The 56807-nt window shown below is 69.4% G+C and carries 49 protein-coding genes and 1 pseudogene (1 of these 50 only partly in view); 24 read left to right on the top strand and 26 right to left on the bottom strand.

Going from position 1 to position 56807, the window contains the following annotated elements:
* Positions 1–18: 18 nt before the first annotated feature.
* Together ACZ4IF_RS10560 and ACZ4IF_RS10555 are read right to left on the bottom strand one after the other, a co-directional pair.
* Positions 19–1101, bottom strand: a complete 1083-nt coding sequence (locus ACZ4IF_RS10560; RefSeq protein WP_467561421.1) for an inositol-3-phosphate synthase — start codon at positions 1099–1101, stop codon at positions 19–21.
* A 43-nt stretch (positions 1102–1144) separates the two neighbouring features.
* Positions 1145–1828, bottom strand: a complete 684-nt coding sequence (locus tag ACZ4IF_RS10555) for a PadR family transcriptional regulator (protein ID WP_095935428.1) — start codon at positions 1826–1828, stop codon at positions 1145–1147.
* Positions 1829–2202: 374 nt separating this feature from the next.
* Between ACZ4IF_RS10555 and ACZ4IF_RS10550 the strand changes: the two genes are divergently transcribed.
* The gene (locus tag ACZ4IF_RS10550; RefSeq protein WP_467561419.1) at positions 2203–4926 is read left to right on the top strand and encodes a transglycosylase domain-containing protein; all 2724 of its coding nucleotides are present in this window, start codon (positions 2203–2205) and stop codon (positions 4924–4926) included.
* A gap of 119 nt (positions 4927–5045) precedes the next feature.
* Positions 5046–6551, top strand: a complete 1506-nt coding sequence (locus ACZ4IF_RS10545; protein ID WP_359488973.1) for a glycosyltransferase family 87 protein — start codon at positions 5046–5048, stop codon at positions 6549–6551.
* Positions 6552–6641: 90 nt separating this feature from the next.
* On the opposite strand, the gene ACZ4IF_RS10540 is transcribed toward ACZ4IF_RS10545, so the two are convergent.
* The 3 genes from ACZ4IF_RS10540 to ACZ4IF_RS10530 all read right to left on the bottom strand — a co-directional run bounded on the left by ACZ4IF_RS10540 (position 6642) and on the right by ACZ4IF_RS10530 (position 9407).
* Complete coding sequence (locus tag ACZ4IF_RS10540) at positions 6642–7673, bottom strand: alanine racemase (RefSeq protein WP_467561417.1); 1032 nt, start codon at positions 7671–7673, stop codon at positions 6642–6644.
* A 128-nt stretch (positions 7674–7801) separates the two neighbouring features.
* On the bottom strand, positions 7802–8923 hold the full coding sequence (gene femX, locus ACZ4IF_RS10535; protein ID WP_028804087.1) for a peptidoglycan bridge formation glycyltransferase FemX: 1122 nt from the start codon (positions 8921–8923) through the stop codon (positions 7802–7804).
* Positions 8924–9086: 163 nt separating this feature from the next.
* On the bottom strand, positions 9087–9407 hold the full coding sequence (locus tag ACZ4IF_RS10530) for a hypothetical protein (RefSeq protein WP_028804086.1): 321 nt from the start codon (positions 9405–9407) through the stop codon (positions 9087–9089).
* Between the two features lie 310 nt (positions 9408–9717).
* On the opposite strand from ACZ4IF_RS10530, the gene rpsF reads away from it, so the two are divergent.
* The 4 genes from rpsF to rplI all read left to right on the top strand — a co-directional run bounded on the left by rpsF (position 9718) and on the right by rplI (position 11423).
* Complete coding sequence (rpsF, locus tag ACZ4IF_RS10525; RefSeq protein ID WP_028804085.1) at positions 9718–10008, top strand: 30S ribosomal protein S6; 291 nt, start codon at positions 9718–9720, stop codon at positions 10006–10008.
* A 77-nt stretch (positions 10009–10085) separates the two neighbouring features.
* A complete protein-coding gene (locus tag ACZ4IF_RS10520) occupies positions 10086–10676 on the top strand; it encodes a single-stranded DNA-binding protein (RefSeq protein ID WP_467561415.1) in 591 nt (196 codons plus the stop codon).
* Positions 10677–10721: 45 nt separating this feature from the next.
* Positions 10722–10958 (top strand): 30S ribosomal protein S18, encoded by a 237-nt coding sequence (gene rpsR, locus ACZ4IF_RS10515; RefSeq protein ID WP_003949403.1) that lies wholly within the window; start codon positions 10722–10724, stop codon positions 10956–10958.
* An 18-nt stretch (positions 10959–10976) separates the two neighbouring features.
* Positions 10977–11423: a 50S ribosomal protein L9 gene (gene rplI / locus ACZ4IF_RS10510; protein WP_345640235.1), complete on the top strand. Its 447-nt coding sequence runs from the start codon at positions 10977–10979 to the stop codon at positions 11421–11423.
* 183 nt (positions 11424–11606) lie between these two features.
* Here rplI and ACZ4IF_RS10505 read toward each other — a convergent pair whose 3' ends face one another.
* Entirely contained in the window at positions 11607–12944 is a 1338-nt protein-coding gene (locus ACZ4IF_RS10505) for an MATE family efflux transporter (RefSeq protein ID WP_467561412.1), read from the bottom strand.
* A gap of 459 nt (positions 12945–13403) precedes the next feature.
* On the opposite strand from ACZ4IF_RS10505, the gene dnaB reads away from it, so the two are divergent.
* Both dnaB and ACZ4IF_RS10495 read left to right on the top strand, forming a co-directional pair.
* Entirely contained in the window at positions 13404–14876 is a 1473-nt protein-coding gene (dnaB, locus tag ACZ4IF_RS10500; protein WP_028804081.1) for a replicative DNA helicase, read from the top strand.
* 73 nt (positions 14877–14949) lie between these two features.
* On the top strand, positions 14950–16335 hold the full coding sequence (locus ACZ4IF_RS10495; protein WP_467561410.1) for a serine hydrolase domain-containing protein: 1386 nt from the start codon (positions 14950–14952) through the stop codon (positions 16333–16335).
* 63 nt (positions 16336–16398) lie between these two features.
* Here the strand turns inward: ACZ4IF_RS10495 and ACZ4IF_RS10490 are convergent, their stop codons facing one another.
* Positions 16399–16851, bottom strand: a complete 453-nt coding sequence (locus ACZ4IF_RS10490; protein ID WP_467561408.1) for a GNAT family N-acetyltransferase — start codon at positions 16849–16851, stop codon at positions 16399–16401.
* A gap of 9 nt (positions 16852–16860) precedes the next feature.
* Positions 16861–17337 carry a MarR family winged helix-turn-helix transcriptional regulator gene (locus ACZ4IF_RS10485; RefSeq protein ID WP_467561406.1) on the bottom strand — a complete coding sequence of 159 codons (477 nt, stop codon included), beginning with the start codon at positions 17335–17337 and terminating at the stop codon, positions 16861–16863.
* A gap of 143 nt (positions 17338–17480) precedes the next feature.
* Here ACZ4IF_RS10485 and ACZ4IF_RS10480 point away from each other — a divergent pair, with 143 nt between their 5' ends.
* The gene (locus ACZ4IF_RS10480; RefSeq protein WP_467561404.1) at positions 17481–18689 is read left to right on the top strand and encodes an MFS transporter; all 1209 of its coding nucleotides are present in this window, start codon (positions 17481–17483) and stop codon (positions 18687–18689) included.
* 92 nt (positions 18690–18781) lie between these two features.
* Complete coding sequence (locus ACZ4IF_RS10475; protein ID WP_467561402.1) at positions 18782–19204, top strand: GlcG/HbpS family heme-binding protein; 423 nt, start codon at positions 18782–18784, stop codon at positions 19202–19204.
* A 241-nt stretch (positions 19205–19445) separates the two neighbouring features.
* Here the strand turns inward: ACZ4IF_RS10475 and ACZ4IF_RS10470 are convergent, their stop codons facing one another.
* Positions 19446–20312 (bottom strand): GNAT family N-acetyltransferase, encoded by an 867-nt coding sequence (locus ACZ4IF_RS10470; protein ID WP_467561400.1) that lies wholly within the window; start codon positions 20310–20312, stop codon positions 19446–19448.
* Positions 20313–21027: 715 nt separating this feature from the next.
* Here ACZ4IF_RS10470 and ACZ4IF_RS10465 point away from each other — a divergent pair.
* Positions 21028–22635, top strand: coding sequence for a globin domain-containing protein (locus ACZ4IF_RS10465; protein WP_467561398.1), 1608 nt, complete (start codon positions 21028–21030; stop codon positions 22633–22635).
* Positions 22636–22708: 73 nt separating this feature from the next.
* Here the strand turns inward: ACZ4IF_RS10465 and ACZ4IF_RS10460 are convergent, their stop codons facing one another.
* The 5 genes from ACZ4IF_RS10460 to ACZ4IF_RS10440 all read right to left on the bottom strand — a co-directional run bounded on the left by ACZ4IF_RS10460 (position 22709) and on the right by ACZ4IF_RS10440 (position 26431).
* Entirely contained in the window at positions 22709–23191 is a 483-nt protein-coding gene (locus ACZ4IF_RS10460; RefSeq protein WP_345640252.1) for an NUDIX hydrolase, read from the bottom strand.
* A 68-nt stretch (positions 23192–23259) separates the two neighbouring features.
* The gene (locus ACZ4IF_RS10455; protein WP_467561396.1) at positions 23260–24165 is read right to left on the bottom strand and encodes a LysR family transcriptional regulator; all 906 of its coding nucleotides are present in this window, start codon (positions 24163–24165) and stop codon (positions 23260–23262) included.
* Between the two features lie 245 nt (positions 24166–24410).
* Positions 24411–25556, bottom strand: coding sequence for a cystathionine gamma-lyase (locus ACZ4IF_RS10450; protein ID WP_467561394.1), 1146 nt, complete (start codon positions 25554–25556; stop codon positions 24411–24413).
* Entirely contained in the window at positions 25553–26044 is a 492-nt protein-coding gene (locus tag ACZ4IF_RS10445) for a low molecular weight protein-tyrosine-phosphatase (RefSeq protein ID WP_467561392.1), read from the bottom strand. The genes ACZ4IF_RS10450 and ACZ4IF_RS10445 overlap by 4 nt, the downstream gene beginning before the upstream one ends.
* Positions 26045–26050: 6 nt before the next feature.
* A complete protein-coding gene (locus tag ACZ4IF_RS10440) occupies positions 26051–26431 on the bottom strand; it encodes a phage holin family protein (RefSeq protein WP_095935409.1) in 381 nt (126 codons plus the stop codon).
* A gap of 80 nt (positions 26432–26511) precedes the next feature.
* Here ACZ4IF_RS10440 and ACZ4IF_RS10435 point away from each other — a divergent pair, with 80 nt between their 5' ends.
* The 4 genes from ACZ4IF_RS10435 to ACZ4IF_RS10420 all read left to right on the top strand — a co-directional run bounded on the left by ACZ4IF_RS10435 (position 26512) and on the right by ACZ4IF_RS10420 (position 28869).
* Complete coding sequence (locus tag ACZ4IF_RS10435; RefSeq protein ID WP_028804066.1) at positions 26512–26829, top strand: cupin domain-containing protein; 318 nt, start codon at positions 26512–26514, stop codon at positions 26827–26829.
* A gap of 163 nt (positions 26830–26992) precedes the next feature.
* Positions 26993–27205, top strand: a complete 213-nt coding sequence (locus ACZ4IF_RS10430) for a DUF5326 family protein (RefSeq protein WP_028804065.1) — start codon at positions 26993–26995, stop codon at positions 27203–27205.
* Positions 27206–27419: 214 nt separating this feature from the next.
* Positions 27420–28331, top strand: a complete 912-nt coding sequence (locus ACZ4IF_RS10425; protein ID WP_467561389.1) for an IclR family transcriptional regulator — start codon at positions 27420–27422, stop codon at positions 28329–28331.
* A gap of 100 nt (positions 28332–28431) precedes the next feature.
* A complete protein-coding gene (locus ACZ4IF_RS10420; protein WP_095935408.1) occupies positions 28432–28869 on the top strand; it encodes an SsgA family sporulation/cell division regulator in 438 nt (145 codons plus the stop codon).
* Between the two features lie 58 nt (positions 28870–28927).
* On the opposite strand, the gene ACZ4IF_RS10415 is transcribed toward ACZ4IF_RS10420, so the two are convergent.
* On the bottom strand, positions 28928–30466 hold the full coding sequence (locus ACZ4IF_RS10415) for a YibE/F family protein (protein ID WP_467561387.1): 1539 nt from the start codon (positions 30464–30466) through the stop codon (positions 28928–28930).
* Positions 30467–30686: 220 nt separating this feature from the next.
* On the opposite strand from ACZ4IF_RS10415, the gene thiC reads away from it, so the two are divergent.
* Together thiC and ACZ4IF_RS10405 are read left to right on the top strand one after the other, a co-directional pair.
* A complete protein-coding gene (gene thiC, locus ACZ4IF_RS10410; RefSeq protein ID WP_467561385.1) occupies positions 30687–32507 on the top strand; it encodes a phosphomethylpyrimidine synthase ThiC in 1821 nt (606 codons plus the stop codon).
* A gap of 166 nt (positions 32508–32673) precedes the next feature.
* Positions 32674–34197 carry a VWA domain-containing protein gene (locus ACZ4IF_RS10405; RefSeq protein ID WP_467561383.1) on the top strand — a complete coding sequence of 508 codons (1524 nt, stop codon included), beginning with the start codon at positions 32674–32676 and terminating at the stop codon, positions 34195–34197.
* A gap of 128 nt (positions 34198–34325) precedes the next feature.
* Here ACZ4IF_RS10405 and ACZ4IF_RS10400 read toward each other — a convergent pair whose 3' ends face one another.
* The 3 genes from ACZ4IF_RS10400 to ACZ4IF_RS10390 all read right to left on the bottom strand — a co-directional run bounded on the left by ACZ4IF_RS10400 (position 34326) and on the right by ACZ4IF_RS10390 (position 37904).
* Positions 34326–35189, bottom strand: coding sequence for a hypothetical protein (locus tag ACZ4IF_RS10400; RefSeq protein ID WP_467561381.1), 864 nt, complete (start codon positions 35187–35189; stop codon positions 34326–34328).
* Between the two features lie 180 nt (positions 35190–35369).
* Complete coding sequence (locus ACZ4IF_RS10395) at positions 35370–36575, bottom strand: metallophosphoesterase (RefSeq protein ID WP_467561379.1); 1206 nt, start codon at positions 36573–36575, stop codon at positions 35370–35372.
* Between the two features lie 216 nt (positions 36576–36791).
* Positions 36792–37904, bottom strand: coding sequence for a LacI family DNA-binding transcriptional regulator (locus ACZ4IF_RS10390; RefSeq protein WP_467561377.1), 1113 nt, complete (start codon positions 37902–37904; stop codon positions 36792–36794).
* Between the two features lie 443 nt (positions 37905–38347).
* Here ACZ4IF_RS10390 and hisC point away from each other — a divergent pair, with 443 nt between their 5' ends.
* Positions 38348–39427: a histidinol-phosphate transaminase gene (gene hisC / locus ACZ4IF_RS10385; RefSeq protein WP_467561375.1), complete on the top strand. Its 1080-nt coding sequence runs from the start codon at positions 38348–38350 to the stop codon at positions 39425–39427.
* A 192-nt stretch (positions 39428–39619) separates the two neighbouring features.
* Here the strand turns inward: hisC and ACZ4IF_RS10380 are convergent, their stop codons facing one another.
* Positions 39620–40012, bottom strand: coding sequence for a cyclophilin-like fold protein (locus ACZ4IF_RS10380; RefSeq protein WP_467561373.1), 393 nt, complete (start codon positions 40010–40012; stop codon positions 39620–39622).
* A gap of 223 nt (positions 40013–40235) precedes the next feature.
* Between ACZ4IF_RS10380 and ACZ4IF_RS10375 the strand changes: the two genes are divergently transcribed.
* From ACZ4IF_RS10375 to ACZ4IF_RS10355, 5 genes are all read left to right on the top strand, one after another.
* Entirely contained in the window at positions 40236–41744 is a 1509-nt protein-coding gene (locus ACZ4IF_RS10375; RefSeq protein WP_467561371.1) for a cytochrome ubiquinol oxidase subunit I, read from the top strand.
* A gap of 20 nt (positions 41745–41764) precedes the next feature.
* Positions 41765–42772 carry a cytochrome d ubiquinol oxidase subunit II gene (gene cydB, locus ACZ4IF_RS10370; protein ID WP_467561369.1) on the top strand — a complete coding sequence of 336 codons (1008 nt, stop codon included), beginning with the start codon at positions 41765–41767 and terminating at the stop codon, positions 42770–42772.
* A gap of 61 nt (positions 42773–42833) precedes the next feature.
* Positions 42834–46403, top strand: a complete 3570-nt coding sequence (gene cydD, locus ACZ4IF_RS10365) for a thiol reductant ABC exporter subunit CydD (RefSeq protein WP_467561367.1) — start codon at positions 42834–42836, stop codon at positions 46401–46403.
* 42 nt (positions 46404–46445) lie between these two features.
* Positions 46446–48164 carry a sensor histidine kinase gene (locus ACZ4IF_RS10360; RefSeq protein WP_467561365.1) on the top strand — a complete coding sequence of 573 codons (1719 nt, stop codon included), beginning with the start codon at positions 46446–46448 and terminating at the stop codon, positions 48162–48164.
* A 118-nt stretch (positions 48165–48282) separates the two neighbouring features.
* Complete coding sequence (locus tag ACZ4IF_RS10355; protein WP_467561363.1) at positions 48283–49326, top strand: M23 family metallopeptidase; 1044 nt, start codon at positions 48283–48285, stop codon at positions 49324–49326.
* Here the strand turns inward: ACZ4IF_RS10355 and ACZ4IF_RS10350 are convergent.
* From ACZ4IF_RS10350 to ACZ4IF_RS10320, 7 genes and pseudogenes are all read right to left on the bottom strand, one after another.
* Positions 49323–50219: a Cof-type HAD-IIB family hydrolase gene (locus tag ACZ4IF_RS10350; RefSeq protein WP_467561361.1), complete on the bottom strand. Its 897-nt coding sequence runs from the start codon at positions 50217–50219 to the stop codon at positions 49323–49325. The two genes, ACZ4IF_RS10355 and ACZ4IF_RS10350, sit on opposite strands and share 4 nt — an antisense overlap.
* Before the next feature lie 78 nt (positions 50220–50297).
* Complete coding sequence (locus tag ACZ4IF_RS10345) at positions 50298–51200, bottom strand: LLM class flavin-dependent oxidoreductase (RefSeq protein ID WP_359494978.1); 903 nt, start codon at positions 51198–51200, stop codon at positions 50298–50300.
* Between the two features lie 182 nt (positions 51201–51382).
* The gene (locus ACZ4IF_RS10340; protein ID WP_467561359.1) at positions 51383–51931 is read right to left on the bottom strand and encodes an RNA 2'-phosphotransferase; all 549 of its coding nucleotides are present in this window, start codon (positions 51929–51931) and stop codon (positions 51383–51385) included.
* 240 nt (positions 51932–52171) lie between these two features.
* Entirely contained in the window at positions 52172–53116 is a 945-nt protein-coding gene (locus ACZ4IF_RS10335) for a MerR family transcriptional regulator (protein WP_467561357.1), read from the bottom strand.
* A 32-nt stretch (positions 53117–53148) separates the two neighbouring features.
* Positions 53149–53337 (bottom strand): annotated as a pseudogene (locus ACZ4IF_RS10330) (metal-dependent hydrolase); the annotation flags it as partial.
* Positions 53338–53474: 137 nt separating this feature from the next.
* Positions 53475–55244, bottom strand: coding sequence for an SDR family oxidoreductase (locus ACZ4IF_RS10325; protein WP_467561355.1), 1770 nt, complete (start codon positions 55242–55244; stop codon positions 53475–53477).
* Entirely contained in the window at positions 55241–56104 is an 864-nt protein-coding gene (locus ACZ4IF_RS10320) for a M24 family metallopeptidase (protein WP_467561353.1), read from the bottom strand. Before ACZ4IF_RS10320 ends, ACZ4IF_RS10325 begins: the two co-directional genes overlap by 4 nt.
* Positions 56105–56399: 295 nt before the next feature.
* Between ACZ4IF_RS10320 and ACZ4IF_RS10315 the strand changes: the two genes are divergently transcribed.
* A protein-coding gene (locus ACZ4IF_RS10315) for an ABC transporter ATP-binding protein (RefSeq protein WP_359495029.1) crosses the window boundary here: on the top strand, positions 56400–56807 show its 5' end (the start). Its footprint extends 555 nt past the window's final position; 408 of the gene's 963 nt are visible here — the first part of the coding sequence; it begins with the start codon at positions 56400–56402; its stop codon lies off the right edge, out of view.

The raw sequence follows: 56807 nt of genomic DNA, 5'->3' as shown, positions 1-56807 counted from the left end.
CACTCACGAGGATGTGCTTTAGCGCTCGACCTCGCCCTTGATGAACTTCTCGACGTTGGCGTAGGCCTCGTCGTCGAAGTACTGGACCGGCGGGGACTTCATGAAGTAGCTCGACGCGGAGAGGATCGGGCCGCCGATGCCGCGGTCCTTGGCGATCTTCGCGGCGCGCAGGGCGTCGATGATGACACCCGCGGAGTTCGGGGAGTCCCAGACCTCGAGCTTGTACTCCAGGTTCAGCGGAACGTCACCGAAGGCACGACCCTCGAGGCGCACGTACGCCCACTTGCGGTCGTCCAGCCAGGCCACGTAGTCCGACGGACCGATGTGGACGTTCTTCTCGCCCAGGTCGCGGTCGGGGATCTGCGAGGTGACGGCCTGCGTCTTCGAGATCTTCTTCGACTCGAGGCGGTCGCGCTCCAGCATGTTCTTGAAGTCCATGTTGCCGCCGACGTTGAGCTGCATGGTGCGCTCGAGACGGACACCGCGGTCCTCGAACAGCTTCGCCATCACACGGTGCGTGATGGTGGCGCCGACCTGCGACTTGATGTCGTCGCCGACGATCGGGACGCCGGCCTCGGTGAACTTGTCGGCCCACTCCTTGGTGCCGGCGATGAAGACCGGGAGGGCGTTGACGAAGGCGACCTTGGCGTCGATCGCGCACTGCGCGTAGAACTTCGCCGCGTCCTCGGAACCGACGGGCAGGTAGCAGATGAGAACGTCGACCTGCTTGTCCTTGAGGACCTGGACGACGTCGACCGGGGCCTCGGCGGACTCCTCGATGGTCTGGCGGTAGTACTTGCCGAGACCGTCCAGGGTGTGGCCGCGCTGGACCGTCACGCCCTTGTTCGGGACGTCGCAGATCTTGATCGTGTTGTTCTCGCTGGCGCCGATCGCGTCCGAGAGGTCGAGGCCGACCTTCTTCGCGTCGACGTCGAAGGCCGCGACGAACTCGACGTCACCGACGTGGTAGTCGCCGAACTGGACGTGCATGAGGCCCGGCACCTTGGACGCCGGGTCGGCGTCCTTGTAGTACTCGACGCCCTGTACCAGCGACGCGGCGCAGTTGCCCACGCCGACGATGGCTACGCGAACCGAACCCATTCCGGTTGCTCCCTGTGTGTATCGGTGAAACCCCGAATGGGCCTCACGTGGCGGTGTCGTCGGACGGATCCGGCCGGGTGCTGTCCCGGTGCCGGGGCAGGCCGCCCGTCTCTCCAGATGTGCTGTCCTGCTGAGCGGAGCCTTCGGAGGCGGAACCCTTGATGTCCCGTCCCGCTCGCTCGCTCTCGATGAGCTCGTTCAGCCAGCGCACTTCGCGCTCCACGGACTCCATTCCGTGGCGCTGGAGCTCAAGCGTGTAGTCGTCGAGGCGCTCCCGGGTGCGCGCCAGAGAGGCACGCATCTTCTCCAGACGCTCCTCCAGCCGGCTGCGGCGGCCCTCCAGTACGCGCATGCGTACGTCGCGTGACGTCTGCCCGAAGAAGGCGAAGCGAGCGGCGAAGTGCTCGTCCTCGTACGCGTCCGGGCCCGTCTGCGAGAGCAGTTCTTCGAAGTGGTCCTTACCTTCTGCCGTCAACCGGTAGACGATCTTGGCGCGACGCCCGGCGAGTGGTGCGGCGAGGGCGTCCTCAGGTGCCGACCCCGACTCCTCGATCAACCAGCCGTTGGCGACCAGCGTCTTGAGGCAGGGGTAGAGCGTCCCGTAGCTGAACGCACGGAACACACCCAGTGACGTATTGAGTCGTTTGCGCAGCTCATAGCCGTGCATCGGGGATTCGCGGAGCAGGCCGAGTACGGCGAATTCGAGGATCCCGGAACGCCGGCTCATCGTCGCCTCCTCCCCTGTCGTCACCCGTCAGCGCGGTCTTTATGCCGTGCTGATGTATCGACTCGATACATCAGCACGATAGAACGACCATCCGGATGCGACAAGAGGGGTCACGGTGAACGGCGTCACATCACCGATTCATACGAAGCGAGTTGCCTGATTTGAGGTGAACTTCGAACCTAGGTGGGTTTTGGCGGTGCGTAGTCTGTGCGGCATGCACACCACCGGGAACCGAGTGACACCTGAGGGCGTCATCGTCTTTGGTGCAGTACGGGTGAATGCACAAACGACCAAATCCGTACTTCGGGGGGACCGGAAACCAGCCGCCGTTTCCAGGCGCGCAAGGGTGCGCCTGCCCGAGGAGTAATCGTTCGATGAGCGAGCACCGTCGCAAACCGCCGCAGCCGCAGGGCGGCGGACGTGCCGCGGCCCGACGCGGCCAGCCCGGCCCGTCCGAGGGCCGCCGCGCGGCACCGCGAGGCGCCACCGGGTCTCCTTCCGATTCCTATGGTTCGGGGGGTGAAGAGCGCCCGTTCGGTAGCCGTGCCGAGGCCCGGCGGGCCTCACAGCGAAGTAGTAGCAGTAGTAGTAGTGGCGGAGGCCGACGCAGAGCGGCCGACGGCGCCGGGCGAGGCCCCGGAGGCGGTGGCGGCCGACGCGGCGGCCCCGCGGGGCCGAACGGCCCCGGACGCGGCCGTGGCCGTGCTCCCGTGCCCGCCAAGAAGCGCATCATCGACTACCCGCGCGCCGGCAAGTACGGCGCGGCACGTTGGGTGCCGTCATGGAAGCTCGTGACGGGGCTGTTCATCGGCTTCTGCGGCAGCCTGGTCGCGGTGGCCGGTATCGCGTACGCGATGGTGTCCGTGCCCAAGGTCGCCGACACCGCCACGGCGCAGAACAACGTCTACTACTGGGCCGACGGCACGGAGATGGTCGCCACCGGTGGTGAGACGAACCGGCAGATCATCAACTACGACCAGATCCCCGAGGCGATGCGGTACGCCGTCATCTCGCAGGAGAACAAGACCTTCGAGACCGACAGCGGCATCGACCCCAAGGGCATCGCGCGCGCCCTGTTCAACATGGCCAAGGGCGGCCAGACCCAGGGTGGCTCGACCATCACCCAGCAGTACGTCAAGAACGCGATGCTGGACGACCAGTCGCAGACGGTCTCGCGAAAGTTCAAGGAGCTCTTCGTCGCGATCAAGGTAGGCGCCACGGTCGACAAGGACGACATCATGGCCGGCTACCTGAACTCCGCGTACTACGGGCGCGGTGCCTACGGTATCCAGGCAGCCGCGCGGGCGTACTTCAACAAGGACGCCGTTGACCTGGACGCCAGCGAGTGCGCTTTCCTCTCGGCGGTTCTCAAGGGCGCCACGTACTACGACCCGGCGGGCGCGACCGAGGTCGACCCCGCGGCCAGGCCCGAGGACAACCAGAGGCGGCTCAGGGCCCAGTGGGCGGACACCTTGAACAAGGAGGTCGAGTACGGCCACCTGAGCCTCTCTGACCGCAATAAGTTCAAGGACCTGCCCAAGTGGAAGAATCCGCGGTCCAACACCCGGCTCAGCGGCCAGGTCGGCTATCTCGTCGACCTGGCCAAGGGCTACATCATCAACAACACGGACATCACGGCCAGCCAGCTCCAGCGGGGTGGCTACTCGATCCACACGACCTTCGACAAGAAGAAGGTCAACGCGCTCACCGCGGCCGTGTCGAAGGTCCAGAAGGCCAACATCAAGCCCAAGCTGCGTCCGAAGACGGACAAGCACGTCCAGTTCGGCGGGGCCTCCATCGACCCGGACACCGGCGCGATCAGGGCCATCTACGGCGGTGAGGACGCGACCAAGCACTTCACCAACAACGCCGACCAGACCGGTGCCCAGGTGGGTTCGACGTTCAAGCCGTTCGTGCTGGCGGCCGCCATGTCCTGGGGTGCCCGGGATCCCGACGGCGACCCGGTCCAGGCGCAGGACGAACGCACCATCGTCTCTCCGAAAAGTCTCTACAGCGGCAAGAACAAGCTGAAGATCCGGGACTACGACCGCCAGGTCTGGATGGACGACAAAGGCAAGGAGTGGCTCCAGCGAAACGACGGCAACCAGTCGTACAACCCGCCGAGCTACAAGATCGACCTGCGTGAGGCCATGCGGGAGTCGGTGAACTCCGCCTACGTCCAGCTGGGCATGGATGTCGGCCTGGACAAGGTCAAGGAAGCCGTCCTGGACGCCGGCATCCTGAAGTCGAGTCTGGCCAGCTCCAACTATCCGTCGTTCTCGCTGGGCACGTCCTCGCCGAGTGCCATCCGCATGGCAGGCTCGTACGCCACCTTCGCCGCCAGCGGCAAGCAGCGTGACCCGTATTCGGTCGACAAGATCACCAACAAGGACGGCACGGTCTTCCGGCACGCCGACGTCGCGAAGACGAAGCAGGCCTTCACCGAGAAGGTGGCCGACAACGTCACCGACGTCCTGAAGACCGTGGTGGAGAAGGGAACCGGTACCAACGCCCAGCTGACGGGCCGCGAGGTGGCCGGTAAGACCGGTACCACCGACGGCAACAAGTCCGCCTGGTTCGTCGGGTACACCCCCCAGCTGTCGACCGCGATCGGCATGTACCGCCTGGACGACGACGCGTCGAACAAGAACCGCCAGTTCCTCCAGATGTACGGCACGGGTGGCGAGAAGACCATCCACGGTGCCTCGTTCCCGTCGCAGATCTGGCGCGACTACATGGAGCAGGCGCTGAAGGGCGAGAAGGCGATTCCGTTCCCGAAGCCCGAGGAGATCGGTACGGTCCTCAACGACGTCCCGAGCCCGAGCGTGACCCCCTCGGCCACCGAGAGCACGGTGGAGACCCCGACTCCGACCCCGACCCCCAGCGAGACCGTGACGTCTCCCTCGCCCTCGACGAGTGAGACCTGCAACAAGTTCGACTGGAACTGCAACAACAACGGCGGGACGGACAACGGCGGCACGGATACGGGTGGCACCGACGGGGGTGTCACGGCCACGCCGACGGAGACCACCACGACCGGGAGCACCAGAGGCAACGGCAATGGCAACGGAGGAATCTTCGGAGGACCGAACGGCTAGCTGCCAGCCAGTCTGTTTCACGTGAAACACACCGTTTCACGTGAAACGAGGGCCGCCGCACCCCACCAGGTGCGGCGGCCCTCGGCGTATTCCCAGACTCGTACGGCAGGATGTGCGGCATGCCCAGTGCAGAGACGACGCGAACGAGCGCGCACGAGCCGGATCTGGTACGGCCGACCAGGGAGGACGGGGTCGCCGCGAACGGCAGCGAGCTGTTCGGCGGCCCGATCGGACGCCGAGCCCTGCTCGGCACGTCCTGGTGGACGCCCGTGCGCGTGATCGCGCTTGTGGCGATCGGCATGTTCGCCCTCGGCATGGTGCAGAAGCTGCCCTGCTACGACGGTGCCTGGTTCTTCGGCGCCAGCTCGCAGTACACGCACGCGTGCTACTCGGACATCCCGCACCTCTATCAGGGGCGAGGCTTCGCCGACGGGCTCGTGCCGTACTTCGACAAGATCCCCGGCGACATGCAGTACCTCGAGTACCCGGTGCTGACCGGAGTCTTCATGGAGGTCGCGGCCTGGCTCACGCCGGGCGGCGGGAGCATCCAGCACCAGGAACAGATCTACTGGATGGTCAATGCCGGGATGCTGATGGTGTGCGCGGCGGTCATCGCCGTCTGCACCGCCCGCACCCACCGCCGACGTCCGTGGGACGGCCTCCTGGTCGCTCTGGCGCCCGCCTTCGCCCTCACGGCCACCATCAACTGGGATCTCCTCGCCGTCGCCCTGCTGGCCGCCGCGATGCTGATGTGGTCACGGGGACGCGTCCTCGCGTTCGGTGTGCTGATCGGGCTCGCCACGGCCGCGAAGTTCTACCCCTTCCTGGTGCTGGGGCCGCTCTTCCTGCTCTGCTGGCGGGCCGGCAGGTGGCGGGAGTTCGGCACGGCCCTGCTCGGTGCCGTGGGAGCCTGGCTCGTGGTGAACCTTCCGGTCATGTACTTCGCCCCGGAAGGGTGGGCGAAGTTCTACAGCTTCAGCCACGACCGCGGCGTCGACTTCGGCTCGGTCTTTCTGTTCATCTCGCAGTGGCTGAAGATCACGATCACCCCCGACGCCGCGAACAACTGGGCACTGGTCATGATGGTGCTCGCCTGTGTGGGACTGACCGTCCTCACGCTCACCGCGCCGCGACGCCCCCGCTTCGCCCAGCTCGCCTTCCTGATCGTCGCGGTCTTCATCCTCACCAACAAGGTCTACTCGCCGCAGTACGTGCTGTGGCTGGTTCCGCTCGCCGCGCTGGCCCGGCCACGCTGGCGGGACTTCCTGATCTGGCAGGCGTGCGAGGTCACGTACTTCCTGGGGATCTGGCTGTACCTCGCGTACACGACCAGTGGTGACGCCCACAAGGGCCTGCCGACGGACGGGTATCAAGTCGCCATCCTCGTCCACCTGGTGGGGACCCTGTACCTCTGCGCCGTGGTCGTCCGGGACATCTTCATGCCGGAGCGCGACCCGGTTCGCCGGGCGGGCGACGACGACCCCTCGGGCGGTGTGCTGGACGAGTCCGAGGACGTCTTCGTCCTCGGTGCGGCGGCCCATCCGCCGCGGCATGCGGCGCACTTCGAGGGGCCCCAGGTCGAGTGGGGCAGCCGTCCCGCACCGGCAGGTGACGGTTCGCCCTGAGCGAACAGGGCGTAGAGAGGCCACGCAAAAGGCCGTACACGGAGACCCGTGTACGGCCTTTCTGCTGCTGCGAGCCGGTGGAACCCGGGCTCAGCGCTCGACGATGCGGTCGAACTGCGTGGTGGTGTGCCGCAGATGCGCCACCAGTTCGTCGCCCACCTTCGGTTCCGTGGCGTCCGACGGCACGAAGAGGATCGACACCTGCATGTGCGGCGGCTCGGCGAACCAGCGCTGCTTGCCCGCCCAGACGAACGGAGAAAGGTTCCGGTTGACCGTCGCGAGGCCGGCGCGTGCGACGCCCTTGGCACGCGGCATGACGCCGTGCAGCGCCTTCGGGGCTTCCAGGCCCACGCCGTGCGAGGTACCGCCCGCCACGACGACCAGCCAGCCGTCCGAGGCCGTCTTCTGCTGCCGGTAGCCGAAGCGGTCGCCCTTCGAGACCCGGGTGACGTCCAGGACGGCTCCGCGGTACTCGGTGGCCTCGTGGTCGCCCAGCCACAGCCGCGTGCCGATCCGGGCCCGGAAGCGGGTCTGCGGGAACTGCTGCTGGAGCCGCGCGAGTTCCTCGGCCTTGAGGTGGCTGACGAACATTGTGTGCAGCGGCAGCCGGGCGGCGCGCAGGCGGTCCATCCAGCCGACGACCTCCTCGACGGCGTCCGAGCCGTCGGTGCGGTCGAGCGGCAGGTGGATGGCGAAGCCTTCCAGCCGGACGTTCTCTATGGCGGCGTGCAGATGGGGCAGGTCCTGCTCGCTGACGCCGTGGCGCTTCATCGAGGACATGACCTCGATGACGACACGGGCCCCCACAAGGCCGTACACGCCGTCCACGGACGATACGGAGCGGATGACGCGGTCGGGCAGCGGCACGGGCTCCTCGCCCCGCCTGAACGGCGTCAGCACCAGCAGGTCGCCACCGAACCAGTCCTTGATCCGGGCGGCCTCGTAGGTGGTGCCGACCGCGAGGATGTCCGAGCCGAGGCGCGTGGCCTCGTCCGCGAGCCGCTCGTGGCCGAATCCGTAGCCGTTGCCCTTGCAGACGGGGACCAGCCCCGGAAACTGCTCGGACACGTGCTTGTGGTGTGCCCGCCAGCGCGCGGTGTCGACGTAGAGCGTGAGCGCCATGGCCGGTCCCGGAACCTTTCTCGTGGCTGCGGTGTATCAGAGGTATGAAAGGAAATTGTGGCGGATCCGCCGGACCTGTGGGGCGACGCCGTGCCGGAAATGCGGCTCGGCGGGTGGTCCGGGCGGGTTCAGCGGCGCGACATGTAGATGTCGAGCGCCTTGTGGAGCAGCTTGTTGAGGGGGAAGTCCCACTCGCCGAGGTACTCCGCGGCCTGGCCGCCGGTGCCCACCTTGAACTGGATGAGGCCGAAGAGGTGGTCGGTCTCGTCCAGGGAGTCGGAGATGCCGCGCAGGTCGTAGACGGTCGCCCCGAGGGCGTACGCGTCGCGCAGCATCCGCCACTGCATCGCGTTCGAGGGCCGGACCTCACGGCCGATGTTGTCCGAGGCTCCGTAGGAGTACCAGACGTGCCCGCCGACGACGAGCATCGTCGCGGCCGACAGGTTCACGCCGTTGTGGCGCGCGAAGTACAGCCGCATGCGGTTGGGGTCCTCGGTGTTGAGGGCCGTCCACATGCGCTGGAAGTACGAGAGCGGGCGGGGCCGGAAGTGGTCGCGCACGGCCGTGATCTCGTACAGCCGCTGCCACTCCTCCAGGTCCTGGTAGCCACCCTGGACGACCTCGACGCCGGCCTTCTCGGCCTTCTTGATGTTGCGGCGCCACAGCTGGTTGAAGTTCTTGTGGACCTCTTCCAGGGAGCGGTTCGCGAGCGGCACCTGGAAGACATAGCGGGGCTGGACGTCGCCGAAGCCGGCGCCGCCGTCCTCGCCCTGCTGCCAGCCCATGCGGCGCAGCTTGTCGGCGACCTCGAAGGCGCGCGGCTCGATGAAGTCGGCCTCGATGTCGCGCAGGCGCTTGACGTCGGGGTTCTGGATGCCGCCCTTGATGGACGCGGCCTCCCAGCGCCGGATGATCACCGGCGGGCCCATCTTCACGGAGAAGGCGCCCTGCTGCTTGAGGTGCGCGAGCATCGGCTGGAGCCAGTCGTCGAGGTTCGGCGCGAACCAGTTGATGACCGGGCCCTCGGGGAGATAGGCGAGATAGCGCTTGATCTTGGGCAGCTGGCGGTAGAGCACCAGGCCCGCTCCGACCATCTCACCGGTCCGGTCGTCGAACCAGCCGAGGTTCTCGGAGCGCCACTCCGCCTTGACGTCTGCCCAGGCCGGGACCTGCATGTGGCTTGCCGAGGGCAGGCTCTGGATGTATGCCAGATGCTGCTCTCGACTGATGGTCCTCAGGGTCAGGCTCATTCGGGGCGCTCCTCGGGCTGGTGTGTCCCCATGGGTACAGGGGCTCCGGCTCTCGCGCCGAAGCCTACTGCGCCATGCGAGCGCCCCGTCTGGCCGTATGGAACCTGGGCCCCGGGCAGGGTGTGGAGGGGGTCCCGGGGTCAGGGGAAAACGGACGTTCGGGTCAGAAGAGGCCGCCGAAGAGGCCTCCGTGCGCCATGCCGAGGAAGAAGCCCACGGCCGAGGCACCGAGTCCCAGGATCAGGCCGAACCGCTCACGCGTCGTCTCGGAGATGAACTGCCCGTACGCACCGGTGAGGATGCCGATCAGGCCGGCCCACGAACTGATCAGATGAAGACTGTCGAACATCGCCGTGACGAAGGCCGTGATTCCGAGCACCAGGGTCACTGCGAGCAGGGAGTCCTGGAGTGGATGAGGCTTGCCGTCCGTGGCGAAGAGGGATCCGGTCGAGCCAGTGGTGTTGGGTCGCAATACCTGTGCCATGAGGCACCTCCTGCGGAAGGCCGCGCATCGTAGCGCCTTACACACCCGATGTGTACAGACTGACGGTCCCCCCGGGCGGATTTCAACCGGAAGCCGCCGTGCAGGTAGTCTGTACCGTCTGCACCGGTGTCTGCCCAGGTTGTGTCCGGGTCGAAACCCAGGTCACAGCACTGATGGCGTCTGGTACTCCGTTCGGTTCACGGACGGGGGCACCCGATTGTCAGTGGCGGCCGATACCGTTGCGTACGCATCACAACCCTCCTGCCACGGAACGACCGTGGCCGTTGAGTCCAAAGGAGGTGGGTTCCACATGCGTCACTACGAGGTGATGGTCATCCTCGACCCCGATCTTGAGGAGCGCGCTGTCTCTCCCCTGATCGAGAACTTCCTCTCCGTGGTCCGTGAGGCCAACGGAAAGGTCGAGAAGGTCGACACCTGGGGCCGTCGTCGTCTCGCGTACGAGATCAAGAAGAAGCCCGAGGGCATCTACTCGGTCATCGACCTGCAGGCCGAGCCTGCGGTCGTCAAGGAGCTCGACCGCCAGATGAACCTGAACGAGTCGGTCCTCCGGACCAAGGTCCTCCGCCCCGAGACCCACTGAGCTCTCCCGCTCAGCTGAACTCGGGATTCGAGTAGCAGCACCAAGCAGCCAGCAGCAAACCCGCCGAGAGGTTCCCCATGGCAGGCGAGACCGTCATCACGGTCGTCGGCAATCTTGTCGACGACCCCGAGCTGCGCTTCACCCCTTCCGGTGCGGCGGTCGCGAAGTTCCGTGTCGCGTCCACCCCCCGCACCTTCGACCGTCAGACCAATGAGTGGAAGGACGGCGAGAGCCTGTTCCTGACCTGCTCGGTCTGGCGTCAGGCGGCGGAGAACGTCGCCGAGTCGCTCCAGCGAGGCATGCGCGTCATCGTGCAGGGCCGGCTGAAGCAGCGGTCCTACGAGGACCGTGAGGGCGTCAAGCGCACGGTCTACGAGCTGGACGTCGAGGAAGTCGGCGCCAGCCTGCGGAACGCCACGGCCAAGGTCACCAAGACCACGGGCCGAGGCGGCCAGGGTGGCTACGGCGGCGGCGGCGGTGGCGGCGGCCAGCAGGGCGGCGGCTGGGGCGGTGGCTCCGGCGGCGGCCAGCAGCAGGGCGGCGCTCCCGCCGACGACCCCTGGGCGACCGGTGCTCCCGCCGGTGGCAACCAGGGCGGCGGCGGTGGTGGTGGCTGGGGCGGCTCCGGCGGCTCCGGCGGCGGCTACTCGGACGAGCCCCCCTTCTAGGGACGGGTTCGTACCCAAACTTCTTGATCACACAGGAGAAACACCATGGCGAAGCCGCCTGTGCGCAAGCCTAAGAAGAAGGTCTGCGCTTTCTGCAAGGACAAGGTCACGTACGTGGACTACAAGGACACGAACATGCTGCGGAAGTTCATTTCCGACCGCGGCAAGATCCGTGCCCGCCGCGTGACCGGCAACTGCACGCAGCACCAGCGTGACGTCGCCACGGCCGTGAAGAACAGCCGTGAGATGGCGCTGCTGCCCTACACGTCCACCGCGCGATAAGGGAAGGGTGACCGAAACATGAAGATCATCCTCACCCACGAGGTCTCTGGCCTCGGTGCCGCGGGCGACGTCGTCGACGTCAAGGACGGTTACGCTCGCAACTACCTGATCCCGCGGAACTTCGCGATCCGCTGGACCAAGGGTGGCGAGAAGGACGTCGAGCAGATCCGTCGTGCTCGCAAGATCCACGAGATCGCGACCATCGAGCAGGCCAACGAGATCAAGGCCCGCCTCGAGGGCGTGAAGGTCCGTCTGGCCGTTCGCTCCGGCGACGCCGGCCGTCTCTTCGGTTCCGTCACCCCGGCCGACGTCGCTTCTGCGATCAAGGCTTCCGGTGGCCCCGAGGTCGACAAGCGCCGCATCGAGCTGGGCGCGCCGATCAAGACCCTGGGCGCCCACGAGACGTCCGTGCGTCTGCACCCCGAGGTTGCCGCCAAGGTCAGCATCGAGGTTGTCGCTGCCTGAGTGCAGCGCTCGGCATAGCTGAGAGAAGGGCCGTACCCGAGGGTGCGGCCCTTCTGCGTGCCGTGAGACGCGGCGGTGTTCGTGTCGCGGTGGCGTTTCAGTGCGCGGGAGTCATGTCTCCCTGTGGCGGAGCGTCGTTTCACGTGAAACCCCCGTTTCACGTGAAACGGTCAGCGTCAGGCGTCAGCGCGTCGCTCCCGTGACGATCCAGCGTCCCGAGCGGGAGCGCAGCCCCAGGGTCAGCAGCCGGATCGCCATCATCAGCGTCATCGTTGCCCAGAGAGCGGTGAGCCCGCCGCCCAGCACAGGAACGAGCAGCGCGACGGGAGCGAAGGCCGCCAGGGTGAGCACCATGGCCCACGCCAGGTAGGGGCCGTCCCCCGCTCCCATCAGGACTCCGTCCAGGACGAAGACGATTCCGCAGATCGGCTGCGAGAGGGCCACCATGACCAGTGCGGGCAGCGCGGCGTCACGCACTACTGAGTCGCCGCTGAACATCGGCAGGAAGAGCGGGCGCGCCACGATGACCAGCAGGCCAAGCACGACACCGGCGGCGAGGCCCCACTGCACCATGCGACGGCATGCCTCACGGGCGCCTTGGGCGTCGCCCGCGCCGAGGTAGCGGCCGATGATGGCCTGCCCTGCGATGGCGATGGCGTCGAGGGCGAAGGCGAGCAGGCTCCACAGCGACAGGATGATCTGGTGGGCCGCCATGTCGGCGTCCCCGAGCCGGGCTGCGACCGCAGTGGCGATCACGAGAATTGCCCTCAGGGACAGGGTGCGGACGAGCAGGGGCGCGCCGGCCTGGGCACAGGCCCGTATCCCGGCGGCGTCAGGCCGCAGGGAGGCATTGTGCTTGCGGGCTCCGCGGACGACGACGACCAGATAGACCGCCGCCATCCCGCACTGGGCGATGACGGTTCCCCAGGCGGAGCCGGCGATGCCCAGGCCTGCGCCATAGACGAGGCCGGCATTGAGGGCGGCGTTGGCCACGAATCCGGCGACGGCGACGTACAGCGGCGTCTTGGTGTCTTGGAGTCCGCGCAGGACACCGGTCGCGGCAAGCACGACGAGCATGGCCGGGATACCGAGCGTCGAGATCCGTAGATACGTGGTCGCGTAGGGGGCGGCGGTGGCGGAAGCGCCGAACCAGTCCATCAGGGCGGGCGCTGTCGGCAGGACGACGGTGATGACGGCCACGCCGATCAGCAGGGCGAGCCAGATGCCATCCATGCCCTGCCGGATCGCGGCCCGGATGTCGCCCGCGCCGACTCGGCGGGCGACGGCGGCCGTGGTGGCGTAGGCGAGGAAGACGAAGACGCCGACGGCTGTCATGAGAAGGGTCGAGGCGACGCCGAGGCCGGCCAGCTGGGCAGTGCCGAGGTGGCCGACGATGGCGCTGTCGGCGATCACGAAGAGGGGCTCGGCGACGAGCGCGCCGAAGGCCGGAACGGCCAGCGCGACGATCTCTCGGTCGTGCCGGCGTCGGACGGCCCTGGGTGCCGCGGGAGCCTGTGTCATGAGCACCAATCTAATCTTCCACAGGTAAGAGATGCAAGGTGATAAAGACCCTTACAAACCGTCGGGTCGGGCGCGTCACGTCACGCCATTTGCAGGGATCTTGGTCCGACTGGGGAAGTTTTTCTTCTGCACACCCGGTGGATGGGAGAGTTGCAGGTCAGGGGCGTTTTCCTGAAGCGGCTGAGGGCTTGTTCACAGGGCTGTCCACCGTGTCGTGCACAGGTTTTGCCGAGTTCTCCACAGCATCGGGCCCGTCGTCCACATGGCCTGTGGATAACCAGATTGGCTGACGGTGCCCGCGGGCCTAACGTGGTGCGGCGCCCGCTCTCTCCTCCGTCCTCGGAAAGCTCGCAAAACCGACGCGTCAGAACCGGAGTTGGGCCGCTCAGTTGTCAGTGCTGTGCCGTAGAAAAGAGGGGCACGGCTAGGTCCGCTCGGCGGACGGGAGGAGGTCGCTCGGTGAGTATTTCCGAGCCCTTGGATGATCCCTGGGCCGACAGCGGGCCCAGTGATCGTCTGCCTTCTTCCCGTCAGCGCCGAGATGTGCGTGGCCGTGACGAGCAGCACGACCGAGACCGGGACACCGGTTCGTGGGAGAGCGGCGGTTCGGCCTTCGAGCGTGTGCCCCCACAGGACCTGGACGCCGAGCAGTCCGTCCTCGGCGGCATGCTGTTGTCCAAGGACGCCATCGCGGATGTCGTGGAGGTCCTCAAAGGACACGACTTCTACCGGCCCGCCCACGAGACCATCTACCAGGCGATCCTCGACCTGTACGCGAAGGGGGAGCCGGCCGACCCGATCACCGTCGCGGCCGAGCTCACCAAGCGGGGCGAGATCACCAAGGTCGGTGGAGCACCGTACCTGCACACCCTGGTGCAGACGGTCCCGACCGCGGCGAACGCCGAGTACTACGCCGAGATCGTGCACGAGCGGGCGGTCCTGCGCCGCCTGGTCGAGGCGGGCACCCGCATCACGCAGATGGGATACGCGGCCGACGGCGACGTCGACGAGATCGTCAACAGCGCCCAGGCCGAGATCTATGCCGTCACCGAGCAGCGCACCACCGAGGACTATCTGCCGCTCGGCGACATCATGGAGGGCGCGCTCGACGAGATCGAGGCGATCGGCTCGCGATCGGGGGAGATGACCGGTGTACCCACCGGATTCACCGACCTCGACTCGCTCACCAACGGCCTGCATCCGGGCCAGATGATCATCATCGCGGCCCGTCCCGCCATGGGTAAGTCCACGCTCGCCCTGGACTTCGCCCGCGCCTGCTCGATCAAGCACAACATGCCCAGCGTGATCTTCTCGCTCGAAATGGGCCGCAACGAGATCGCGATGCGTCTGCTGTCCGCCGAGGCACGTGTGGCCCTCCACCACATGCGGTCCGGCACGATGACCGACGAGGACTGGACCCGGCTCGCCCGCCGGATGCCGGACGTCTCCGCTGCCCCGCTCTACATCGACGACTCCCCGAACCTGTCGATGATGGAGATCCGCGCCAAGTGCCGCCGCCTCAAGCAGCGCAACGACCTGAAGCTGGTCGTCATCGACTACCTCCAGCTGATGCAGTCGGGCGGCAAGCGGTCCGAGAGCCGGCAGCAGGAAGTCTCCGACATGTCACGAAACCTGAAACTGCTGGCCAAGGAGCTGGAGCTGCCGGTCATCGCGCTCTCGCAGCTCAACCGTGGCCCCGAGCAGCGAACCGACAAGAAGCCCATGGTCTCCGACCTGCGTGAGTCCGGGTCGATCGAGCAGGACGCCGACATGGTGATCCTGCTGCACCGTGAGGACGCCTACGAGAAGGAGTCGCCGCGCGCGGGCGAGGCGGACATCATCGTCGGCAAGCACCGTAACGGCCCGACGGCCACGATCACGGTCGCCTTCCAGGGCCACTACTCGCGCTTCGTGGACATGGCACAGACCTGACCGGGATCCGGGGATGGCGTGAGGCCGCGGAAATGCGCTCGACGTCGGGTCACCTGCCGGGTGGACTGGGGGCATGACGACACCCCAGGAACTTCTGCTGCCCGCCACTCGACGAGCGTTGTTGCACCGTATCGCCGTAGCGCAGAGCGAGGGGCGGGCGCCGTCGCTGGTCGCGGCGGTCGTCCGGGGCCGGGAGACCGTGTGGCACGGGGCCAGGACCTCGGTGGACGGACACGGTCCTGACGAGAACGTGCAGTACCGGATCGGCTCCATCACCAAGACCTTCACCGCCGTCCTGGTCCTGCGTCTGCGTGATGAGGGTGTGCTGGATCTGAATGATCCGCTGGAGAAGCACCTGCCGGGGACGGGAGCAGGGGAGGTCACCGTCGCCGAACTGCTGGCGCACACCGGTGGGTTGGCGGCCGAGTCGCCCGCGCCCTGGTGGGAGCGCACACCGGGCTCACTGCGCCCCGAGCTCGCGGATGTCCTGGGTGAGCAGCCCTTCCGGCATTCCGTGGGACGGCGGCACCACTACTCGAACCCCGGCTTCACGCTGCTGGGCGCGCTGGTCGAGGAGCTGCGGGGCGCCCCGTGGGAGGAGGTGCTGCGACGGGAAGTGCTCGAACCGCTGGGCCTGCATCGCACGAGCGGTCGGCCCGAGATGCCGCACGCGGGTGGCTGGGCGGTGCATCCCTGGGCGGATGTGATGATGCCCGAGCCCGCGGAGGACCTCGGCAGGATGGCCCCGGCGGGTCAACTGTGGTCCACCACCGGTGACCTGGCGCGTTTCGCCGTCTTCCTCGCCCGGGGTGACGACCGGGTGCTGAGTGCGGACTCCGTACGGGAGATGCGGACGCCCGCCGCTCCGCCCGAGGCGGCAGACCTGGCGGCGGGCTCCGGCTACGGCCTCGGCATGCAGATCGCGCACCGCGACGGCCGGACCCTGGTCGGGCACTCCGGCTCGCTGCCCGGGTTCCTGGCCGGCCTCGCGATCGGTGTGGACGACGACGTCGCGGCGGTCGTGCTCACGAACTGCACCTCGGGCCCGGCCGCGTTCACCGTGGCCGCCGATCTCGTACGGATCGTGGCGGAGGCCGAGCCGAGGATTCCCGAACCCTGGCGGCCGGTGGCCGAGGCCGACAGTGCCGTCCTGGAGCTGGTGGGGCAGTGGTACTGGGGGACTCAGGGGTTCGGGCTGCGGTGGTCGGCCGACGGCCGGCTCTCGCTGGAGCCTCTGTCCGGTGTCGGTCGCGGCGCGCGCTTCCGGCCGAACGCCGACGGAACCTGGACGGGACTCGACGGCTACTACGCGGGGGAGGTCCTGCGGGTCGTACGGCGCACTGACGGCTCGGTGAGCCATCTGGACCTCGGTTCGTTCGTGTTCACCCGTCAGCCGTACCAAGACGGGTCTTCCGTGCCGGGTGGAGTGGATCCGGAGGGCTGGCGGGGGATCCAGTAGCCGACGCCATGAAGGAGGCGTCCCGTTTCACGTGAAACGGGACGCCTCCGTCCTCTGCGCGGCTCAGAGCGGCAGTTTGAAGCCGACGTGCGAAGCAGTGAAGCCGAGACGCTCGTAGAAGCGATGGGCGTCGGTGCGGGTGACGTCGGAGGTCAGCTGGACCAACTGGCAGCCCTGGCGCCGGGATTCCTCGATCGCCCATTCGATGAGCTGGGTTCCCAGGCCGCTGCCGCGCTCGTCGGCGTGGATGCGCACCCCTTCGATCACGGAGCGCGTCGCCCCCTTGCGTGACAGCCCGGGGATCACCGTGAGCTGAAGCGTTCCGACCACGCGGCGCTCGCGAACAGCGACCATCAGATGCTGATTCGGGTCGTCGCTCAGGCGCTCCAGGGCGGCGAGATACGGACTCAGGTCGTCGGGTGACTCGCGTTGCGCGCCGAGCGGGTCGTCCGCGAGCATCGCGACGATCTCAGGAACGTCGTCGGCGACCGCGGCACGTATTTCAAGATCTCCCATGGGTGCACCCTATGCAGGCGCCATGGGCTGCGCCGGCACGCTCGCCGACTCCACGACCCGGACCAGCGGCGCCAGTTCAGGGTTCTTCGCGGCCTCGTCGAGGGCCTCCCGCAAAGCGGCGTCATTGGTGGGCCGGGCCTCGTCGAGGAGCTGGAGTCCCGCCTCGCTGACGTTCGTGTAGATGCCGCGGCGGTCGGTCGGGCACAGGTAGCGCGCGAGCAGCCCACGGTCCTCGAGGCGGGTGACGAGCCGCGTGGTGGCGCTCTGGCTCAGCACGACCGCGTCCGCGACCTGCTTCATCTGGAGATGACCGCCTTCACCGTCGTGCTGCCGGCTGAGGACGTCGAGCAGTGAGTACTCCCGCACGCTCAGGTCGTGCTCGGCCTGCAGCGCTCGCTCGATGTGGGCCTCGATCCTCCCGTGCAGCAGGGAGAGGGCGCACCAGCCCTGAGCGAGGGCGGTGAGCGCGGGGTCCGTGGCTGTCATGGCGTTCTCCTCCGTCCCGGAGCGGCTGAAGCCCAGGATAGACCACAATCGAAATATCCCGCGGTTGCATATAGCCCGCGTCTGCAACTATTGTGGACGCACGCAAAGCGCTCCTGCAATCTTTTGGGAAGGTGTACCCCACCATGCCTCTCGCGCTTCTGGCCCTCGCGATCGGGGCCTTCGGAATCGGAACGACCGAGTTCGTGATCATGGGCGTACTGCCCGAGGTCGCGGGTGACTTCGGTGTCTCCATCCCCACAGCCGGTCTGCTGGTGACCGGGTACGCCCTCGGCGTGGTGATCGGAGCCCCGACCATGACCGCGTTCGGTACTCGGGTGTCCCGCAAGCGGATGCTGATGCTGCTCATGGGACTGTTCGTGATCGGCAACCTGCTCTCCGCCGTCGCGCCCGCCTTCGGGCTGATGCTGGCGGGACGAGTGATCGCCTCCCTCGCTCACGGCGCCTTCTTCGGCATCGGGTCCGTGGTGGCCGCCGAGCTGGTCGCGCCGGAGAAGAAGGCCGGCGCGATCGCCATGATGTTCAGCGGTCTCACCATCGCCAATGTCGTCGGTGTCCCGCTGGGCACACTGATCGGGCAGTCGGCGGGCTGGCGCGTCACCTTCGCGGGCGTCGCGGCGCTCGGAGTGATCGGGCTGCTGGGCATCGCCAAACTGGTCCCCGAGATGCCCAAGCCGGAGGGTGTGCACCTGCGGCACGAGCTGGCCGCCTTCAAGAACGTCCAGGTCCTGCTGGCGATGGCGATGACCGTGCTGGGCTTCGGCGGCGTCTTCGCGGCCATCACGTACATCGCGCCGATGATGACGCATGTCGCAGGTTTCGCCGACGGCTCCGTCACCTGGCTGCTGGTCCTGTTCGGCCTCGGCATGGTCGGCGGGAACCTGATCGGCGGCAGGTTCGCCGACCGCTCGCTGATGCCGATGCTCTACGTCTCCCTGGGTGGTCTCGCGATCGTGCTCGCCCTGTTCACCGTCACCGCGCACAACAAGATCCTCGCCGCCGTCACGATCGCTCTGATCGGGGCACTGGGCTTCGCCACCGTGCCGCCGCTGCAGAAGCGCGTCCTCGACCAGGCGCACGGCGCCCCCACGCTCGCCTCGGCCGTGAACATCGGCGCCTTCAACCTCGGCAACGCCCTCTCGGCCTGGCTCGGCGGCCTCGTCATCGCGGCCGGCCTGGGCTACACCGCTCCCAACTGGGTCGGCGCCGTCCTCGCCGCGAGCGCCCTCGTCCTCGCCGTCGTCTCGGCCGCGCTGGAGCGCCGTACGGAGAAGCCCAGCGCCGTCGTCGCCGGCGCCGCGCCCGCCGAGCAGCGGGCCGTCGTCCACCACTGACCCGAGCCGATCACGGAGCGAGGCCAGGGCCGTCCCCGCTCCTGTCCGCTCAGCACCACCCCGCAACAGCCCCGAGAAGGAGAAGACCCCTCATGAGCACCACCACTGCCGTCGCCCCGCTGACCATCGAGGACGCCGAGGTTCTCGTCACCGCGGCCCGCCGTGCCGCCGAGGCGGCCGGTGTCCGCGTCAGCGTCACCGTCCTCGACGCGGGCGGTCACCTGCTTGCCTTCCGACGTGACGACCAGGCCGTGCTGATCTCCGGCGAGACCAGCACCCGCAAGGCCTACACGGCGCTCCAGTTGAACTCCGCCACCGCCGACCTCGTCGACGCGGTTCAGCCCGGAGGCCTCTTCCACACGCTGCCGACCGCACTCGACCGTCCACTGCTGTTCATCGCGGGTGGCGTCCCGGTCCACCGTGACGGACGACTGATCGGCGCGATCGGGGTCGGCGGCGGCATGCCGGACCAGGACCACGGCTTCGCCTCCGCCGCGATCGAGACGCTCGTCTGACACGGGCCGACCGGCGAAGCCCCGGCCCAGGTCCGCTCCGAGCGAGACAGGCCACGTTCCGGCCCAGGTCCTGTCCGACGTGGGCCGTTCGGGTCCGGCAGGCATCGGCATGGAAGTGCCGGCCCCACCATCCGGTGGGGCCGGCACTTCCATATGCGTATGCGGAGGAGCACTCGGCCGACCGGTCCGCGGTCATGGCCCGACACCCGCTCAGGACGCCAGGCGTCCCACCCGGTCCCTGCTACCCGGCGGCCACCGTCAAGGGTGCGAAGCGTCGCGTCCAGTCCCCGGGCAGCTCCGGGATTCCGTAGGTCATGACCGCGTTGAAGGCGACGGACACGAGGCCGCGCTCCTTCACCCACGACAGCAGCTCTTCGTGTCGCACATCGATGTCGGTACGCAGTGGACGGTCGGTGTGGGCCGCGAGCGAAGCGATGAGAGCCTTCGCCGTCTCCGTGTCGCGAGCGACCAGCGGGCCGACCACCTGGTTGTCCATGTTGGGCCAGGCCGCGCCGTATCCGATGATCCGGCCGCCCTCCTCGGCGACGCGCAGCTGATCGGAGAAGGCCGGCAGTCGCGTGATCATGTGGGTGCGATCGGCGCCGAAGACCTCCTCGTCGAGCCGGAGAATCGTGAAGAGATCCTCGGCGGTGGCCGCACGCGTGCAGACGTCGGGTGCCCGCCCGTCCGGAGTGAAGACTCCACGGACCATCTCGGCGCGGCCGGTGACCTTGAAGCCCAACTCCTCGTAGAGCGGCCGGCCGTACGGGGTCGCGTGCAGGGTCAGCGGCGTGGTGCCCATGTCGGTGACGACATGGCGCATGAGCCGACGTCCGACACCCTTGCGGGCATGACGCTCGGAGACGAGCACCATGCCGATCGCGCCGAGTTCAGGTCGCTCCCGCGGGCCGTACTCGGTCACGACGCACGCGGTGACCAGGCCACCGTCCGGGTCGTCGATTCCGTAGCCGGTTCCCGCCGCGAGCAGGAGGCCCCACTTGTGTTCCTCGCGGGGCCACCCCCGGTTCTCGGACAGGTCGGCGCAGGCGGTGAGATCGCGAGGCGTCAGGCGGCGGACGGGCAGATCGGCGAGGGAAGGTGTCGACACGCAGGTCAGGCTGTACGACCCGCAGCCCTGGCGTCCACCGGTTTGCGGCCGGATGTACGTGCTTTTGGCCACGCCATCACAACGGCACAGCGCGCGGGCAGATGTTTCACGTGAAACAACGCGGACAGGGGCATTCCGGCGCCGCTGTTCGCCGCATCGGTGGAACTGGTGGAAATTGCCGACATCGCATCCGAGGTGGAGATCACGAAGTGGCCAGGTGAAGGGTTCGGGGAGGTCCGGGGTGATCTGTCGGGCGCGGGCGAATGCCTGTGAATTGGCCTGCCCTGAACGGCAATTGAGCGACATCGATGGATCACCCCCGGCCCGTTCACGGGGAGGACAGAGAAGACTTGTGCCTGGGGCGCCTGCCGGTATGGTCGACTCCGGTTCACCTCCGCCGAGACGTAGGTACGTCCTCAGGGGGCTGAACGCAGGCCAATGCAGCCTAACGGGACGGAGAGATCGAAGACCCGCATTTTCCGTTGTGCGACCGGGCGTTGACGCGGCGTGGCATGCTGCGATGAGGCCAGTGCGGCCAATGTCACATTCTCTCCTTACTTGTCCGTACGTGACGGGAACGCGGGTTCAATGTGGCCGCATTGGCCGACGGGGACTGAACCGGGAAAGAGGGCGAGCCGTCTGCGGGGGAAAGCAGGCATCTTCCGACCGCGGAGGTGCGCAGACCGATCGAAAGATGTTCGAGGCGAGGCACACCATGGACGCTCCGACCACGGCGTCGGCCGACAAGGGCACTTCCGGCGGCAACGGCGGGGGCGGTTGGTTCACACCGCGCCAGGAACCGGCGCCCGCCGAGGGTGATCAGGGGGCATCCGACGGCCGTCGGCTCGCAGCGATGCGCCCCGTCGGCCGGCCCACCACGCCGCAGGACGAGCCCGCCCCGGAAGCGGACCAACGGACGCCGCCCACGGCGCCGGCCGTGCAGGAACGAATATCCCCGTCGGCGCAGGCTCCTCGTGGCGCTGCAGCACATACGCCACAGGCCCCCCGTGACGCGGCACCGCAGACCCGGTACCAAGGGGCGCCGTACGCGCCCCGGCATCCCGAGCCGGAGCCCGCCGGCGGAGCCGCACAACCCGTGTCAGGGGCTCCGCAGCCCGCGTACGGCTCTCCCCGGCCCGCACACGGCGCCCCGCAGCCGGAATCCGTTCCTGCCCCGCGAGCGCCCGGACAGACGCCCGGCCCGAAGGCGTCGCCCGACGCCGTGCTGATCCGCCGGACCATGGCGGAGGTCGGCCCGGTGGCCGACAAGGTCACCTCCTACTTCTACGCGCTGCTGTTCGTGCGCCACCCGGAACTGCGCCAGCTGTTCCCCGCCGCGATGGACACGCAGCGGGACCGGCTTCTCAGGGCCCTGCTGACCGCCGCCGAGCACATCGACAACACCGAAGTCCTCGTGGCGTATCTGCAGAACCTCGGCCGTGGACACCGCAAGTACGGCACCAGACCGGAGCACTACCCGGCGGTCGGCGAGTGCCTCATAGGCTCGCTCAGCAGGTATGCCTCAGGGAGCTGGGACGCCGAGACGGAGGCGGCCTGGGTCCGTGCGTACACGACGATCTCCCAGGTCATGATCGACGCGGCGGCAGCGGACGAACTGCTCGCGCCGGCCTGGTGGTACGCCGAGGTGGTCTCGCACGATCTGCGGACCCCGGACGTCGCGGTCGTCACCGTCCGCCCCGACCAGCCCTATCCGTTCCTCGCCGGCCAGTACACGAGCCTGGAGACGCCGTGGTGGCCGCGGATCTGGCGCCACTACTCCTTCGCGTCGGCTCCCCGCTCCGACGGTCTGCTGTCCTTCCATGTGAAGGCGGTTCCGGCGGGCTGGGTGTCCAACGCCCTGGTGCACCGCGCCCGGCCCGGCGACATCATCCGGCTCGGCCCGCCGGCAGGCTCGATGACCGTCGACCACACCACCGACAGCGGCCTGCTCTGTCTGGGCGGCGGCACCGGCATCGCGCCGATCAAGGCTCTGGTCGAGGATGTCGCCGAGCACGGTGAGCGGCGCCCGGTCGAGGTGTTCTACGGCGCACGCACCGACCACGACCTGTACGACATCGACACGATGCTGCGGCTTCAGCAGAGCCACCCCTGGCTTGCCGTACGGCCGGTCGTCGACCAGCAGGCTCACCTTCAGCTGCCGGACGTCGTCCGTGAATACGGGCCGTGGAACGAGTACGACGCGTATCTCTCGGGCCCTCCCGGGATGATTCGCAGCGGTGTGGACGCGCTGAGGGACATCGGCATCCCGTCGGACCGCATCCGCCACGACTCGGTGGAGGAACTCGTGACCGCCGGAGACTGAACACGTCTCGGCCGGGACGGCGTGGATCCGTCTCCCGGCCAGGACGGTTCGACGGTCCTCCGGACCGCGACGGTCAGCCCAGGTCGGGCGCGTGCATCGCCCGTACGCCCTCGATGTTCCCGTCGAGATAGTGCCGCAGGGACAACGGCACGAGGTGGACGGAGGCGATACCGACCCGCGTGAACGGCACGCGGACGATCTCGTATTCGCCGATCGGCTCGTCCACCTCAGGACCGTGTCTCTGAGACAGGTCCATGGACTCCAGACGGCAGACGAAGAAATGCTGCACCTTGACGCCGGTCGCGCCGCCGTCGTCGCCGATGTGCTCGACGGTGTCGACGAAGCAGGGCACTACATCGGTGACCTTGGCGCCGAGCTCCTCGTGCACCTCGCGGTGGAGGGCGTCGACGACGGTCGTGTCCTCCGGTTCGACCCCGCCACCCGGTGTGAGCCAGTAGGGATCGACGCCGGGCTTGGTGCGCTTGATCAGGATCAGGTCGTCACCATCGAGCAGGATGGCGCGGGCGGTGCGCTTGACCACGGGTCGGACGGTCATGGGAGAAATGTGGCCCGGCTGGTTCCACGTGAAACATCGCGACGCCCCCGAACTGCCGCGACGAGCTGTCAGGCCCAGTCGGCGGCGGCCCGCAGCAGCCACTCGTGCGCCCGGGCGATGTGCGGCATGGCCAGCGTCCCCGTGCGCACCACCAGAAAATAGGTGCGCAGCGGCGGCACGGCCGGGTCGAGCAGCGCCACGACGTCGCCACGATCCAGCGCCTCGGTGCACAGATACCGGGGCAGGACGGCGAGGCCGGCACCCGCGGCCGCACAGGCCAGGACGGCACGCAGGTCCGGAACGACGACGGCACCGGAGGCGGCGGGGCGGGAGTCGAAGACGGAGGCCCAGTAGCGGGCGACGAGGGGCAGCGACTCGTGCACCTCGACGATGGGGAGGTCCTCCAGCGCGTGAGCGCCCTTGCGGCGCAGCTTCCCGGCGCCCACGCGGGCCATCCAGTGCGGAGCGGCGACCAGGACGTGTTCTTCGTCGCAGAGCGGAGTCGCGGTCAGCAGAGCACCGCGTGGGCGGGCTGTCGTGATGGCCAAATCATGATGTCCGGCAGCAAGCCCTTCCAGGGTCTCCTCGGCATTGCCGAAGGAGGCGCGCAGCGCCAGGCCCTGGCCGTCGTCGCCGATCAGCTCGGTGAGCGCGGGCAGCGCCCGCTTCGCAGTGAACTCCGGCGGCCCGGCGAGATGAAGCGTGCGCAAGGACGAGTCCTCGTCGAGGCCGGTCTCGGTGATCTCCACGAGGGCGTCGAGGTGCGGTGCCGCCTTGTGGGCCAGCTCGTCGCCGATGGTCGTGGGGGTCACCCCACGGGCCTGGCGCAGGAACAACGGCCGTCCCAACTGCCGCTCCAGCGTGCGGATCTGTGAGGTGACGGCAGGTTGGGAGAGCCCGAGCAACGCGGCGGCGCGGGTGAAGGAACCGGCCCGGTGCACCGTCACGAACGTACGCAGCAAGGCCAAATCCATGGTGCCCCTCCCCTCCCAGCACCCCCGCGCGAGCCCTAACTATAAATAAGTCGATAGGTCGCTGTCGCTACGGTGATTGGACACTGACACAGAGTCAACTAGCCTTGGTCGCGCGGTTCTTCGCGCGCAGAACCGGGACGGTCCGAGCCACGAGGGGGGAGGCTCGGACCGTCCGTTGTGCGTAGCGGAGCACCGGTCCCGCGACCGCGCAGGACGCCCCGGCTCAGCAGTCGCTCAGAAGGCCGTCACTCCGCGGACTCGTCGAGGGCCCGCAGCAGGTCCGCCACCAAGTCCTCGGGGTCCTCCGCACCGACGGAGAGGCGGACGAAGCCTTCCGGCACCGCGTCCCCGCCCCAGCGCCCCCGCCGTTCCGCCGTGGACCGGACGCCGCCGAAGCTCGTCGCGTCGTCCACCAGACGCAGCGCGTCGAGAAATCGGTCGGCACGCGCGCGCGTGGGCAGCGTGAAGGACACCACACATCCGAACCGCCGCATCTGCTGAGCGGCGATCTTGTGCGAGGGGTCGTCGGGCAGACCGGGATAGCGCAGCCCGGACACCTCGGGCCGCTCCCGCAGGGCCTCGGCGACGACCAGGGCGCTGGAGGTCTGCCGGTCGGCGCGCAGCTGGAGGGTGGCGAGCGAGCGGTGCGCGAGCCAGGCCTCCATGGGGCCGGGGATCGCGCCGACGATCTTCCGCCAGCGCTTCACCGGAACCATCAGCGCGCTGTCGCGGGCGGTGACGTACCCCAGCAGGATGTCGCCGTGTCCGGTGAGCATCTTGGTGCCGCTCGCGACCGAGAAGTCCGCGCCGAGCTCCAGCGGGCGCTGTCCGAGCGGAGTGGCCAGGGTGTTGTCGACGGCGACGAGCGTGCCCTGCGCGTGGGCCGCCGTGACCAGCCGCCGGATGTCGCACACGTCGAGGCCCGGGTTCGACGGCGTCTCGATCCACAGCAGCTTTGCGCCGTCGAGCACCTCCAGCTGGGCGTCGCCGGCGGTCGGGGCGGTGCGCACCTCGATGCCGTACGCGGTCAGCTGCTCGCGCACCAGCGGGAGCACCTGATAGCCGTCGTCCGGCAGGACCACGATGTCGCCGGCGCGCAGCTGGGAGAAGAGGACGGCGGAGATGGCGGCCATACCCGAGGGGAAGGCGAGGGTCTCGACGCCGTCCTGCCCGGGGGCCTCCAGTTCGCCTATGGCGCGCTCCAGGAGCGTCCAGGTCGGGTTCTCGTCACGGCCGTAGGCGTACGGGCCGGTGGGGTCGCCGGGCAGGTGGAAGTGCGCGGCGAAGACCGGCCCCGGAAGCGTCGGCTCGTACTTGACGGGCTCGGGCAGCCCGGCCCGCACCGCGCGCGTGCCGTCGCCGCTCGGCGCGACGAAATCCGCTGAGGTCATGAGACCTGTCCCTCCACTTGCTCCTGTACAGCGGCGAGCAGACCGACGCTCGCCGCCTCCACCATCTCAAGACACTCCTCGAAGCCGTCCATACGTCCGTAATACGGATCCGGGACATCCGGATCGTCGCCCGCGGCGGGGTCGTACGACCGCAGCAGTCTGACCTTGTCGGCGTCCTCGGGGGTGGGCGCGAGTCGGCGCAGCGCCTTCAGGTGGCCGGAGTCGAGGGCGACGACGAGGTCGAGGCGGGAGAACCACGAGGCCTGGAACTGCCGGGCGGTGTGGTCGCTCCCGTAGCCGTTCGCCTCCAGGACGGCGACGGCACGCGGGTCGGCGCCGTCGCCCTCGTGCCAGCCGCCCGTGCCCGCGCTGTCGACCTCGACGAGCTGATCGAGCCCGGCCTCTTCCACACGGGCGCGGAAGACGGACTCCGCCATCGGGGAGCGGCAGATGTTGCCGGTGCAGACGAAACAGACGCGATAGGGCATGGGTACTCAGTCCTTGCCGTCGGGCAGCACTACGTTGAGCGCCCAGGACACGACGGAAATGATCAGGCCGCCCAGGACGGCGGTCCAGAAGCCCTCGACGTGGAAGCTCAGGTCGAGCTTGTCGGCCAGCCACGAGGTGAGCAGCAGCATCAGCGCATTGACCACGAGCGTGATCAGGCCGAGCGTGAGAATGAAGAGCGGGAAGGTCAGGATCTGCACGATGGGCTTGACCAGGAAGTTCACCAGGCCGAAGACCAGCGCGACGAGCAGCAGCGTGCCGACCTTCTTGCCGGTGCTGTCCCCCGTGAGGGTGATCTTGTCGAGCAGCCACACCGCGACGGCCAGGGCCCCCGCGTTGGCGAGTGTCTTGACTACGAAATTCTTCATGTGTCTGATCGTGGCAGAAGAGATCGACTGGCGAGCAGGCTGTGCGCACAGCTTGTGGGGTACGAGAGCGGACGAGAGCGATGAAGGCATTCCGGCTGGACGAACTGGAGGCGGAACGCGCCGCCAACGAAGGCGCCTACCTGCAGTTCCTGCGTGAGCGGAACATGTCGGTCGGCCTCTACGCGCTCGACGCGGGTGAGCTCGACCCGCAGAAGCCGCACCAGCAGGACGAGGTGTACTTCGTGGTGAGCGGGCGGGCCTCGATCACGGTCGGACTGGAGACCACGCAGGTGGCGCGCGGCAGCGTCGTCTACGTACCCGCGGGCGTCGCCCACAAGTTCCACCACATCACCGAGGATCTGAGGGTCCTGGTGGTGTTCTCTCCGCCCGAGAGCTGACCGCCGCCTCAGGGTTCCCTAGGGGACCGGTCAGGGGAGGACAAGGGATGCGAGGCCCCCGTACGCGTCTCTCCCGGCCTAGCATCGAAGCAGGACATCGGAGAACCCGGAATCACGGCCCCGGACTTGGGGCGACGGGCGAAGAGAGGTAAGGACGAGGGCGATGCGAGAGATCTTCAGCGGTATGCCGTGGTGGGTGAAGTGGGTCGCGGTGCCGGTCATCGCCCTGGTCGTGTTCGGCGGCCTGATAGCCAGCGTCGTCGGATTCGTCATCGGCCTGCTCTTCAAGCTGCTGATCTTCGTCGCGCTGGTCGGCGGACTGATCTACATCGTGCGGAAGTTCATGGCGGGCTCGTCGTCCCGCAGCGACTGGTGAGACGCGAGAGGGTGAGCGCGGGGTAACGGGTGCGACGGGAAAGGGAACTCCAGGTTCCCTCGCCCGAGGGAAGTTTCCCGGCGAGGCCGTCTGCGAGCGGTGACAGACGGTTAAAGTCCGGAGCTCGACGCGGGGCCGACCCCCGCGGGCAGCGCACAGCCCCCTCCCGTGTTCCCCCGCACGGGCGGTTCCCCTCGCGCTTCGGGAGTGCCCCTTGGCCACGGTTGACACCGCACCCGCACAATCACCTGCTCCCCCCGTTCAGCGGTCGGGCGGACCCACGGCGTCACGCGTTCCGCCGACCCAGCCCCTGACAACCCCCGGCGAGACCCGCGCCGCACACCTCCCGCAGGCGCAGGACCCGCCCGTGGAGTCGAACTCGACCACCCTCATCGGCTCGGTGCAGCGCGCGATGCGGCTCTTGGAGGCGGTGGCCTCGCGCGAGCACGGGGCGCCCGCCAAGCAGCTGGCCCGGGAGGCCGGGCTCGCGCTGCCGACGGCGTACCACCTGCTGCGCACCCTGGCCCACGAGGGCTATCTGCGCCGGGACAAGGGGCTGTTCTTCCTCGGAGAGTCGGCCGAGCGGCTGAGCAGCAGTGGAGCGCAGCAGAAACGTCGCAGCACGATGAGTGACGCACTGGCGCACTGGCGCGATGCGATCGGTGTGCCCGTCTACTACGCGAACTACCGGGACGGCGAGATCGACGTCATCTGCGTCGCCGACAGCCCGGCCAACCCCGCCGTCGAGGAGTGGGCCGACTTCCGCGAGACCGCCCATGCCCACGCGATCGGGCAGTGCCTGCTGTCCCAGCTGGACGACAAGGCCCGCCGTGACCACCTCGACCGCTATCCGGTGCAGTCGATCACCCCGTACACGGTGCGTGACAACGACAGCCTGCTGCGACGCCTGGAGCGGACGGGGCGCATGGAGCCGGTCATCGAGCGGCAGGAGTACGCGCTGGGCACGGTCTGCGCCGCCATCCCCATCACCGCGGGCAGCACGGCCGCGACGATGGCCATTTCTCTCCCTTCCCATCAGGCCGAGCGGCTGCTACCCGCGGCACGCCAATTGCAGAGCGAGATCGGCCGGCTGCTAGGGACACTCGCGATCTCTATCAGTATCTGAAAACTCACTCCTTGTGATCTGTCGTGCACGTTCTGCAAGATTCCAGCAGTGTCAGGGGGACGATTCCTGGCCAGGGCGACGGCAAACGACGGGGTAGGCGATGCGCGAGTCGGTACAGGCAGAGGTCATGATGAGCTTCCTCGTGTCGGAGGAGCTCTCTTTCCGCATTCCTGTGGAACTGCGATACGAGACCTGTGATCCGTACGCGGTGCGGCTGACCTTCCATCTGCCTGGCGATGCGCCGGTGACCTGGGCGTTCGGACGGGAATTGCTGATCGACGGTGTCGGGCGTCCGTGCGGTGACGGTGATGTGCGCATCGCGCCGGCCGACCCGGAGTCCCTCGGCGAGGTCCTGATCCGCCTTCAGGTGGGCGGCGATCACGCACTGTTCCGGTCCGGCGCCGCGCCGCTCGTCGCGTTTCTCGACCGCACCGACAAGCTGGTGCCGCTCGGGCAGGAGCGTGCCCTGGCCGGCTTCGACACGCATCTCGACGAGGCCCTCGACCGCATCCTGGCGGAGGAGCAGAGCGCCGGCTGACGCACGTCCGCATCCCCAAGTGGAGTAACGCTTCCTCACACTCGGCGCGAGGGAGGTTTCAGCGCTTACGGCGGCGACCGCCACCGCCGCCCACCGGCGTCCGGGCCCTCGCGGGCTCAGGCACGCTCTGCACGGCCTCGGGGCGGTCGGCGGCGACCACCAGGGCGGCGAGCGCCGTGGTCACCGGCACGGAGGCGACCAGCCCGATCGAGCCGATCAGGGTGCGCACGATCTCCTCGGCCACGAGTTCGCTGTTGGCCACCGTGGCCACGCTGCTCTGTGCGATCGAGAAGAGCAGCAACAACGGCAGTGCGGCGCCCGCGTAGGCGAGGACGAGGGTGTTCACGACCGACGCGATGTGGTCACGGCCGATGCGGATGCCCGCGCGGTACAGGCCGCGCCAGCCCATCGTCGGATTCGCCTCGTGCAGTTCCCAGACCGCGGACGTCTGTGTGACGGTCACGTCGTCGAGGACACCGAGCGAACCGATGATGACACCCGCGAGCAGCAGACCGCTCATGTCGATGGACGGATACAGGCCATGGATCAGGCCGGTGTTGTCGTCGGTGTTGCCGGTCAGCGCCGCCCATCCGATGAAGGCGGAGCCGAGCACACCGATCAGCACCAGCGAGAGCAGCGTGCCGACGACAGCCACGGATGTGCGGGCCGAGAGGCCATGACACATGTAGAGGGCGATCAGCATGATGGCGCTGGAGCCGACGACCGCCACGATCAGCGGGTTCGAGCCCTCCAGGATCGCCGGCAGGATGAAGAACGTCAGGATCAGGAAGCTGATGGCCAGCGCGACCAGCGCCATGACGCCGCGCATCCGGCCCACGACCACGACGACGATCGCGAAGATCCCGGCGAGCAGGGTCAGGGGGAACTTCCGGTTGACGTCGGTGACCGAGTACTGGAGGTCCTTCGGCGCGGACGGTTCGTACGCGACGACGACCTTCTGTCCCTCGTGCAACTGCCGTGTCTGGTCGGGCTGAACGATCTCCGTGAACGTGCGGCCCTTGTCCTTGCCGGTGTCGATCCGGACCGTGGCCTTCTTGCACTCTCCCTTCGCCCGCTGCTGCGTGGACGAACCCTCGGCGGTGGAGTTGTCGCCGGTCGGCGCCTGCCCCGCGGCGTTCACCGACTTGCAGTCCACCTCGTCGACCTGGGTGACCGTCGCCTGCTGTGTCTGCCGGTCGAAGCCGACGCCGGTCCGCTCGTGGGACGGAGCGCCACCGGGCCAGAGCACCAGGAGACCCACAACGACCGCTGCAGCGAAGGGGATCAGCACCGCGGCGATGACCTTGCGCAGGTGGCGGGAGACGGGTGCGGCCGGGCCGTGGCTGTGCGAGTGGCCGTGGCCGTGGCCTCCGCCGGAGCCGTGTCCGTGCCCTCCACCGGGACCGTGGTCGTGGCCGTCGCCCGGACCGCCGCCGTGCCCATTGCCGGGACCGTGGCCATGGCCGCCGCCTGGTCCACGGCCACCGCCGGATCCGCGTCCGGAATCGCCGCCGGGGCCATGCCCGTGGCCGTCGCCGGAGCCTGCACCGCGGGGCGGCTCGGACGGTGGGAACGGGGACTGCTGTGTCGTGGTCACCGACCGATCATCGCAAGAACGGCAGGGGCCCTCTGTTCACCGCGCCAGATATGACGCTAGCGTGGAGGCACCTTTGCACACGCGGGAGCTCGGAGCACCGGGCTGAGAGGGCGCTGACCTCCGCCTCAGCGATGTTTCACATGAAACATCGACAGACGGAAGCCGCTGCGTCGACCGCCGAACCTGTTACCGGGTAATGCCGGCGTAGGGAGTAGGTCTCATGACCGACAAGGACGTACGCACGCCTGCCTCCAGCCAGACGGACGGGGCTTCTTCCCCGTCCTCGAACGGCGAGGCCGGGAAGTCCATCGGCTGGCACAAGGGGTATGTCGGGGGTCCGCGACCCGACGTACGGGTGCCGGTCCGTCAGGTGCACCTCACCAACGGGCAGTCCGTCACGCTGTACGACACCTCCGGCCCGTACACCGATCCATCCGTCGACACCGATGTGCGCAGGGGCCTGGCGCCCCTGCGGGAGAACTGGATCATCGCCCGCGGCGACACCGAGGAATACGCGGGCCGCCCCGTCCGTCCCGAGGACGACGGGATCAAGCACACCTCACCGCGCGGGGGACTGCGCAACCTCGACGCCGTCTTCCCCGGCAGGCCGCGACAGCCGCGCCGGGGCCGGGACGGGCAGGCGGTCACGCAGCTCGCGTACGCCCGCCGGGGCGAGATCACGCCCGAGATGGAATTCGTGGCGGTCCGTGAGAACGTCGAGCCCGAGGCCGTACGCGAGGAGATCGCCGCGGGGCGCGCGGTGCTTCCCGCGAACGTCAACCACCCGGAGATCGAGCCGATGATCATCGGCAAGCGGTTCCTGGTGAAGGTCAACGCCAACATCGGCAACTCGGCGGTCACTTCCTCCATCGAGGAGGAGGTCGAGAAGATGACCTGGGCGACCCGCTGGGGCGCGGACACGGTCATGGACCTGTCCACCGGCCGCAACATCCACACCACCCGCGAGTGGGTGCTGCGCAACTCCCCCGTGCCCATCGGCACCGTGCCGCTCTACCAGGCGCTGGAGAAGGTCGACGGCCGCGCCGAGGAACTGACCTGGGAGATCTACAAGGACACGGTCATCGAGCAGGCCGAGCAGGGCGTGGACTACATGACCGTCCACGCGGGTGTACGACTGCCGTACGTGCCGCTCACCGCGAACCGCAAGACCGGCATCGTCTCGCGCGGCGGCTCCATCATGGCCGCCTGGTGCCTCGCGCACCACAAGGAGTCGTTCCTCTACGAGAACTTCGAGGAGCTCTGCGAGATCCTCGCCGCGTACGACGTCACGTACTCGCTCGGCGACGGCCTTCGTCCGGGCTCGATCGCGGACGCCAACGACGAGGCGCAGTTCGCGGAGTTGCGCACGCTCGGAGAACTCAACACGGTCGCCAAGCGTTTCGATGTTCAGACCATGATCGAAGGCCCGGGACATGTCCCGATGCACAAGATCAAGGAGAACATCGATCTTCAGCAGGAGATCTGCGACGAGGCTCCGTTCTACACGCTCGGCCCGCTGACCACGGACGTCGCGCCGGCGTACGACCACATCACCTCCGGTATCGGCGCCGCGATGATCGCCTGGTGGGGCACGGCCATGCTCTGCTACGTCACACCCAAGGAACACCTGGGCCTGCCCAACCGTGACGACGTCAAGACCGGCGTCATCACCTACAAGATCGCCGCTCACGCCGCCGACCTCGCCAAGGGACACCCGGGTGCGCAGGAGTGGGACGACGCGCTGTCCGACGCCCGATTCGAGTTCCGGTGGGAGGACCAGTTCAACCTGGCGCTCGACCCGGACACGGCACGCGAGTTCCACGACGAGACCCTGCCGGCCGAGCCCGCCAAGACGGCCCACTTCTGCTCCATGTGCGGGCCGAAGTTCTGCTCGATGAAGATCAGCCAGAGCATCACCGAGCGATTCGGTGGCGCGGCGACCGAGGGGGCTTCTCCGGAGGAGATCGCCGAGGGAATGCTCCAGAAGTCGAAGGAGTTCGCGTCCAGCGGCAACCGGGTCTACCTGCCGATCGCGGACTGATCCGACACGGTTCCCGCCGAGTGGCCCTTCCCTCCCGAGGAGGGAAGGGCCGTCTCCCGCGTAGGCTGACGCGTCCTCAGCCGGCCGAAGGCCCCGGGCTGTCCGCTGGGCACGGGTGTGCGTCCGGGGTCGTCCCGGGGACGGGTTCGGTTGGCAGACTGGGCCCATGACAGCCACATCCATGAGCAAGGGCGCCAATCTTCCCGTGGCCGCCGAGGCCGTGCAGGTCGTGCTCGGCTGGTCCGCCGGGGCCGGTGCGCCGGACGCCGATGCCTCGGCGCTCCTGCTCGGGGCGGACGGACGGGTGAGGGACGACGGGGACTTCGTCTTCTACAACCAGCCGCAGCACGCCTCCGGCGCCGTGCGCCACCTCGGGAAGCGGCAGGACGCCGGCGGCACGACGGACACCGTCGGGGTGGACCTGCGTGCCCTGGAGCCCGCCGTCGAGCGTGTCGTGCTGGGCGCCTCGGCCGACGGCGGCACCTTCGGTCAGCTGTCGGGGCTGATGCTCAGGCTGCTGGACGCCGGGACGGGCCAGGAGCTCGCGTGTTTCGAGATGGAGGCCACGACGGAGACGGCGTTCATCGGCGGCGAGCTCTATCTGAGGGGCGGCCAGTGGAAGTTCCGCGCGGTCGGACAGGGCTACGACTCCGGGCTGGCGGGCCTCGCCACCGACTTCGGGATCAGTGTGGACGAGGAGCCCGCCGCTCCGGAGCCGGCCGTCCCCGGTGCCGCGGCGATGGCCCACCAGGCGCCGATGCCCGCCGCTCCGCCGACGCCGACGGCACCCCCGGCTCCGGTGCCCACCGCGCCGCCCGCACCCCCGGCACCTCGTCCGCCCCTCCCCGCCACGGCGCCCGCGCCCGCTCCGCCAGTCGCGGGACCGCCGGTTCCCACGGCGCCGCCGGCCGGCCCTCCTCGCCTGGTCAAGGGTGAGGAGCACCTGCCCGTGGACATGCGCAAGCGGCTGTCCCTGCGCAAGGAGCAGGTGGCGGTCAGCCTGCGCAAGCACGGCGCGGAGGGTGTCAGGGCCCGTGTCGTCCTGGTCCTCGACGCCTCGGGCTCGATGTCCTTCCTCTATTCGCGTGGCGCCGTGGCGGATGTGGTGGAGCGGATGGCCGCGGTGGCCGCGCAGCTGGACGACGACGGGGAGATGCAGGCGTGGACCTTCGCCTCCAACCCGGCCCGGCTGCCGGACCTGGTGCTGGGGGAACTGCCCGAATGGCTGGAGCTTCACGTCCGGGTCGGTGAGCTGACCCTGTTCCGGCGCAAGAAGCCGCGCAAGGATCTGCGGCCGGGGCAGGTGGACATGCGCGCGGTCGGCATCCAGAACGAGGAGCAGAAGGTCATCGCCGAGGTGCGGTCGTTCGTCCGTGAGAACCCCGCCGCCGATCCCACGCTGGTGCTGTTCTTCTCCGACGGCGGCATCTACCGCAACAAGGAGATCGAGAACGAGCTGCGTGCGGCGGTGGAGGAGCCGATCTTCTGGCAGTTCGTGGGCCTGGGCCGGTCGAACTACGGCGTGCTGGAACGGTTCGACGCGCTCCCCGACCGACGCGTCGACAATGTCGGCTTCTTCGCCGTCGACGACATCAGCATCGTGCCGGACCCGGAGCTGTACGACCGCTTGCTGTCCCAGTTCCCGGCCTGGATGAGCGCGGCACGGCGTCTGGGCATCGTCCGCGGCTGAGGCGATGAGGCGAGGCCATGGGGCCGAGGCCGTCGCACGGGGGCAGGAGGGCGCGGGACAGGCCCCGTGCGGGCCCGCGCCGCGGGAGCGCGGGCCCGGATTCCCCCGGCCGTCGGCCGACCGGGGTCCTACTCGGGCTGGTGCTCCGGTCCGCCGAAGTCCGGGCTGGTGAAGTCAGGACTGGAAAAGCTCGGGCGCGGTCCTGCCGACGGTCCGCCTTCGGGGCTGCTGAACCCCGGCCGGTTGTAGCCGAGTTGCGGGATGCGGCTCGGCGCCGAGGCCGGGCGGCCCAGCGCGGCGGAACCGGGATCGGCGAGGGCCTCCCGGAGGAACGGCAGCACGCCGCGCTCCAGCAGGGCCTCGCGCCACGCTTCCCTGGCCCGGACCATTTGTTCGCGCAGCTCGCCGCGGGCCTCGTCCGGAACGGAGGAGGAGCTGTTGCGCAGTGCCGTCAGCAGCAGTCCGACCGCGGCGACCAGGATCGCGGCCGCCGTGACCGCGCCGAAGACCCACCCCGTGGTCAGGAGGGTCTTGGCGAACGCCGGCTCGGGGTCGAGCATCTTGAGGATGTACCCGACGAGCAGGAAGATCGCCGCTGCCGTGCCCGCGAGCACGGGCGCGAGCACCGCGACGACGGCGATGGCGCCGGCTCCGGCGGTCTCGGTGACCTCCCCCACGGTGGCGGCGAGCCCCATCGCGGTCGCGCCCGGCTCCGGGGAGCCGACTTCCTCGCTCACGACCGGGTGGGGCGACGCCGGGTTGCGCAGTTCCTCACGGGCCTTCACATAGTTCTGGTACTCGGTCGCCGCGGCCGCCGTGATGAGCGCGGTGGCGTTGAGTGCCATGGTGCGCAGTTGTTCGGGGTTGAGCCGCTGGCCGACAGCGGCGAGTTCCGGGCGGTGTGGTGCGGAGCGCAGCGCCTCATCGAGGATCCGCTCGTATTCCTGGCGGTCCTCGCTCAGCAGGTGCTGCGGAACGCTGTTCATGTGCATCCCCCGATGCTCCGTAGGGCTGGTGGCTCGCACGCTGACGAGCCGTCGGGCAGAAACGGAGGGGAGCCTGCTACGGATAAGCCGATGGTAGAGCGGTGACGGCACGCCGTGACAGGGGGTTTCCAGAAATAGGCCCCTGGCTCGGCGCAGTCCTCTGGGGGACGCCTGCCCGTCGAACGCTCAGATATCCAGGGGAAGTTGCTGGACCAGCAGCTTTCCGGCCATGGTCACTCCGCCGTCCATCGCGATGGCCAGCCCGTCGGCGTACAGGTGGGGTCCTTCGACCACGGGGCCCGCGCCGTCCTCACCGTCCTCGGAGCCGACCTCGCCCAGGAGGTACGGGATGGGGCTGTGACCATGGACGATGCGCTTGCCACCGTAGGCGTTCAGCAGTTCGCGGACGGCCTCGGAACCGCCGTCGTCGCGGAAGGCGAAGCGCTTGGTGAACTTGCGGAACAGGTCCCAGCACTCGTCGGCGTCGTTGCGGGTGAGGGTTTCGCGGACGGTGTCGTTGACCGCTTCGATGGAGTCGCCGTAGTCGAGGTAGGCGGTCGTGTCCGAGTGGACCAGGAGGTGGCCGTCGACCAGTTCCATGGCGTCGAGGCGGGCCATCCACTGGAGGTGGTGGTCCTGGAGGCGGTCCATGTCGGTCTTCTGTCCGCCGTTGAGCAGCCAGGCGGCCTGGAAGGTGGCGGTGCCCGCGCCGGAGTTGACCGGGGTGTCGGCGAACCGCTTGGCGCCGAGGAGCAGCAGCTCGTGGTTGCCCATGAGGGCCTTGCAGTAGCCGCCGGCCGCGGCGGCCTCGGCGGACAGCCGCATCACGAGGTCGATCACGCCGATGCCGTCGGGTCCGCGGTCGGTGAAGTCGCCGAGGAACCACAGGCGGGCGTTGCCCGCGGACCAGTTGCCCGCGGCGTCGACGAGGCCCTGCTCCTGGAGCGCCGCGACCAGCTGGTCCAGGAAGCCGTGCACGTCGCCGACCACGTACAGCGGGCCGGGTCCGTCGGCGGGCGCGGGAGCGGGTACGGCGGCCGGGTCGACGGTGACCTGGACGGTGTCGCCCCGGTTGATGACGGGGAGGTCCCGCTGCGTGGGCGTGTACTCCTCCGTGTAGTCCGTCCGGTAGTCCGCGGACGGGTGCTCCGCCGGCTCCGGGGCCCGGTGCTCCGCCGTGTCCCGGGCCCGGCGCTCGGCCTGCTGCTGGTTCCGGTGCTCGGCCGGAGCCGGGTTCCGGTACTCGCCCCGCTCCGCGGCGGGGCCGGTGACCTCGCCGGGGGGAGTGCTGGGCGTGTACGGACCGGTCTCGTGGACGTACGCGGGTACCCGGAAGTCGCGCAACGTCGCCGTCCGCACCACCTCGGGTCCCTGACCGGCCCCCTGAGTCATCGACCCCTCCACCACCATCGCGCCGCATCTGCACCGGATCGGACTGCCTGGTCGCAGCGGCCCGCGGTGTCGTCCGCCCATCATAGGAATGCGGATCGCGCCATGTGATGACCCAGGGGTGGTGAATCGGAGCAGGAGCCCTGTTCACCGCGGTTTTCGCCCGAATTGGGCGGTGCTTTCCCGGCGCTTTCGGTGGCGTCCCTTGTTTACGGGACGTCAACCCTCCTCGGGTGATCGTGGCGGACTGACCGTCGTGCGCGGCGAGCGGCGCTCCGAGGACGTCCGGACGATCAGTTCCGTGGGTATCACCTGCTCGACCGGATGGTCCGACTCGATCCCTTCGATGGCGTCGATGAGGAGCTGGACCACGGCCGTGCCGATGCGGCGCGGCTTGAGCGAGAGCGTGGTGATGGGCGGCTCGGTGTTGGCGTAGACGGTGGACTCGCTGCAGCAGACGAGCAGCAGGTCGTCCGGGACGCGCAGGCCGTACCGGCGGGCCGCGGCCAGCAGGTCCGTGCCGTTCGGGTCGAAGAGCCCGTAGACGGCGTCGGGGCGGTCGGGCCGGGCGAGCAGCCGGTCGGCGGCGACGGCTCCGGCGCAGGGATCGTGCGCGGGGTAGGCCTCGTACACCGGATCCTGGCCCACCCGCTCGCACCAGTGCAGGTATGCGGTGGTGGAGAGATGGGTGTACGTGTCCGTGGTGGTGCCGGTGAGGAGGCCGATCCGGCGGGCGCCGGCGTCGGCCAGATGGTCGAGGATGCCCAGGACCGCGGCCTCGTGGTCGTTGTCCACCCAGGCGGTGACCGGGAGCGAGCCCGCCGGGCGGCCGTCGGAGACGACGGGTAAGCCCTGGCGGACCAGTTCGCTGACGACCGGGTCCTGGTCGGACGGGTCGATGACCACGGTCCCGTCCAGGGCGACGTTCGACCACACGTCGTGGCGCGAGGTCGCGGGGAGGATCACCAGGGCGTAGCCCCGGGCCAGCGCGGCCGACGTCGCGGCTCTGGCCATCTCCGCGAAGTACGCGAACTCGGTGAAGGTGAAAGGTTCATCCCCGTACGTCGTCACGGTCAGGCCGATCAGCCCCGACTTGCCGGTACGGAGGGTTCGGGCCGCGGCCGACGGGCGATAGCCCAGCCGGTCGGCGACCTCGCGGACATGGCGTCGGGTGGCGTCCGGGAGCCGGCCCTTGCCGTTGAGGGCGTCGGACACAGTCGTGATGGAGACCCCTGCGGCCGCAGCCACGTCTCTGATGCCCGCCCGGCCCGGTCGACCGCCTCGGCGGGAGGTCTCCGCCCGGCTCACCTGGTGCTTCCCTGCTGCTGTCATGGCGAGCCGATAGTAGGGCTCATGCGGTGGGGTAGTGCGGACGCATATGCACGCGTTGACAGGCACGTTTCTGCATGGTCGAAAAGGAGTAACAACCTTAGAAAAAAAGGTAGTTGAACGATCCAATGGCAGTACGTGACTTGTCGACACGCATGGGCCTGCCAAGTGGGCCATGTCTCGAAGAGGTCTCAACTCACCTTCACGAGGGATGCGCGCCACGGCGTGAGCCACCGGCGCGTGCGCGCCGGAGTGGCGCGCCCCCCTTTTCGTACACCTTCGTACAAGGATGACCGTCAGGTCGCCCGGAGACGGCGGGCGGTCCGGCGCGGGTTGCCGCCCGGTTGTCCACAGCCCATTCGCAGCGGCGCCGAATCCTCATAAGGTGAGAAGCATTGGTAGCCGGCGGTGGTCATGAGCCGCCGGTGGTCGCGAGGAGGACTGCGGTGAGCGAGACGAGCCCCAAGCTGCGTGCCGAGCTGGAGGGGATCCCCACCTACAAGCCCGGCAAGCCCGCCGCGGCCGACGGTCCGGTGGCATACAAGCTGTCCTCCAACGAGAACCCGTATCCGCCGCTGCCCGGGGTGATGGAGAGCCTCCTGACGGCCTCCGGGTCGTTCAACCGCTACCCGGACATGGCGTGCACCGGCCTGATGAACGAGCTGGCGGACCGCTTCGGGGTCCCCGTCTCGCACCTCGCGACCGGCACCGGATCGGTCGGGGTCGCGCAGCAGCTGCTCCAGGCCACCAGCGGCCCCGGCGACGAGGTCATCTACGCCTGGAGGTCCTTCGAGGCGTACCCGATCATCACGCAGATCAGCGGGGCGACCTCGGTGAAGGTGCCGCTCACGTCGGGCGAGGTGCACGACCTGGACGCGATGGCCGACGCGATCACCGACCGCACCCGGCTCATCTTCGTCTGCAACCCGAACAACCCCACCGGCACCTCGGTGCGCCGAGCCGAGCTGGAGCGCTTCCTCGACCGGGTGCCCGGCGACGTGCTGGTCGTCCTGGACGAGGCGTACCGCGAGTTCGTCCGCGACGTCGAGGTGCCGGACGGCGTGGCCGTCTACCGGGACCGGCCGAACGTCTGCGTGCTGCGCACCTTCTCCAAGGCGTACGGCCTGGCCGGGCTCCGCGTCGGCTTCGCGATCGCCCACGAGCCGGTGGCGGCGGCCCTGCGCAAGACCGCGGTGCCGTTCGGTGTGAGTCAGCTGGCCCAGGATGCCGCGGTGGCGAGTCTGCGCGCCGAGGACGAGCTGCTCGGCCGGGTCGGCTCCCTGGTCTGCGAGCGCAACCGGGTCGTCGAGACGCTGCGTGGCCAGGGCTGGACGGTTCCCGAGACCCAGGCCAACTTCGTGTGGCTGCGACTGGGGGAGCGCACGCTCGACTTCGCCGCGCACTGCGAGCGCGCCGGGGTCGTGGTGCGTCCCTTCGCCGGCGAGGGCGTGCGCGTCACCATCGGCGAGACCGAGGCGAACGACATCTTCCTGAAGGCGACGGAAGGCTTCCGCGCCTCGCTCTAGTCCGCAGGGAGCCGCCGGCCGGCAAAGCCGTCACGGGTCCGCCGGGGGCGCAGGTCGGCGGAGCCATCGCGCGGTCCGCCCGGGACGGCTGCCCGGTGCGGTCGCTGCCGGTCCGCCGCGGGTCGTCGGCCGGCGAGGGCACCGGTGGACGGCCGCGTTCCGGACCGTCGACATCCCCCTGGTCCGCCGGGGCTACCGGTTCGCGGAATCACCGGCGTCGACGGGTTCCACTCGGACGGGATCGCCGTCGCGCACCGTGGCCAGCGAGTGAGGGTCGCCGTCGACGCGGCCGAGGACATTGCACGGGCTCGCGAGGCGACACTCGTCGCCTCGCGAGATCGGCGTGGGGCCGTAGGGGAGGGCGAGAGCGTCGCCGTCGGTCCAGAAGGCCACCGTGCCCGGCGGGACCACCTGACGGGCGCCCGCCTCCCGGGTGACCGCGATTCCGGTGTCGAAGTAGACCTCCTCGCCCCAGGTGCGGGCGGTGGAGGAGAGCGGCAGCGCCTGGGCGAGCGCCCGGGCGGTCGGGGTGTCGTCGAGGGTCGCGGTGAGGTTTCCCGCGGGCCAGGAGATCCGTATCTGCATGCCGCGGATTCAACATTATGTTGAAGTTCAGGGGAAGCCCTCCGCTCCCTGAAAGTCCTCGAACCGACTAGGGACCCCCCACCCTCATCCTTCGAACGGTCATGCGTCATAATTGCTTGTGAATGTGAACGCGTTCACAAACGTGTCCCGGTTGCTCCCATGATGTACGTGACAAAGCGGGCAAACTGCCGCTGTATCACGGCGACGTAAGGAGACTGACGACGTGGAATTGGCTCTGGCGCCGGAGACTCTGGCGCGCTGGCAGTTCGGCATCACCACCGTCTACCACTTCCTGTTCGTCCCTCTGACCATCTCGCTCGCTGCCCTGACGGCCGGCCTGCAGACGGCTTGGGTACGCACGGAGAAGGAGAAGTACCTCAGGGCCACCAAGTTCTGGGGGAAGCTTTTCCTGATCAACATCGCGATGGGTGTCGTCACCGGCATCGTGCAGGAGTTCCAGTTCGGCATGAACTGGTCCGACTACTCGCGCTTCGTCGGTGACATCTTCGGTGCCCCGCTCGCTTTCGAGGCCCTGATCGCCTTCTTCTTCGAGTCCACGTTCATCGGGCTGTGGATCTTCGGCTGGGACAAGCTCCCGAAGAAGCTCCACCTGGCCTGCATCTGGATGGTCTCCATCGGCACGATCCTGTCCGCGTACTTCATCCTCGCGGCCAACTCGTGGATGCAGCACCCCGTCGGCTACAAGATCAACGGGGCGCGGGGTCGTGCCGAACTCACCGACTTCTGGCAGGTGCTGACCCAGAACACGGCGCTGACCCAGGCGTTCCACACGCTCACCGCGTCTTTCCTGACCGGTGGCGCCTTCATGGTCGGCATCGCCGCCTTCCATCTGCTCCGCAAGAAGCACATCCCCGTGATGAAGACCTCGTTGCGGCTGGGGCTGGTCACCGTCGTCATCGCCGGACTGCTCACCGCGATCAGCGGTGACACCCTCGGCAAGGTCATGTTCAAGCAGCAGCCGATGAAGATGGCCGCCGCGGAGGCGCTGTGGGACGGTCAGGACGCCGCGCCGTTCTCGATCTTCGCCTACGGCGATGTCAGCAAGGGCCACAACACCGTCGAGCTGTCCATCCCCGGGATACTGTCGTTCCTCGCCGACGACGACTTCACCTCGTACGTTCCCGGCATCAACGACACCAACAAGGCCGAGCAGGAGAAGTACGGTCCGGGCGACTACCGCCCCATCATCCCCGTCACCTTCTGGGCGTTCCGCTGGATGATCGGCTTCGGCATGACGTCCTTCGCGATCGGCCTGGTCGGACTCTGGCTCACGCGCAAGAAGTTCATGCTGCCTCAGCACCTGAGGGTGGGCGAGGACGAGGTGCCGCATCTGGTGCTGTTCAAGAACAAGGCCCTCGGCCCGAACCTCACCAAGTGGTACTGGCGCATCGCGATCCTGACGCTGGGCTTCCCGCTGATCGCCAACTCCTGGGGCTGGATCTTCACCGAGATGGGCCGCCAGCCGTGGGTCGTCTACGGCGTGCTGCAGACCCGGCACGCGGTCTCCCCCGGCGTCTCCCAGGGCGAGGTCCTCACCTCGATGATCGTCTTCACGGCGCTCTACGCGATCCTCGCCGTCGTCGAGGTCAAGCTGCTCCTGAAGTACGTCAAGGCCGGGCCGCCGGAACTCACCGAGGCCGACCTCAACCCGCCCACCAGGATCGGCGGCGACTCCCAGGACGCCGACAAGCCGATGGCCTTCTCCTACTAGGCCCAGGGAGCTGCTGAGTCATGGAACTTCACGACGTCTGGTTCGTACTCATCGCGGTCCTGTGGACCGGCTACTTCTTCCTGGAGGGCTTCGACTTCGGAGTCGGCATCCTGACCAAGTTGCTGGCCCGGGACCGCCCCGAGAAGCGGGTGCTGATCAATACGATCGGCCCCGTCTGGGACGGCAACGAGGTGTGGCTGCTCACGGCGGGCGGAGCGACCTTCGCCGCCTTCCCCGAGTGGTACGCCACGCTCTTCTCCGGCTTCTATCTGCCGTTGCTGATCATTCTTGTCTGCCTCATCGTGCGCGGTGTCGCCTTCGAATACCGGGCGAAGCGGCCCGAGGAGCAGTGGCAGCGCAACTGGGAGACGGCGATCTTCTGGACCTCGCTGATCCCGGCGTTCCTGTGGGGCGTGGCCTTCGGCAACATCGTGCGCGGAGTGAAGATCGACGAACACTTCGAGTATGTGGGCAACTTCGGGGATCTGCTGAACCCGTACGCGCTCCTCGGTGGTCTGGTCACCCTGACGCTGTTCACCTTCCACGGCACGGTGTTCGTGGGACTCAAGACCGTCGGAGACATCCGGGAGCGGGCGAGGAAGCTGGCACTGAAGCTGGGAGTGGTGACCGCTGTGGTGGCGCTGGGCTTCCTGCTCTGGACCCAGGCCGACAGCGGTGACACCGCGTCGCTGGTGGCGCTGATCGTGGCCGTGGCCGCGCTCCTCGTCGCGCTGGTGATGGTCAACTCGGGCCGTGAGGGCTGGGCGTTCATCCTGTCGGGCCTCACCATCGTGGCGGCCGTCGCGATGCTCTTCCTGGCGCTCTTCCCGGACGTCATGCCGTCCTCGCTCAATCCCGACTGGAGCTTGACGGTCACCAATGCCTCGTCGAGCCCCTACACCCTGAAGATCATGACGTGGTGCGCGGGAATCGCCACACCGATCGTCCTGCTGTACCAGTCGTGGACCTACTGGGTGTTCCGCAAGCGGATCGGTACGCATCACATCGCCCCTGATGCCGCGCACTGAATCCGACCCCAGGGCATGTTTCACGTGAAACGTGCCTGATGAGCTCAAGGGTGTGTTTCACGTGAAACCAATCGATCCGCGTCTGCTCCGGTACGCCCGGGTCACCCGCCTCTTCCTCATGGCGGTCGTGGGGCTGGGTGCCGTCGGAGCGGCGCTGGTCATCGCCCAAGCGATGCTCATCGCCGAGGTCGTGGTCGGAGCCTTCCAGCACGGCCTGTCGGTCGCCGAACTGCGCACGCCCCTGGTGCTGCTGGTGGCGGTCGCGGCCGGCCGTGCGGTGGTGGCCTGGCTGACCGAGCTCGCCGCCCACCGGGCGAGCGCGGCGGTCAAGTCGGAGCTGCGGGGCCGGCTGCTGGACCGGGCCGCGGAGCTCGGTCCGGGGTGGCTGAGCGGCCAACGAACGGGGTCGCTGATCGCCCTTGCCACCCGAGGGGTCGACGCACTCGACGACTACTTCTCCCGCTATCTGCCGCAGCTGGGACTCGCGGTGGTGGTTCCGGTGGCGGTGCTGGCGCGCATCGTCACGGAGGACTGGGTCTCGGCGGCGATCATCGTCGGCACGCTGCCACTGATCCCCCTCTTCATGGTGCTGATCGGCTGGGCCACGCGAACCCAGATGGACCGGCAGTGGACGATGCTGTCCCGCTTGTCCGGGCACTTCCTGGACGTCGTCGCGGGACTGCCCACACTCAAGGTGTTCGGCCGGGCCAAGGCGCAGGCCGAGTCGATCAGGAAGATCACCGGCGAGTACCGCCAGGCGACCATGCGGACGCTGCGGATCGCCTTCCTGTCGTCGTTCGCCCTGGAGCTGCTCGCCACCGTCTCGGTCGCTCTGGTCGCCGTGACCATCGGCATGCGGCTCGTCCACGGCGAGATGGACCTGTACGTGGGGCTGGTGATCCTGGTGCTGGCGCCCGAGGCGTATCTGCCGCTGCGGCAGGTGGGCGCGCAGTATCACGCCGCCGCCGAGGGGCTCGCGGCGGCGGAGGAGATCTTCTCCGTCCTGGAGACTCCGGCACCGGCCTCCGGGGCGCTGCGTGTTCCGATGGGGGAGATCAACTTTGAGGGCGTGACCGTGCGGTATCCCGGGCGCTCCGCGGACGCGGTCTCGGACGCCTCCTTCACGGTCGAACCCGGTGAGACGGTGGCTCTCGTCGGACCGAGCGGCGTGGGCAAGTCGACGCTGCTGAACGTCCTGCTCGGATTCGTGGAGCCCGACGAGGGGCGCGTGCGGATCGGGGGAACCGACCTCGTCGAGGCCGACCTGGCCGAGTGGCGCTCGCAGATCGCCTGGGTGCCGCAGCGCCCCCACCTGTACGCCGGTTCCATCGCCGAGAACGTACGGCTGGCCCGGCCCGACGCGGACGACGCGGCGCTGCGGCAGGCGCTCGCCGACGCGGGCGCGGCGGCCTTCGTCGACGCCTTGCCCGATGGCGCCGACACCCTCCTGGGCGAGGACGGTGCCGGGCTGTCGGCCGGTCAGCGCCAACGACTGGCCCTTGCGCGCGCGTTCCTCGCCGACCGGCCCGTGCTGCTCCTCGACGAGCCGACGGCCGCGCTCGACGGGGCGACGGAGGCGGAGGTCGTGGAGGCCGTGCGGCGGCTCGCCGTGGGGCGCACGGTTCTGCTCGTGGTGCACCGGCCGGCGCTGCTCGGGGTGGCCGACCGGGTGGTGCGTCTGGAGCCCGGGACGGCCGGCTCCGCGCACGGCGGACCGCGCGTGCCGGCGTCCCGCTCGACGGAGGCCGGCGCGCTCGTCGAGGTGCCCGGCTCCGAGGAGCCGGGCCGTGTGGGTCCGCTTCACGAGGTGGAACCGGTGGCCGAGGGGGCCGCCTCCGGAACGGTCCCGTCGAAGCGGGGCGGTGTGCTCGCGCGGGTGCGCGCGATGGCCGCTCCCCGGCGCGGGCCGCTCGCGCTGGCCCTGCTTCTCGGCAGCCTCGCGCTCGGAAGCGCCGTCGGCCTGATGGCGACGTCCGGCTGGCTCATCTCGCGGGCGTCCCAGCAGCCGCCCGTGCTGTATCTGATGGTGGCCGTGACGGCGACGCGGGCGTTCGGCATCGGACGGGCCGTCTTCCGTTACGCGGAGCGGCTCGTGTCCCATGACGCGGTGCTGCGGATGCTGGCCGACACACGGGTCGCCGTCTACCGGCGCCTCGAGCGGCTGGCGCCCGCCGGGCTGCGGACGACCCGGCGCGGCGATCTGCTGTCGCGGCTCGTCGCCGATGTGGACGCGTTGCAGGACTACTGGCTGCGCTGGCTGCTGCCCGCCGGAGCCGCGCTCGTCGTCTCCGCCGCCTCCATCGGCTTCACGGCATGGCTGCTGCCGGAGGCCGGTGCCGCCCTCGCTCTCGGGCTGCTCGCGGCCGGGGTCGGTGTCCCCCTGGTGACCGGAGCCGTCGCCCGCAGGGCCGAGCTGCGGCTCGCGCCCGCACGGGGCGTCCTGGCGACGAGGGTGGCCGATCTGCTCACGGGAACGGCGGAGTTGACCGTCGCGGGCGCGCTTCCGGCCCGTACCGCCGAGGCGCGCAGGGCCGACGCCGTACTCACCCGCCTCGCCTCCCGGGGTGCCACCGCGACCGCGCTCGGCGACGGGCTCACGGCGCTCGCGTGCGGGCTGACCGTCGCGGCCACGGCCCTCGTGGGTGCGCAGGCGGTCGCTGCCGGGCGCCTGAGCGGTGTCGCGATGGCCGTCGTCGTCCTCACCCCGCTGGCCGCGTTCGAGGCCGTCCTCGGGCTGCCCCTCGCCGTCCAGTACCGGCAGCGGGTGCGCAAGAGCGCGGAGCGCGTGTACGAGGTGCTGGACGCCCCGGAGCCCGTACGCGAACCGGAGCGGCCGCAGCCCGCGCCCGCCTCGCCGTTCCCGCTGCGTGTGCGGGGGCTGCGAGCGCGCCACGAGGGACAGGACCGGGACGCGCTCGTCGACGTCGACCTGACTCTCGAACAGGGCCGTCGCATCGCCGTCGTGGGCCCCTCCGGGTCCGGCAAGACCACGCTCGCGCAGGTACTGCTGCGCTTCCTCGACGCGAACGCGGGGACCTGCACGCTGGGCGGCACGGACGCCGCCGCGATGGACGGGGACGCCGTACGCCGTCTGATCGGGCTCTGCGCCCAGGACGCCCACCTCTTCGACAGCACCGTGCGCGAGAACCTGCTGCTGGCCCGGAAGGACGCCGACGAGGCCGGACTGCGTGACGCGCTCGCCCGGGCCCGGCTCCTGGAGTGGGCGGACGGCCTGCCCGACGGCCTCGACACTTTGATCGGTGAGCACGGGGCCCGGCTGTCCGGAGGCCAGCGCCAGCGGCTCGCGCTGGCGAGGGCGCTCCTCGCCGACTTCCCCGTGCTCGTCCTCGACGAGCCGGCGGAGCATCTCGACCTGCCGACGGCCGACGCGCTCACCGCGGACCTGCTGGCCGCGACGGAAGGACGTACGACGCTGCTGATCACGCACCGGCTGGCCGGCCTCGACGCGGTGGACGAGGTGATCGTGCTCGTGGAGGGACGCGTGGTCCAGCGCGGTCCGTACGCTCGGCTGGCCGCCGCCGAAGGACCGCTGCGGGACATGGTGGAACGGGAGACGGCAGGAGATCTGCTGCTCGGAGCCGGGCCCCTGACCGCCGCCGCGTACCCGTGAAGCCGACTTTCCCTGGCAAAGAGGACTAATTAGGCTCAAGGCATGTCGGCAGCTCCCGCCCCGCGCTCATCCGACGGCAGCCCGGACGCGGCGGCCGGCACGACCCGCGGCCTGCGCGGGCTGTCCACGGAGCTGACCGCGCGGGTGCCGCAACTGCTGGAGGCCCTGCGATCGGTCGGCTCGGGCCTCGAGCTGCACGCCACCCTCAACCGGATCTGCGCGACGGCGGCCGAGCTGACGAACGCCCGCTACGCGGGTCTGGGAGTCGCGGCGGAGGACGAGGAGGGGCTCGCGGACTTCGTCTACCACGGCATGGACGAGGACACCGCCCAGCGGATCGGGCGCCTCCCCGACGGGCAGAGCGGTCTCCTCGGGGCGCTCATCCACGATCCGAACCCGGTACGGCTCACGAACCTGGCGGACGACGCGCGCGCCTGCGGCCTCCCCGAACACCACCCGCCGATGCGGAGCTTCCTGGGTGTTCCGATCAGGGTGCAGGGCGCGATCTTCGGCAATCTGTACCTGGCCGAGAAGTGGGACGGCCGTCCGTTCACCGACTACGACCTCGACCTGGTCCGCGTCCTGGCGGCGGAGGCGGGCATCGCCATCGGCAACGCCAGGCTGTACGAGGCCGCCCAGCAGCGCGAGCGGTGGATCGACGGCTCGGTCGCCGTCACCACGGCACTCCTGGCGGGCGACGACGCCGAGGACGCGCTCCAGGTGGTCGCCGAACAGGCCCGCCGGCTCGCCCGCTCGGCCGCGGGGATCGTGATGCTGCCCGCCGTCGAGGGCGGTCTGGAGATCGTCGCGGTCTCCTCGGCCCACCCGTCGAAGGCGCTCGGCGTGGTCGTACCGCCGGAGAGCCAGGTCGTCGCCGAACTCCTCGACGGAAAGCCGGTGTTCGTCGAGGACGCCGCCACCGAGCCGCGCCTGATCACGGACCTCGCCCGCGGCTACGGACCGATCATGATGCTGCCGTTGCAGAGCGACGGCCGGCTGCTCGGGGCCCTTGTCCTGCCCCGTGCCGAGGACGGCCGGCCCTTCACCGGGACCGAACGGGTCCTGGCGGCGCAGTTCGCCTCGCAGGCCGCGCTCGCGCTGATGGTGGCCGAGACCCAGCGCGACCGGGAGCGGCTCGCGGTGTTCGAGGACCGCGACCGGATCGCCCGGGATCTGCACGATCTCGTCATCCAGCGGCTGTTCAGCACCGGGATGATGCTGGAGAGCGCACAGCGGAGGTCGTCCCTGCCCGAGGTGCGGGAGGGCGTCGGACGGGTGGTCGACGAACTCGACGTCACCATCCAGGAGATCCGCACGGCCGTCTTCGCGCTTCAGCCGGGTTCCGAGGAGCCGCCGTCCGGACTGCGCACCCGGATCCTGCGCGAGATCAACATGGCTGCCGTGCCGCTGGGCTTCAAGCCCGGCCACCGCTTCGTCGGCCCTGTCGACACCGCGGTCGGCGAACTCACCTGCAAGAACCTGATCGCGGCGCTGCGCGAGGCCCTGTCCAACGCCTTCCGCCACTCCGGGGCTTCCCGGATCGACGTCACGGTCGACGCGACCGCGAGGCTGCCGGACGGGCGGCAGGGGGTCCGGCTCACCGTCGCCGACGACGGCGTCGGCATCCCCGAGGGCGGCCGGCGCAGCGGACTGCGGAACCTCGCGCGGCGGGCCGAGTCCCTGGGCGGCGACAGCTCGTACGGACCGGGTATCGGCGAGGGCGGTGCCGGTACGACGGTGACATGGCAGGCCCCCTACTGAAACGTCCCTCACGCGCACCCTGTTCGGCCCAGTCCTGTCGGCCATTCGTGCCGTACGGTCCCCCGGCTGTACGACGTGGACGAGACCGGGCCCACCTGGGCGGTCCACGATCGCTGTCATGCTCTTTCTCCGCCGCCGTCCCCTGCTCCTGCCGGTGCTGCTGTGCGCACTCGCGGTTCTCGCGTCCCGGCCCACGACCGCCGAGAGCGAGGACGACGGCTCCGCGGCCGGCGCCAGGGTGGCGCGACTGTACGAGGAGGCCGCGACGGCGTCGCGCGAGTACGCGGCGGGACGCAAGGCGGCCGACGCGCAGCGGGGCAGAGCGGAACGGGCCGAGCGGCTTCTCGCGCGCGAGCGGCAGGAGATCACGGTGCTGCGCGAGGACCTGGGGCGGATCGCACGCGCCCAGTACCGGGAGGGGGACGGGCTCCCGTACTCCGCGCAGATGCTGCTCGCGGCCGGCGACGACAAGCTGATGCATGGTCAGGGCGCCGCATGGCAAGCGGATCTGGCGTTGGGCAACGCGGTCGGCAAGAACCGTCGCGCTGAGGCCCGGCTCGCCGCCGACGAGGCGAAGGCACGGTCCGCCCGAAAGGCGCTGGATCAGAGGAACCGCGAACTGGCCGCGATGAAGCGGACCATCGAGGCGAAGCTCGACGAGGCGCGGTCGACGCTGCAGAGCCGGGCGGACGCCTCGGTGGCGGCGGGCTCCTGCCGCGGTGCCGTCCGCCTCGACGGGACGCGGACGCACAGCGAGCGCAAGTGGGTCGCGCCGGTGCCTTCGTACCGTCTCTCCGCGCGTTTCGGGAGCGGTGGAGAGCGCTGGGCGAACCGCCATACCGGGCAGGACTTCGCGGTGCCCATCGGCACGCCGGTGAGGTCGGTCGGGGCGGGCCGGGTGGTGAAGGTCTCCTGCGGGGGTTCCTTCGGCATCGAGATCGTGATCCGGCATTCCGGCGGTTACCGCACGCAGTACGCGCACCTGGCCGCCGTGGCCGTCGACCAGGGGGACCGGGTGTCGACCGGGCAGTTGATCGGGCAGTCCGGCACGAGCGGCAACTCGACGGGACCGCACCTGCACTTCGAGGTCCGGGTCAGCGATGAGCTGGGATCGGCGATCGACCCCGTGCCGTGGCTGGCCCGGCACGGGGTCCCGCTCTAGGGGGTGTCGAGCCGATCGGCGAGGATGCGCTCGATCACGACGGCCACTCCGTCGTCGTTGTTGGCGACGGTGCGGCCGGAGGCGGCCGCGAGGACGTCGGGGTGGGCGTTGCCCATCGCGTACGAACGGCCTGCCCAGCTGAGCATCTCGACGTCGTTCGGCATGTCACCGAAGGCGACGACCTCCTCGGGGGAGATGCCCCGCTCGGCGCAGCACAGCGCGAGGGTGCTGGCCTTGGAGACGCCGGGGCCGCTGATCTCGAGGAGGGCGCTGGGGCTCGACCGGGTCACGATGGCCCGCTCGCCGATGGCCGTGCGGGCGACCGCGAGGAAGGCGTCCGGGTCCATGTCGGGGTGGTAGGCGAGCACTTTGAGCACCGGCTGATCGGCGTCCAGGGCGTCCACGGCGAGGAGCTTCTCGGCGGGCGCGACGATCTCCGGGGGCTCCATGTGCAGCGAGGGGTAGGCCGGTTCGAGGTGCAGGCCGTACGTCCGCTCGACGGCGTACACGGTGCCGGGCGCCGCGGAACGCAGCAGGCGGACGACGTCGAGCGCGATGCCGGGCGTCAGTTCGCGGATCTTGACGAAGCGGTGGGCGCCGGGGCCGCCGTGCAGGTCGACCACGGCGGCGCCGTTTCCGCAGATCGCGAGGCCGTGCCCGTGGACATGGTCGCTGACGACGTCCATCCAGCGGGCTGGGCGGCCCGTGACGAAGAAGACCTCGATTCCGGCCTGTTCGGCGTCGGCGAGGGCGGCGATCGTACGCTCGGACACCGACTTGTCGTCGCGCAACAGGGTGCCGTCGAGATCCGTGGCGATCAGCCGGGGCGGAACGGTGGAGGCCGGGGTCTCGGGCCGTCGAGTCGCTGAGGTCACCCGCTCATTCTCCCGCATATGCCCGCACGGCCGTGCGGCGGTCCGCACAGTTGAGTGGTTACCGTCCTCACCAGCGCCGTTACACCCCGTCGCCCCTCACGGCAGCTGGGCGAGGGCCTCCATGGCGATCTGCTCGAAGACCTTCACGTCGGCGGCGAAGACCGAGTCGGGGATCGGCCAGTGGATCACGATCTCGGTGAAGCCCAGCTCTGCGTGCCGGCCGGCGAAGTCGACGAACGCGTCGAGGGACTCCAGGGGACGGCCCTTGTCCGGGGTGAACCCGGTGAGGAGGATCTTGTCGAGCTCGGACACGTCCCGGCCGATCTCGGCGCAGGCGTCGGCCAGCTTGTCGGTCTGCCGGCGAATGGCCTGAACCGACTGTTCGGGGGTGCCCGTCTCGTAGAGCTTCGGGTCGCCGGTCGTCACCCAGGCCTGCCCGTGCCGGGCGGCGAGCTTCAGTCCGCGTGGGCCCGTGGCGGCCACGGCGAAGGGCAGCCGGGGGCGCTGCACACAGCCCGGGATGTTGACCGCCTCGTGCGCGGAGTAGAAGTCACCGCCGTACGAGACGGACTCCTCGGTGAGCAGGCGGTCCAGCAGCGGCACGAACTCGCCGAAGCGGTCGGCGCGCTCACGCGGGGTCCAGGGGTCCTGGCCGAGCGCCGTCGCGTCGAAGCCGGTGCCGCCCGCGCCGATGCCCAGGGTGATCCGGCCGTTCGAGATGTCGTCGAGGGAGACGAGTTCCTTGGCGAGGGTCACCGGGTGCCGGAAGTTCGGAGAGGTCACGAGCGTGCCGAGGCGGATACGTTCGGTGACGGCGGCCGCGGCGGTGAGCGTCGGCACGGCGCCGAACCACGGGCCGTCGCGGAAGCTCCGCCACGACAGGTGGTCGTAGGTGAAAGCGGTGTGGAAGCCGAGCTGCTCCGCGCGCTGCCATGCGGAACGCCCGCCCTCGTGCCAGCGGACGTACGGGAGGATCACGGTGCTGAGGCGCAGACTCATGCTTCGAGCGTAAGCGGAACCGGAAGGTGGTCGTGCCCACCGCATGATCGTCCATGGGCGGCACGGACCGCGGGCACGGCTGCCCCGGGCGGTCGGCAGGTCACCGGGGCGCGGCTGCCCCGGGCGGTCGGCGGGGGCCGGCGGGTCACCGGGGCACTGCTGCCCCGCGGCGGCCGGCGACGTCAGTGCGGGGCCGGGAAACGCAGGTAGCGCGGGGGTACGGCCTGAGTCAGCCAGACGCCGTTCGCGCTGACGTGGAAGACGTGGCCGTCGCGGTGCATGGCGGCGGCGTCCACGGAGAGGACGACCGGCCTGCCGCGGCGGGCACCGACACGGGTCGCCGTCTCCCGGTCGGGCGAGAGGTGCACGTCGTGCCGGCTCATGGGCTTGAGGCCCTCGATGCGGATCGCGCCCAGGCTGGATGCCACGGTCCCGTGGTAGAGGTACGCCGGAGGGGTCGCCGGGGGCAGTCCGAGGTCGACCTCCACGGAGTGCCCCTGGCTGGCGCGGATCCGGGTGCCCTCGACGGCGAAGCGCCGCTTGTCGTTCGTGGCGACGACCTGGTCCAGTTCCTCGCGCGTGATGCGGAAGCCGTGGGCGGCCGCCGCGGCGATCAGCGTGTCGATCTCGACCCAGCCGCCCTCGCCGAGCGTCAGCCCGATCCGCTCGGGCTGGTGCCGCAGGTGCTTCGAGAGGTACTTCGACACCTTTACGGTGCGTCTTTCATCCATACGTACATCCATCTTGTCATTCGATCTCGTTGTTCTATGTTCCGTCCGGTCCTCGTTCGCGGGGGTGTGCGGCTCTCGTCGGTCCAGCAGTACGCCACCCGTTCTTCGTTCCGTCGGGTTCACCAGCGTGCCTGGCGAGACGCTGATCACGCATTTGATTTTGGTCCGGAGGTTTGATCCACAGCCAAGTCTGGTTATCCACAGGGGATTTGAAGATTCTGTGGACAACGTGGCGAGGATTCAGGGGGATTGGTCAATCATGCCGCGCTTGGCGTGATTTGCTGCCATGTGGTCCAAGGTGCGTGCCTGGACCTCGCGTTCGGCCGCTGCAGTGACGAATGCGGGCACCTGCGACGGACCAACCAGGTTCGCCACGGCCCGCATTGTCTCCGCGGGGATCTCCACCGAACGCACCTCGTCGGCTCTTTCCCGTGGCGGCCCAGCCCCCAGCTGCTCACGCAGGTGTCGGTGCGCGAACAGGCGCATGGCCCTGGCCAGTTCGGCGTCGACCGTCTGCTGTGCCAGAGGCCGCAGCCGTCGTACGAGAGAGGCCGCCTCGGCCGCCTCCGCGTCCGTCGGTGGGTGCTCCCCCAGGTAGCGGGCGAAGACATGCTCGGTCGTGAACTCCAGGAAACGGTCCGCTATATGTTCCACCTGCACTCTCAACTCCCGCAGATGACCGGAGATCGCGGACAGCGGGACGCCCGCCGCGTGCAACTCCACTGCGACGCCCAGCTCTTGAGGGCTCGGGACGAGGAAGGTGTCCTCGTCGCCGGGAATGCGCTCCAGCACCCCCAGCTCCACGGCCTCGGCCACCGCCGCGTGGTCAGGGCTTCCGCCGAACCGCTCGTCCAGCTCGGCGCGCGAGATCCGCGCGGCCTCCTCGTCGGTCCACGGCCCGTCGACCTCGGCGACCAGGCCGAGGACCCCGCCGAGGCCCCGGCCGGTGTCCCAGGCCTCCAGCAGTTCCTTGATGGACGCCAGCGTGTAGCCGCGGTCGAGGAGGTCGGCGATCTGCCGCAGCCGGGCCAGATGCGTGTCCGCGTACACGTTGGCGCGGCCCCGCCGCTCGGGGCGGGGGAGCAGTCCGCGGTCCTGATAGGCGCGGATCGTCCGCACCGTGGCACCGCTGAGGTGTGCCAGATCCTCGATCCGGTACGCGGCACCGGCCGCTTCGTCGCTCACGCTTCCTGCCCTTCCGCGTCGCCCGGCGGTCGCTACGCGGTCGCCGCATGCCCGATCGCCGCGGCTGCTGTCCGTGCCGCCGGTGAAAGTGCCAGGTACTCGACGGCCCGGCGCAGTGACCCCTCCTGGGACGGATGGTACGACCGCCGCGGACAGCGCGGTACGGCCGCGCCGAGCTCCTTCCATGTGGTCAACAACCCTTGGCGCACGGCTCCGTTGTGCGCGGCGGGATGATCGAGGACGTACGCGTGCCGCACGCTGTGTGTCGCCTCCTGCCCCGTGAACCCCTTGACGTCCGTCAGGACCCGGCGCGGTGCGATCGCACCGCGCCCGGGGACTCCGGCGGGCTCCGGCGTGCTCACAGCGGCGGCTCCAGCCGGGCGATCGCGCGCAGCGCCTTCGGGGTGAACCGGGACATGAGGCGGGCGCCGCGTGCCTCCGGGGTGACGGGGACGACGGCCTGGTTGCGGACGACGGCGCCCAGGATCGCGTCGGCGACCTTCTCCGGCGGATAGTTGCGCAGGCCGTACAGCCGGGCGGACTTCTTCTGGCGCCGCTTCTCCTCCGCCGCGTCGACGCCGGCGAAACGGGCGGTCGAGGTGATGTTCGTGTTGACGAAGCCGGGGCAGACCGCCGAGACGCCGATCCCCTGCCCGGCCAGCTCCGCACGCAGGCACTCGCTGAGCATCAGTACGGCCGCCTTGGAGGTGCTGTAGGCGGGCAGGGCCTTCGAGGGCTGGTACGCCGCGGCCGAGGCGGTGTTGACGATGTGGCCGCCCTGGCCGCGCTCGGCCATCTGCTTCCCGAAGAGCCGGCAGCCGTGGATCACACCCCACAGATTGACGTCGAGGACCTTCTTCCAGTCCTCCGACGTCGTGTCGAAGAAGGAGCCGGAGAGCCCGATCCCGGCGTTGTTCACCAGGACGTCCACCACGCCGTACTCCGTGGCGACCTTCTCGGCGAGTTTCTCCATGGCCTGCTCGTCGGAGACGTCGACCGTCTCCGCCCAGGCCTCGGGAGAGCCGATCAGCCGGGACATCTCCGCCGTGCGGGCGGCACTCTCCGCGTCCCGGTCGACGGCCACCACGCGCGCGCCGGCTTCGGCGAACGCGAAGGCGGTGGCCCGTCCGATGCCGCTGCCCGCGCCGGTGACCAGGACGAGCTGGCCCCCGAACCGCTCCGCGTACTTGCCGGTGGCCGCCGTGTCCTGCGCGGGCAGTCCCGCCTCCCGGCCTTCGTTGGCCGTCACGAACTCGGTGATCCAGGCGGCCAGCTGGTCCGGCCGCGTGCGCGGAACCCAGTGCTTGGCGGGGAGCGTGCGGCGCAGCAGCCGGGGTGCCCACTCCTCCAGGTCGTCGTAGAGCCGCTCGGAGAGGAACGCGTCGCCCAGGGGCGTGATCAGCTGCACGGGCGCGTGGGCGTACGCGTCGGCGCGCGGCCTGCTCAGCCGGGGCCGTACGTTGTCTCGGTACAGCCATGCGCCGTGCGCCGCGTCCGAGGGCAGCGACGAGGTCGGGTAGTCGCCCGCGGGCACCTTCTCGAACCGCTCGAGCATCTTCGGCCAGCGCTTGCCGAGGGGGCCGCGCCAGGCCAGCTCGGGCAGCGCAGGAGTGTGCAGCATGTACACGTACCAGGACTTGGCGCCCTGGCCGAGGAGCTGGCCGACCCGGCGGGGGGTGGGCCGGCGCACGCGCTGCTTGATCCAGTGCCCGAAGTGGTCCAGGGACGGACCGGACATCGAGGTGAAGGACGCGATCCGGCCCTCGGTGCGTGCCACCGTGACGAACTCCCAGGACTGCACCGAGCCCCAGTCGTGCCCCACCAGGTGCACCGGACGGTCCGGGCTCACCGCGTCCACGACCGCGAGGAAGTCGTCCGTCAGCTTCTCCAGGGTGAACCCGCCGCGCAGCGGCTGCGGCGCCGACGACCTGCCGTGCCCGCGCACGTCGTACAGCACGACGTGGAAGCGGTCGGCCAGTCTTGCGGCGACCTCGGACCACACCTCCTTGGAGTCCGGATATCCGTGCACGAGCACCACCGTGGGCTGCCGGTCGTCGCCCAGCTCGGCGACGCACAGCTCGATCCCGCCCGTCCGAACCCAGCGCTCGCGCGCACCTTCGAGACTCACTTGTCCTCCGCCCAGCGCCGCACGTGCGGCAGATCGTCGTCCAGCCAGAAGGCGCTCGCCTCGGGGTCCTTGGAGTCGGTGACGACCAGGATCTCCTCGAACTTCGCGCCCGTGCCCCGGAATCCGAGGTGGGGTTCGACCGCCCACAGCCCGGGCTGCGGCGGATGGTCGGAGAAGCGGTACGGCGACCACAGCGGCGACCAGCCGTCCCGGTGCCCGCGCAGGGCGTCGCCCGCCAGGCCCTTCAGGGACTGGGTGCCGAACCCGAACAGACGAGGGGACCAGGGACGCTCCCTGACCCGGTCCACCTTGTGCGCGATCACACCGAAGGGGTACGCGCGGTGCCGGTTGGCGTACCCCTGGCGGACCATGAGCCGGTCCACGTCCTCATAGATCTCGCGCAGCGTGCGGCGCTCGCGGACCTCGCGGAGGATGAGCTCGCGGTGCGCCTCCAGGTCGGCGAGCAGCTTGTCCTGGAGGGGGTTCGGGCCCAGGGAGCCCGAGTAGCCGATGTCGGCGGTGAAGCCCTTGTGGACCGGCGCCATGTCGAGGATGAAGGGCATCCCCGGCTCCAGCCGCCGGTTGGTCGGGAAGAACTGGAGCGGGACGCGGAAGCCGACGAACGCCGTGCGGTCGCCGAACCAGGCGAAGGGCAGGTGGAACCAGTCCCGCACCCCGCGCTCGCGCAGCCAGTCGCGCTGCATGCGGGCCGCCTCGCGCTCCGTCACACCGGGCTTCAGCTGCGCCGCGACCGCCTCCGCGCACTCGTACGCGAGGCGCTGCACCTCTTTGAACCCGCGCAGTTCCTCTCCGAACCCGCGCAGCTCCGCGGAGAGTTCGCCTGCCACTGCCGTCGTCATGCCACCGCCCCACACCCTGTCCACGCTGACCGCGGTACGTGTCCGTAACTTGACACTGGCGAATGTGACAGTAGTTAGAGGCTGCGTCAATAGCCGGGTGCGGCGCCTGTGGACAACCGGCCCGTTGTGGACGGCCGGCCACCCCCGGACGGGCGGCCCGGCCGAGGGTGCGGCGACGGGCGGCATTCGACCTCAGGGGGACCCCTACGGGCCCGTACGACTGGAGTCTGACGCGGATCCAGCTCCGTGGTCTGACGACCGCTGTGGCGTGCGCCACTACCTTCGAAACGTGACTGTGATCGCGACCGAAAGCCTGAGCAAGCGGTTCCCCCGGGTGACCGCGCTTGACCGGCTCTCCGTGGACGTCGGGCCCGGTGTGACCGGACTCGTCGGAGCCAATGGAGCCGGCAAGTCCACACTGATCAAGATCCTGCTGGGTCTGTCCCCCGCCACCGAGGGCCGCGCCGAAGTGCTCGGACTCGACGTCGCCACCAAGGGCGCCGCCATCCGCGAGCGGGTCGGGTACATGCCCGAGCACGACTGCCTGCCGCCCGACGTCTCGGCCACCGAGTTCGTCGTCCACATGGCGCGCATGTCCGGCCTGCCGCCGGCCGCGGCCCGCGAGCGCACCGCGGACACCCTGCGCCACGTCGGCCTGTACGAGGAGCGCTACCGCCCCATCGGCGGCTACTCGACGGGCATG

This window comes from Streptomyces sp. NPDC025784, assembly GCF_055558435.1.
This window is presented reverse-complemented; position numbering and strand designations above follow the sequence as displayed.

Excerpts from the sequence above, each read along its gene's own strand:
- ACZ4IF_RS10560 (WP_467561421.1), bottom strand. The coding sequence starts at position 1,101 with ATGGGTTCGGTTCGCGTAGCCATCGTCGGCGTGGGCAACTGCGCCGCG.
- ACZ4IF_RS10555 (WP_095935428.1), bottom strand. The coding sequence starts at position 1,828 with ATGAGCCGGCGTTCCGGGATCCTCGAATTCGCCGTACTCGGCCTGCTC.
- ACZ4IF_RS10550 (WP_467561419.1), top strand. The coding sequence starts at position 2,203 with ATGAGCGAGCACCGTCGCAAACCGCCGCAGCCGCAGGGCGGCGGACGT.
- ACZ4IF_RS10545 (WP_359488973.1), top strand. The coding sequence starts at position 5,046 with ATGCCCAGTGCAGAGACGACGCGAACGAGCGCGCACGAGCCGGATCTG.
- ACZ4IF_RS10540 (WP_467561417.1), bottom strand. The coding sequence starts at position 7,673 with ATGGCGCTCACGCTCTACGTCGACACCGCGCGCTGGCGGGCACACCAC.
- femX (WP_028804087.1), bottom strand. The coding sequence starts at position 8,923 with ATGAGCCTGACCCTGAGGACCATCAGTCGAGAGCAGCATCTGGCATAC.
- ACZ4IF_RS10530 (WP_028804086.1), bottom strand. The coding sequence starts at position 9,407 with ATGGCACAGGTATTGCGACCCAACACCACTGGCTCGACCGGATCCCTC.
- rpsF (WP_028804085.1), top strand. The coding sequence starts at position 9,718 with ATGCGTCACTACGAGGTGATGGTCATCCTCGACCCCGATCTTGAGGAG.
- ACZ4IF_RS10520 (WP_467561415.1), top strand. The coding sequence starts at position 10,086 with ATGGCAGGCGAGACCGTCATCACGGTCGTCGGCAATCTTGTCGACGAC.
- rpsR (WP_003949403.1), top strand. The coding sequence starts at position 10,722 with ATGGCGAAGCCGCCTGTGCGCAAGCCTAAGAAGAAGGTCTGCGCTTTC.
- rplI (WP_345640235.1), top strand. The coding sequence starts at position 10,977 with ATGAAGATCATCCTCACCCACGAGGTCTCTGGCCTCGGTGCCGCGGGC.
- ACZ4IF_RS10505 (WP_467561412.1), bottom strand. The coding sequence starts at position 12,944 with ATGACACAGGCTCCCGCGGCACCCAGGGCCGTCCGACGCCGGCACGAC.
- ACZ4IF_RS10495 (WP_467561410.1), top strand. The coding sequence starts at position 14,950 with ATGACGACACCCCAGGAACTTCTGCTGCCCGCCACTCGACGAGCGTTG.
- ACZ4IF_RS10490 (WP_467561408.1), bottom strand. The coding sequence starts at position 16,851 with ATGGGAGATCTTGAAATACGTGCCGCGGTCGCCGACGACGTTCCTGAG.
- ACZ4IF_RS10485 (WP_467561406.1), bottom strand. The coding sequence starts at position 17,337 with ATGACAGCCACGGACCCCGCGCTCACCGCCCTCGCTCAGGGCTGGTGC.
- ACZ4IF_RS10480 (WP_467561404.1), top strand. The coding sequence starts at position 17,481 with ATGCCTCTCGCGCTTCTGGCCCTCGCGATCGGGGCCTTCGGAATCGGA.
- ACZ4IF_RS10475 (WP_467561402.1), top strand. The coding sequence starts at position 18,782 with ATGAGCACCACCACTGCCGTCGCCCCGCTGACCATCGAGGACGCCGAG.
- ACZ4IF_RS10465 (WP_467561398.1), top strand. The coding sequence starts at position 21,028 with ATGGACGCTCCGACCACGGCGTCGGCCGACAAGGGCACTTCCGGCGGC.
- ACZ4IF_RS10460 (WP_345640252.1), bottom strand. The coding sequence starts at position 23,191 with ATGACCGTCCGACCCGTGGTCAAGCGCACCGCCCGCGCCATCCTGCTC.
- ACZ4IF_RS10455 (WP_467561396.1), bottom strand. The coding sequence starts at position 24,165 with ATGGATTTGGCCTTGCTGCGTACGTTCGTGACGGTGCACCGGGCCGGT.
- ACZ4IF_RS10450 (WP_467561394.1), bottom strand. The coding sequence starts at position 25,556 with ATGACCTCAGCGGATTTCGTCGCGCCGAGCGGCGACGGCACGCGCGCG.
- ACZ4IF_RS10445 (WP_467561392.1), bottom strand. The coding sequence starts at position 26,044 with ATGCCCTATCGCGTCTGTTTCGTCTGCACCGGCAACATCTGCCGCTCC.
- ACZ4IF_RS10440 (WP_095935409.1), bottom strand. The coding sequence starts at position 26,431 with ATGAAGAATTTCGTAGTCAAGACACTCGCCAACGCGGGGGCCCTGGCC.
- ACZ4IF_RS10435 (WP_028804066.1), top strand. The coding sequence starts at position 26,512 with ATGAAGGCATTCCGGCTGGACGAACTGGAGGCGGAACGCGCCGCCAAC.
- ACZ4IF_RS10430 (WP_028804065.1), top strand. The coding sequence starts at position 26,993 with ATGCGAGAGATCTTCAGCGGTATGCCGTGGTGGGTGAAGTGGGTCGCG.
- ACZ4IF_RS10420 (WP_095935408.1), top strand. The coding sequence starts at position 28,432 with ATGCGCGAGTCGGTACAGGCAGAGGTCATGATGAGCTTCCTCGTGTCG.
- thiC (WP_467561385.1), top strand. The coding sequence starts at position 30,687 with ATGACCGACAAGGACGTACGCACGCCTGCCTCCAGCCAGACGGACGGG.
- ACZ4IF_RS10405 (WP_467561383.1), top strand. The coding sequence starts at position 32,674 with ATGACAGCCACATCCATGAGCAAGGGCGCCAATCTTCCCGTGGCCGCC.
- ACZ4IF_RS10400 (WP_467561381.1), bottom strand. The coding sequence starts at position 35,189 with ATGCACATGAACAGCGTTCCGCAGCACCTGCTGAGCGAGGACCGCCAG.
- ACZ4IF_RS10395 (WP_467561379.1), bottom strand. The coding sequence starts at position 36,575 with ATGACTCAGGGGGCCGGTCAGGGACCCGAGGTGGTGCGGACGGCGACG.
- ACZ4IF_RS10390 (WP_467561377.1), bottom strand. The coding sequence starts at position 37,904 with ATGACAGCAGCAGGGAAGCACCAGGTGAGCCGGGCGGAGACCTCCCGC.
- ACZ4IF_RS10380 (WP_467561373.1), bottom strand. The coding sequence starts at position 40,012 with ATGCAGATACGGATCTCCTGGCCCGCGGGAAACCTCACCGCGACCCTC.
- cydB (WP_467561369.1), top strand. The coding sequence starts at position 41,765 with ATGGAACTTCACGACGTCTGGTTCGTACTCATCGCGGTCCTGTGGACC.
- ACZ4IF_RS10360 (WP_467561365.1), top strand. The coding sequence starts at position 46,446 with ATGTCGGCAGCTCCCGCCCCGCGCTCATCCGACGGCAGCCCGGACGCG.
- ACZ4IF_RS10355 (WP_467561363.1), top strand. The coding sequence starts at position 48,283 with ATGCTCTTTCTCCGCCGCCGTCCCCTGCTCCTGCCGGTGCTGCTGTGC.
- ACZ4IF_RS10350 (WP_467561361.1), bottom strand. The coding sequence starts at position 50,219 with ATGCGGGAGAATGAGCGGGTGACCTCAGCGACTCGACGGCCCGAGACC.
- ACZ4IF_RS10345 (WP_359494978.1), bottom strand. The coding sequence starts at position 51,200 with ATGAGTCTGCGCCTCAGCACCGTGATCCTCCCGTACGTCCGCTGGCAC.
- ACZ4IF_RS10340 (WP_467561359.1), bottom strand. The coding sequence starts at position 51,931 with ATGGATGAAAGACGCACCGTAAAGGTGTCGAAGTACCTCTCGAAGCAC.
- ACZ4IF_RS10320 (WP_467561353.1), bottom strand. The coding sequence starts at position 56,104 with ATGACGACGGCAGTGGCAGGCGAACTCTCCGCGGAGCTGCGCGGGTTC.